56 protein-coding genes (2 of these 56 cut by a window edge) are annotated in these 55,310 nt (G+C 72.6%); 32 read left to right on the top strand and 24 right to left on the bottom strand.

All coding sequences use genetic code 11. The features are described from left to right. A protein-coding gene (locus ACFYZQ_RS14735; protein WP_389147363.1) for a M14 family zinc carboxypeptidase crosses the window boundary here: on the top strand, positions 1-151 show its end. It extends 1,100 nt beyond the left edge of the window; 151 of the gene's 1,251 nt are visible here — the last part of the coding sequence; its start codon lies beyond the left edge, outside the window; its stop codon occupies positions 149-151. 55 nt (positions 152-206) lie between these two features. On the opposite strand, the gene ACFYZQ_RS14730 is transcribed toward ACFYZQ_RS14735, so the two are convergent. Together ACFYZQ_RS14730 and ACFYZQ_RS14725 are read right to left on the bottom strand one after the other, a co-directional pair. Further along, on the bottom strand, positions 207-632 hold the full coding sequence (locus ACFYZQ_RS14730) for an SSI family serine proteinase inhibitor (RefSeq protein ID WP_389146532.1): 426 nt from the start codon (positions 630-632) through the stop codon (positions 207-209). Positions 633-717: 85 nt separating this feature from the next. Then, positions 718-1,269, bottom strand: coding sequence for an FHA domain-containing protein (locus ACFYZQ_RS14725; protein WP_389146529.1), 552 nt, complete (start codon positions 1,267-1,269; stop codon positions 718-720). Positions 1,270-1,444: 175 nt separating this feature from the next. Between ACFYZQ_RS14725 and treZ the strand changes: the two genes are divergently transcribed. Next, on the top strand, positions 1,445-3,193 hold the full coding sequence (treZ, locus tag ACFYZQ_RS14720) for a malto-oligosyltrehalose trehalohydrolase (protein ID WP_389146526.1): 1,749 nt from the start codon (positions 1,445-1,447) through the stop codon (positions 3,191-3,193). Between the two features lie 43 nt (positions 3,194-3,236). Here treZ and ACFYZQ_RS14715 read toward each other — a convergent pair whose 3' ends face one another. From ACFYZQ_RS14715 to ACFYZQ_RS14700, 4 genes are all read right to left on the bottom strand, one after another. Continuing rightward, positions 3,237-4,196: an aminoglycoside phosphotransferase family protein gene (locus ACFYZQ_RS14715; RefSeq protein WP_389147360.1), complete on the bottom strand. Its 960-nt coding sequence runs from the start codon at positions 4,194-4,196 to the stop codon at positions 3,237-3,239. Positions 4,197-4,248: 52 nt separating this feature from the next. Further along, positions 4,249-5,376, bottom strand: coding sequence for an aminopeptidase P family protein (locus ACFYZQ_RS14710; protein WP_389146523.1), 1,128 nt, complete (start codon positions 5,374-5,376; stop codon positions 4,249-4,251). Positions 5,377-5,536: 160 nt separating this feature from the next. Then, positions 5,537-6,100, bottom strand: coding sequence for a PDZ domain-containing protein (locus ACFYZQ_RS14705; RefSeq protein WP_389146521.1), 564 nt, complete (start codon positions 6,098-6,100; stop codon positions 5,537-5,539). A gap of 101 nt (positions 6,101-6,201) precedes the next feature. Beyond that, positions 6,202-7,074, bottom strand: coding sequence for a LysR family transcriptional regulator (locus tag ACFYZQ_RS14700; RefSeq protein WP_389147358.1), 873 nt, complete (start codon positions 7,072-7,074; stop codon positions 6,202-6,204). A 95-nt stretch (positions 7,075-7,169) separates the two neighbouring features. Here ACFYZQ_RS14700 and ACFYZQ_RS14695 point away from each other — a divergent pair, with 95 nt between their 5' ends. Then, positions 7,170-7,904 carry a hypothetical protein gene (locus ACFYZQ_RS14695; RefSeq protein WP_389146518.1) on the top strand — a complete coding sequence of 245 codons (735 nt, stop codon included), beginning with the start codon at positions 7,170-7,172 and terminating at the stop codon, positions 7,902-7,904. On the opposite strand, the gene cyc2 is transcribed toward ACFYZQ_RS14695, so the two are convergent. The 3 genes from cyc2 to ACFYZQ_RS14680 form a co-directional block, all read right to left on the bottom strand. Continuing rightward, a complete protein-coding gene (gene cyc2, locus ACFYZQ_RS14690; RefSeq protein ID WP_389146516.1) occupies positions 7,897-10,053 on the bottom strand; it encodes a germacradienol/geosmin synthase Cyc2 in 2,157 nt (718 codons plus the stop codon). The genes ACFYZQ_RS14695 and cyc2 overlap by 8 nt on opposite strands. Positions 10,054-10,148: 95 nt before the next feature. Further along, positions 10,149-11,351, bottom strand: coding sequence for a damage-control phosphatase ARMT1 family protein (locus tag ACFYZQ_RS14685; protein ID WP_389146513.1), 1,203 nt, complete (start codon positions 11,349-11,351; stop codon positions 10,149-10,151). Between the two features lie 22 nt (positions 11,352-11,373). Next, positions 11,374-12,021: a ScbR family autoregulator-binding transcription factor gene (locus ACFYZQ_RS14680; protein WP_389146510.1), complete on the bottom strand. Its 648-nt coding sequence runs from the start codon at positions 12,019-12,021 to the stop codon at positions 11,374-11,376. A gap of 371 nt (positions 12,022-12,392) precedes the next feature. Here ACFYZQ_RS14680 and ACFYZQ_RS14675 point away from each other — a divergent pair, with 371 nt between their 5' ends. Further along, positions 12,393-13,352, top strand: coding sequence for a lytic polysaccharide monooxygenase (locus tag ACFYZQ_RS14675; RefSeq protein ID WP_389146507.1), 960 nt, complete (start codon positions 12,393-12,395; stop codon positions 13,350-13,352). A gap of 18 nt (positions 13,353-13,370) precedes the next feature. On the opposite strand, the gene ACFYZQ_RS14670 is transcribed toward ACFYZQ_RS14675, so the two are convergent. After that, on the bottom strand, positions 13,371-14,030 hold the full coding sequence (locus ACFYZQ_RS14670; protein ID WP_389146505.1) for a Tat pathway signal sequence domain protein: 660 nt from the start codon (positions 14,028-14,030) through the stop codon (positions 13,371-13,373). Positions 14,031-14,698: 668 nt separating this feature from the next. Here ACFYZQ_RS14670 and ACFYZQ_RS14665 point away from each other — a divergent pair. From ACFYZQ_RS14665 to ACFYZQ_RS14650, 4 genes are all read left to right on the top strand, one after another. Beyond that, positions 14,699-15,391, top strand: a complete 693-nt coding sequence (locus ACFYZQ_RS14665; protein WP_389146502.1) for a DUF6230 family protein — start codon at positions 14,699-14,701, stop codon at positions 15,389-15,391. Continuing rightward, entirely contained in the window at positions 15,391-15,792 is a 402-nt protein-coding gene (locus ACFYZQ_RS14660) for a DUF6114 domain-containing protein (protein ID WP_389146499.1), read from the top strand. The genes ACFYZQ_RS14665 and ACFYZQ_RS14660 overlap by 1 nt, the downstream gene beginning before the upstream one ends. Before the next feature lie 181 nt (positions 15,793-15,973). Next, complete coding sequence (locus tag ACFYZQ_RS14655) at positions 15,974-16,429, top strand: tellurite resistance TerB family protein (RefSeq protein ID WP_388800316.1); 456 nt, start codon at positions 15,974-15,976, stop codon at positions 16,427-16,429. Positions 16,430-16,449: 20 nt separating this feature from the next. Beyond that, positions 16,450-17,442 (top strand): Lrp/AsnC family transcriptional regulator, encoded by a 993-nt coding sequence (locus tag ACFYZQ_RS14650; protein ID WP_389146496.1) that lies wholly within the window; start codon positions 16,450-16,452, stop codon positions 17,440-17,442. Positions 17,443-17,629: 187 nt separating this feature from the next. Here ACFYZQ_RS14650 and ACFYZQ_RS14645 read toward each other — a convergent pair whose 3' ends face one another. From ACFYZQ_RS14645 to ACFYZQ_RS14635, 3 genes are all read right to left on the bottom strand, one after another. Then, a complete protein-coding gene (locus ACFYZQ_RS14645; protein WP_389146493.1) occupies positions 17,630-19,045 on the bottom strand; it encodes an MFS transporter in 1,416 nt (471 codons plus the stop codon). A gap of 93 nt (positions 19,046-19,138) precedes the next feature. Beyond that, positions 19,139-20,635 (bottom strand): aromatic amino acid ammonia-lyase, encoded by a 1,497-nt coding sequence (locus tag ACFYZQ_RS14640; protein WP_389146490.1) that lies wholly within the window; start codon positions 20,633-20,635, stop codon positions 19,139-19,141. A gap of 40 nt (positions 20,636-20,675) precedes the next feature. Next, on the bottom strand, positions 20,676-21,635 hold the full coding sequence (locus ACFYZQ_RS14635; protein WP_389146487.1) for an ABC transporter substrate-binding protein: 960 nt from the start codon (positions 21,633-21,635) through the stop codon (positions 20,676-20,678). A 309-nt stretch (positions 21,636-21,944) separates the two neighbouring features. On the opposite strand from ACFYZQ_RS14635, the gene ACFYZQ_RS14630 reads away from it, so the two are divergent. Genes ACFYZQ_RS14630 through ACFYZQ_RS14615 form a run of 4 tightly spaced genes read left to right on the top strand, consistent with a single transcriptional unit; the run spans position 21,945 to position 25,980 of the window. After that, positions 21,945-24,449, top strand: coding sequence for an ATP-binding protein (locus ACFYZQ_RS14630; protein ID WP_389146484.1), 2,505 nt, complete (start codon positions 21,945-21,947; stop codon positions 24,447-24,449). Then, positions 24,446-24,922: a roadblock/LC7 domain-containing protein gene (locus ACFYZQ_RS14625; RefSeq protein ID WP_389146482.1), complete on the top strand. Its 477-nt coding sequence runs from the start codon at positions 24,446-24,448 to the stop codon at positions 24,920-24,922. The genes ACFYZQ_RS14630 and ACFYZQ_RS14625 overlap by 4 nt, the downstream gene beginning before the upstream one ends. 49 nt (positions 24,923-24,971) lie before the next feature. Then, complete coding sequence (locus tag ACFYZQ_RS14620) at positions 24,972-25,388, top strand: DUF742 domain-containing protein (RefSeq protein ID WP_388800300.1); 417 nt, start codon at positions 24,972-24,974, stop codon at positions 25,386-25,388. Further along, positions 25,375-25,980, top strand: coding sequence for an ATP/GTP-binding protein (locus tag ACFYZQ_RS14615; RefSeq protein WP_389146480.1), 606 nt, complete (start codon positions 25,375-25,377; stop codon positions 25,978-25,980). Before ACFYZQ_RS14620 ends, ACFYZQ_RS14615 begins: the two co-directional genes overlap by 14 nt. Positions 25,981-25,989: 9 nt before the next feature. On the opposite strand, the gene ACFYZQ_RS14610 is transcribed toward ACFYZQ_RS14615, so the two are convergent. The 7 genes from ACFYZQ_RS14610 to ACFYZQ_RS14580 all read right to left on the bottom strand — a co-directional run bounded on the left by ACFYZQ_RS14610 (position 25,990) and on the right by ACFYZQ_RS14580 (position 32,117). Next, positions 25,990-26,658: an ABC transporter permease gene (locus tag ACFYZQ_RS14610; protein WP_389146477.1), complete on the bottom strand. Its 669-nt coding sequence runs from the start codon at positions 26,656-26,658 to the stop codon at positions 25,990-25,992. Continuing rightward, positions 26,655-27,371, bottom strand: coding sequence for an ABC transporter permease (locus ACFYZQ_RS14605; protein WP_389146475.1), 717 nt, complete (start codon positions 27,369-27,371; stop codon positions 26,655-26,657). The genes ACFYZQ_RS14610 and ACFYZQ_RS14605 overlap by 4 nt, the downstream gene beginning before the upstream one ends. Continuing rightward, positions 27,368-28,498 (bottom strand): ABC transporter ATP-binding protein, encoded by a 1,131-nt coding sequence (locus ACFYZQ_RS14600; RefSeq protein WP_389146472.1) that lies wholly within the window; start codon positions 28,496-28,498, stop codon positions 27,368-27,370. Before ACFYZQ_RS14600 ends, ACFYZQ_RS14605 begins: the two co-directional genes overlap by 4 nt. A 141-nt stretch (positions 28,499-28,639) precedes the next feature. After that, positions 28,640-29,047 carry a peptide-methionine (R)-S-oxide reductase MsrB gene (gene msrB / locus ACFYZQ_RS14595; protein ID WP_132850446.1) on the bottom strand — a complete coding sequence of 136 codons (408 nt, stop codon included), beginning with the start codon at positions 29,045-29,047 and terminating at the stop codon, positions 28,640-28,642. 13 nt (positions 29,048-29,060) lie between these two features. Then, a complete protein-coding gene (murC, locus tag ACFYZQ_RS14590) occupies positions 29,061-30,449 on the bottom strand; it encodes a UDP-N-acetylmuramate--L-alanine ligase (protein ID WP_389146469.1) in 1,389 nt (462 codons plus the stop codon). 267 nt (positions 30,450-30,716) lie between these two features. Beyond that, positions 30,717-31,190 (bottom strand): indole-3-glycerol phosphate synthase, encoded by a 474-nt coding sequence (locus tag ACFYZQ_RS14585; protein WP_389146467.1) that lies wholly within the window; start codon positions 31,188-31,190, stop codon positions 30,717-30,719. A 96-nt stretch (positions 31,191-31,286) separates the two neighbouring features. Then, on the bottom strand, positions 31,287-32,117 hold the full coding sequence (locus ACFYZQ_RS14580; RefSeq protein WP_389146464.1) for a pyrimidine reductase family protein: 831 nt from the start codon (positions 32,115-32,117) through the stop codon (positions 31,287-31,289). Positions 32,118-32,153: 36 nt separating this feature from the next. On the opposite strand from ACFYZQ_RS14580, the gene zapE reads away from it, so the two are divergent. The 9 genes from zapE (at position 32,154) to ACFYZQ_RS14535 (ending at position 40,779) form a co-directional block, all read left to right on the top strand. Then, positions 32,154-33,266, top strand: coding sequence for a cell division protein ZapE (gene zapE, locus ACFYZQ_RS14575; RefSeq protein ID WP_389146461.1), 1,113 nt, complete (start codon positions 32,154-32,156; stop codon positions 33,264-33,266). Positions 33,267-33,451: 185 nt separating this feature from the next. Then, positions 33,452-33,847 (top strand): hypothetical protein, encoded by a 396-nt coding sequence (locus ACFYZQ_RS14570; RefSeq protein ID WP_389146459.1) that lies wholly within the window; start codon positions 33,452-33,454, stop codon positions 33,845-33,847. A gap of 82 nt (positions 33,848-33,929) precedes the next feature. Then, the gene (locus tag ACFYZQ_RS14565) at positions 33,930-34,511 is read left to right on the top strand and encodes a carbonic anhydrase (RefSeq protein WP_389146456.1); all 582 of its coding nucleotides are present in this window, start codon (positions 33,930-33,932) and stop codon (positions 34,509-34,511) included. 8 nt (positions 34,512-34,519) lie between these two features. Beyond that, positions 34,520-36,010: a SulP family inorganic anion transporter gene (locus ACFYZQ_RS14560; protein WP_389146453.1), complete on the top strand. Its 1,491-nt coding sequence runs from the start codon at positions 34,520-34,522 to the stop codon at positions 36,008-36,010. A 178-nt stretch (positions 36,011-36,188) separates the two neighbouring features. After that, the gene (locus tag ACFYZQ_RS14555) at positions 36,189-37,034 is read left to right on the top strand and encodes a slipin family protein (protein ID WP_389146451.1); all 846 of its coding nucleotides are present in this window, start codon (positions 36,189-36,191) and stop codon (positions 37,032-37,034) included. Positions 37,035-37,185: 151 nt separating this feature from the next. Beyond that, positions 37,186-38,058 carry a PPK2 family polyphosphate kinase gene (locus ACFYZQ_RS14550; protein ID WP_389146449.1) on the top strand — a complete coding sequence of 291 codons (873 nt, stop codon included), beginning with the start codon at positions 37,186-37,188 and terminating at the stop codon, positions 38,056-38,058. Positions 38,059-38,104: 46 nt separating this feature from the next. After that, positions 38,105-39,625 (top strand): FAD-dependent oxidoreductase, encoded by a 1,521-nt coding sequence (locus ACFYZQ_RS14545; RefSeq protein WP_389146446.1) that lies wholly within the window; start codon positions 38,105-38,107, stop codon positions 39,623-39,625. An 86-nt stretch (positions 39,626-39,711) separates the two neighbouring features. Next, positions 39,712-40,569, top strand: a complete 858-nt coding sequence (locus ACFYZQ_RS14540; protein ID WP_389146443.1) for a polysaccharide deacetylase family protein — start codon at positions 39,712-39,714, stop codon at positions 40,567-40,569. Positions 40,570-40,587: 18 nt separating this feature from the next. After that, positions 40,588-40,779, top strand: a complete 192-nt coding sequence (locus ACFYZQ_RS14535; protein WP_389146440.1) for a hypothetical protein — start codon at positions 40,588-40,590, stop codon at positions 40,777-40,779. On the opposite strand, the gene ACFYZQ_RS14530 is transcribed toward ACFYZQ_RS14535, so the two are convergent. Then, entirely contained in the window at positions 40,771-41,442 is a 672-nt protein-coding gene (locus ACFYZQ_RS14530; protein WP_389146437.1) for an ABC transporter, read from the bottom strand. The genes ACFYZQ_RS14535 and ACFYZQ_RS14530 overlap by 9 nt on opposite strands. Then, positions 41,439-42,329, bottom strand: a complete 891-nt coding sequence (locus ACFYZQ_RS14525) for an ATP-binding cassette domain-containing protein (RefSeq protein WP_389146434.1) — start codon at positions 42,327-42,329, stop codon at positions 41,439-41,441. Before ACFYZQ_RS14525 ends, ACFYZQ_RS14530 begins: the two co-directional genes overlap by 4 nt. Before the next feature lie 70 nt (positions 42,330-42,399). Here ACFYZQ_RS14525 and ACFYZQ_RS14520 point away from each other — a divergent pair, with 70 nt between their 5' ends. The 8 genes from ACFYZQ_RS14520 (at position 42,400) to ACFYZQ_RS14485 (ending at position 49,992) form a co-directional block, all read left to right on the top strand. Beyond that, positions 42,400-43,143 carry a peptidyl-tRNA hydrolase gene (locus ACFYZQ_RS14520; protein WP_389147355.1) on the top strand — a complete coding sequence of 248 codons (744 nt, stop codon included), beginning with the start codon at positions 42,400-42,402 and terminating at the stop codon, positions 43,141-43,143. Next, positions 43,140-43,784 carry a TetR/AcrR family transcriptional regulator gene (locus tag ACFYZQ_RS14515; RefSeq protein ID WP_389146431.1) on the top strand — a complete coding sequence of 215 codons (645 nt, stop codon included), beginning with the start codon at positions 43,140-43,142 and terminating at the stop codon, positions 43,782-43,784. Before ACFYZQ_RS14520 ends, ACFYZQ_RS14515 begins: the two co-directional genes overlap by 4 nt. Before the next feature lie 9 nt (positions 43,785-43,793). Next, positions 43,794-44,402: a TIGR03086 family metal-binding protein gene (locus ACFYZQ_RS14510; RefSeq protein ID WP_389146429.1), complete on the top strand. Its 609-nt coding sequence runs from the start codon at positions 43,794-43,796 to the stop codon at positions 44,400-44,402. 131 nt (positions 44,403-44,533) lie between these two features. Continuing rightward, entirely contained in the window at positions 44,534-44,848 is a 315-nt protein-coding gene (locus tag ACFYZQ_RS14505) for a hypothetical protein (RefSeq protein ID WP_389146426.1), read from the top strand. Positions 44,849-45,108: 260 nt separating this feature from the next. Then, on the top strand, positions 45,109-46,419 hold the full coding sequence (locus tag ACFYZQ_RS14500) for a DUF692 domain-containing protein (protein ID WP_389146423.1): 1,311 nt from the start codon (positions 45,109-45,111) through the stop codon (positions 46,417-46,419). 136 nt (positions 46,420-46,555) lie between these two features. Continuing rightward, the gene (locus ACFYZQ_RS14495) at positions 46,556-47,332 is read left to right on the top strand and encodes a DUF4142 domain-containing protein (protein ID WP_389146420.1); all 777 of its coding nucleotides are present in this window, start codon (positions 46,556-46,558) and stop codon (positions 47,330-47,332) included. A 97-nt stretch (positions 47,333-47,429) separates the two neighbouring features. After that, complete coding sequence (locus ACFYZQ_RS14490; RefSeq protein WP_389146417.1) at positions 47,430-48,215, top strand: TIGR04222 domain-containing membrane protein; 786 nt, start codon at positions 47,430-47,432, stop codon at positions 48,213-48,215. Positions 48,216-48,363: 148 nt separating this feature from the next. Then, positions 48,364-49,992: an alpha/beta hydrolase gene (locus ACFYZQ_RS14485; RefSeq protein ID WP_389146414.1), complete on the top strand. Its 1,629-nt coding sequence runs from the start codon at positions 48,364-48,366 to the stop codon at positions 49,990-49,992. A 34-nt stretch (positions 49,993-50,026) separates the two neighbouring features. Here the strand turns inward: ACFYZQ_RS14485 and hemQ are convergent, their stop codons facing one another. Further along, entirely contained in the window at positions 50,027-50,758 is a 732-nt protein-coding gene (hemQ, locus tag ACFYZQ_RS14480) for a hydrogen peroxide-dependent heme synthase (RefSeq protein ID WP_389146411.1), read from the bottom strand. 4 nt (positions 50,759-50,762) lie between these two features. After that, entirely contained in the window at positions 50,763-52,217 is a 1,455-nt protein-coding gene (gene hemG, locus ACFYZQ_RS14475) for a protoporphyrinogen oxidase (RefSeq protein WP_389146408.1), read from the bottom strand. 160 nt (positions 52,218-52,377) lie between these two features. On the opposite strand from hemG, the gene ACFYZQ_RS14470 reads away from it, so the two are divergent. The 3 genes from ACFYZQ_RS14470 to ACFYZQ_RS14460 form a co-directional block, all read left to right on the top strand. Further along, positions 52,378-53,346, top strand: coding sequence for a DUF4349 domain-containing protein (locus ACFYZQ_RS14470; RefSeq protein WP_389147353.1), 969 nt, complete (start codon positions 52,378-52,380; stop codon positions 53,344-53,346). 36 nt (positions 53,347-53,382) lie between these two features. Next, entirely contained in the window at positions 53,383-54,783 is a 1,401-nt protein-coding gene (locus tag ACFYZQ_RS14465; RefSeq protein WP_389146405.1) for an FAD-dependent oxidoreductase, read from the top strand. A gap of 110 nt (positions 54,784-54,893) precedes the next feature. Then, positions 54,894-55,310: the 5' end (the start) of an IS701 family transposase gene (locus ACFYZQ_RS14460; protein WP_389146402.1), read on the top strand. 780 nt of this gene lie beyond the right edge of the window; the window shows 417 of its 1,197 coding nt (coding positions 1-417); it begins with the start codon at positions 54,894-54,896; its stop codon lies off the right edge, out of view.

Below are 55,310 nucleotides of genomic sequence, written 5' to 3'. Positions count from 1 at the left end.
GGCGCCCCGGCTGGAACGTCTCGTCGCCTCCTGGTGCGAGGCGTTCGCCGAGCGCTTCCGGGCCCGCTGGGTGCCCCTGGAACACCAGGTCGAACACCAGTCCCGCACGGTGCTCGCGGCGGCGCTGCACGCGCGCGAACGGGTGGCGTGAGGCCGGACCGGCCGCACGCCGCCGTCGGCCCGTCGCCCGCTCAGCCGTCGCCCGCTCAGCCGTCCAGCGCGAAGACGGCCCCGGTCCGCGCCGCCATCTGGCACGCGTTCGAGAACGTCTCCCGGTAGTCCACGGCACGGCCGTGCCACTGGCCGTTCGCGTACACCGTCACCGGCGCGTAGATCATCGGGCAGAACGCGTTCTTCTTCTGCGGGATGGCGCGGATGTCCCCCTTCGCGGTCGTGAGTTCGGCGCAGGCCTCGGCCGCGCGGCGGTGCCCCTGCGGCGGCTCGCACAGCAGCAGGGTGCCGCGCGTCTCGCCGGAGCGGGCGTCGCCCCGGGTCACGCTGAGGTAGACCCAGTCGCCCTGACCGGTGGAGCCGGGCCCGGTCCGGGCGGCTGCCGCCGGGCCGGCGGCGAGGAGGGCGGCCGCCGCCAGCAGGGCGCCGCGTACCGCTGTCGCTTTGATGGTGTGCGTCATTCCCGGTGCATCGGCATGGCGGCCCGTACACCCCAGCCCGACTCACCCGAACGGGAACGCACGCGCGCGTACCGCCGCGCCGGTCTCACTGGACGGCGAGCCGGAACGCCATCCGTCCGAAGGAGATCTGGTCGCCCTCGCGGACGACGGCCGCGCCGGTCACCCGCCGTCCGTTGACGGTGGTGCCGTTGGTGGACCCGAGGTCCCTGAGGACCCACATGCCGCCCTGGCGGCGCAGTTCGGCGTGCACCCGGGAGACGGTCTCGTGGCTGAGCCTGAGCCCGCTGGCCGGGTCACGTCCTATGCGCAGCGGATGGGTGCTGTCGGGGTGCGGCAGGAGCAGCTTCGGCAGTCGTTCGGCTTGCCAGGCGCGGCGCAGCCGCACGGTGAAGCCGGAGACCGCCTCGACGGTGCCGAACAGCATGCGCGCGAGGCGGTTGTCCCCGGGCAGGTCGGCGGTGAGAACGGCGAGTTCGTCGGCGCGGCGGGCGGCGAGCGCGAGTTCCATGCGCCGTACGAACGTGTCGTGCGACAGCCGGCCCATGGCGACGCCGTCGCGGAGCACGCGCAGCACCTTGTCGCGCTCCGCGTCGGAGAGCCGCGCGGGATACGTGGAGAACTCGAAGGACGACGTCACGCTGGTGATTGTCGGTCAGTGAACCCCGGGTGTCCAGAAAACGGGGAAACGGCCGCCGCGCGCGTACTTCCGGCGACACCCGCTCGCAAACCGCGTCCGGGAAGGTGCGTTGATCGCGTTTTGCAGCACGATGGACGGGCTACATCACGGTGAGCAGACGAAGGGGAACCGTCCCGTGCAGTTCGAGGTGTGGGCACCGCAGGCAGACCGTGTGACGCTCCATTGCGACGGCGCCACGCGCGCGTTGGAGCGCGATCGGGACCGGGCCGGTTGGTGGACAGGTGAGGCGGAGGCGAGCGACGGCTCGCGGTACGGATTCGCGCTGGACGACGGGCCGGTGCTGCCCGACCCGCGTTCGCGCCGGCAGCCCGAGGGGCCGGACGGGCCGAGCGCGGTCGTCGACCACGGGCGGTACGCGTGGCGTACCGAGACCGGACCGGGGCGCGGGCTGCCCGGTGCGGTGCTGTACGAGCTGCACGTGGGCACGTACACCCGCGAGGGCACCCTGGACGCGGCGGCGGCACAGCTGGAGCATCTCGTCCGACTGGGCGTGACCCATGTCGAGTTGATGCCGCTGTGCCCCTTCCCCGGGCGGCACGGGTGGGGGTACGAGGGAGTGTCGCTGTGGGCGGTGCACGAGCCGTACGGCGGGCCCGAGGCGCTCAAGCGGTTCGTCGACCGGGCGCACGAACTGGGCCTCGGCGTGGTCCTCGACGTGGTGCACAACCACCTGGGGCCGTCCGGCAACCACCTGCCGGCGTTCGGGCCGTACTTCACGGACACGCACCACACGCCCTGGGGAGCGGCGGTCAACCTGGACGCGCCCGGTTCGGACGAGGTGCGCGCGTACTTCGTGGGCAGCGCGCTGGCCTGGCTGCGGGACTACCGGATCGACGGGCTGCGGCTGGACGCGGTGCACGCGCTGCGGGACACGCGCGCGTGCCACTTCCTGGAGGAGCTCTCGGCGGCCGTCGACGCCCTGGCCCGCGAGGTGGGCCGGCCGCTGTTCCTCATCGGCGAGTCGGACCTCAACGACCCGCGGGTCATCACCCCGCGCGCGCGGCACGGCCTCGGTCTGCACGCGCAGTGGAACGACGACTTCCACCACGCCCTGCACACCGCGCTGACCGGCGAGTCCCAGGGTTACTACGCCGACTTCGCGGCTGATCCCTTCGCCGCCCTCGCCAAGACGCTGACCGGGGGCTACTTCCACGACGGTACGTACTCCAGCTTCCGGGGCCGGCACCACGGCCGCCCGCTGGACCGGGTGCGCACGGCGGGGCACCGGCTGCTCGGCTACGCCCAGACCCACGACCAGGTCGGCAACCGCGCCCAGGGCGACCGTCTGTCGGCCGCCCTCTCCCCCGGGCTCCTGGCCTGCGCCGCCACGCTGGTCCTGACCGCGCCGTTCACGCCGATGCTGTTCATGGGCGAGGAGTGGGCGGCCGGCACGCCCTGGCAGTTCTTCACCGACCACACCGACCCGGAGCTCGCCCAGGCCGTACGGCAGGGCAGGCGGCGGGAGTTCGCGGCGCACGGCTGGGCCGAGGAGGACGTGCCGGACCCGCAGGACCCGGCGACCCGGGACCGTTCCTGTCTGGACTGGTCGGAGCCCGAGCGGGAGCCCCACGCGCGTGTGCTGGCCTGGTACCGGCAGCTCATCGCGCTGAGGCACGAGCAGCCGGACCTCACCGACCCCGACCTCGCGGACACCAAGGTGGCGTACGACGCCCAGGCCCGCTGGCTGGCCTTCCGACGCGGGGACGTCCGGGTGGTCGTCAACCTGGGCAAGGAGGAGGCGGCGATCCCGCTCGGCACCCGCCCGGCCGAGGTTCTCGCCGCCTGGGACCCGGTCGAGGCGCCCGGGGCGGACGGTCTGCTGCAGGTGCCCGGGGAGTCGTGCGTGGTGCTGACCCAGGAGTGACGCCTGCGCCGGCGGGTCAGGGCGGCTTGCAGAGCTCCGGCTTCTAGAGCTCCTCCTCCCCGTCCTCCCTGAACTCCGTCACCCGCTCCAGCAGGATCGCCTCCCAGGCGCGTCTCAGCTGGGTCCTCAGGAGGGTGAGGGAGGCGGCGTCGCGGACGGCGAGGCGGTCGGTGAGGCGGATGACGGTGTCGCAGCGGGCGAGCCACAGGCCGCGCAGGCAGGGGCGGGCGCCGTATCCGGCGAGGGTGGCGGCGCGGACGGCGGCGGGCGAGCCGACGGCGAGGGCGAGGGAGGCGATGTCCTCGGCGGGGTCGCCGACAGCCGCTGCGGTCCAGTCGAGGATGCCGCGCACCCGCCCGTCGGCGCTGACCACGAGGTGCTCGCCCCTGAGGTCGTGGTGGACCAGGACCGAGGTCCCCGGCTGTGCGGCGAGCTGGGCCGCGGCGGGCGCGGTCAGCTGGGACATCCGGGCGGGATCGAACTCGTCGGCGGCGCCGAGGCGTTCGGCCGCGTGCACGGCCATCCGGCGGAGCGCCTCGAGGGAGCGCGGGGCGGTGCGCGGGACGCCGAGCGTCTCGGCCTGCCGTGCGGGGACCTCCCGCAGCCCGGTGAGCAGCCCTGCCAGGTCCGCCTCGCCGACGGCGGACACGTCGTGCTCCTCCCCCGTGCCGCCGGGCACCTTGGTGTCGAGCGTGTAGGTGAGGCCGGGCGCCCACTCGCCGTGCGCCACGCTGGTGGGGACGGCGACGGGCAGGTGCGGGCGCACGAGGTCGCGCAGGCGCAGTTCGCGGCGCTGGCGGGCGGCGGCCTCGCGGTCGGGGGCGAGGCGCAGCACATGGCGGGTGCCGACCCACCAGCTGGAGTGCTCGCCGGCCTCCGTGACGGGCCGCACGTCGGGTCCGGAGGTTCCCTCCGGTCCCTCCTTGCTCTCCTTGCTCTCCTTGAGCAGCGAACGGACCAGTCGGCGGACGGTGTCCGCGGTGGGTGTCGGTGCCTGGGTCATGGTCGCGCCGTCGTCGTTCCGGGGGGTGTCGGTGGATGCCCGCTGTGTCATCTCAGTCCACTATCACCATCTCGCGGGTGGTGTTGTTGAGGCGGCGGCCGCCGTCCCCGGTCACCGTGACGATGTCCTCGATGCGCACCCCGAAGCGGCCGGGCAGGTAGACGCCGGGTTCGACGGAGAAGCACATCCCGGGTACGAGGGGCTGCTCCTCGCCCTCGATCATGTACGGCGGCTCGTGCGTGGTGACGCCGATGCCGTGGCCGGTGCGGTGGATGAAGTACTCGCCGTACCCCGCGTCGGAGATCACCGCACGGGCGGCCCGGTCGACCTCCTGGCAGGCGACACCGGGCCGCACCGCACGGAAACCGGCCTCCTGGGCGGCGCGCACGACGTCGTGGACCCTGCGCTCCTCGTCGGTGGGTTCGCCGACGTGGACGGTGCGGGTGGTGTCGGATCCGTAGCCGTCCTTGAGGCCGCCGAAGTCGAGGACGACCATGTCGCCGTGGCGGATGACGCGGTCGCCGACCTCGTGGTGCGGGTTGGCGCCGTTGGGGCCGGAGCCGACGATGGTGAAGTCGACCTGGGAGTGTCCGAACCGGCGCAGCAGGTCGGCGAGGTCCTGGCCGACCTCGGACTCCCGGCGGCCCGCGAAGGGGACGTCCCGGATCTCCTCGAACGCCGCGTCGGCGGCCGCCCCGGCCGCCGCCAGCAGCTCCAGCTCGGCGTTGTCCTTGACGGCGCGCAGCATCGGCAGGGCGTCGGTGAGGGCCGCGTAGGAGGTGCCGGGCAGCGTCCTCTGCAGGCCGAGCAGGTGCAGGGCCCAGGCGTTGTCGCTGATGCCGAGCCGGCCGCTGCCGGGGAGGAGGCCGGCGGTGACGGCGTAGGGGTCCTTGCCGTCGGTCCAGTCCAGCAGGGTCAGGGCGTCGGCGCCGACCGCCTCCTGCGCGTCCGGTGCCTCCAGCGTGGGTACCACGAGCACGGGGTCCCGGCCGGGGGCGAGGACGAGCACGGTGAGACGCTCGGTGACGGCGGTCGGCGTGTAGCCGGTCAGCCACACCAGGTCCGGGCCCGGCGCCACCAGCAGCCCGGCCAGCCCGGCCTCGGCGGCGGCGCGCGCGGCGCGGTCCATACGGGCCCTGTAGTCGTCGGCGGTGAAGGGCGCGAGCGCGCTGCCGGTCATGCGGACCTCCGTGGACGTGGGAAACGTGCAGGGCAAGGAACCACGGGAGCATCCTGCCCGGACCCGGAGGGCGACGCGAGCCGGTTACGGGGTCACATGGGCGGAGCCGGGAAGACGACGCCACTCGATCCGAACAATTGCACGCCTGGGAGCAGGGTGTTCATGTGACCAGGCCCGGGACCACGCGCATCTGCTGGTAGCCGCCGCTGCGGTGGCGCACGGTGAGGGTGACCCGGGCTCCGGGGCGGGCGTGGGCGACCGCCCGGGCGAGGTCGGCGGCCGTGTCGACCCGGGCCCCGCCGACCTGGAGGAGTACGTCGCCGCGGACCAGGCCCGCCGAGTATCCCGGGCCGGGGACGTGGACGCCGACGACCAGCGCGCCCGACTTGTGCGCGTCCATCACCTCCAGCCCGAGGGTGGCGGCGGGCCACTCCCGGGCGGGACCGCGGACGTCGGAGGACGCGGTCCGGGCGGAGGGGCCGGGCGGCGGTGCCTCGTGCCGCAGCTCCGCGAGTCTGCTCATGCCGATCACGGTGGCGCCGAACGTGCCGAGCCCGACGCCGGACAGCACCAGGACCGTGCCGACGAGCACGCCGAACAGTCCGGTTCGAAGCCGTCGGCCGCGTCGGCGCGCGGCATGCGGGCGCCGCGCGGGCCTGCTGGGGCCGCCCTTCCTCCGCTCCTGACCCGGGATCGGCTTGGGGCGCAGCGCAGTCTGTTCCATGGATCGCCTCCGGCTGGTGCTCTCCCAGGCGCACTACCCGGCGCACCAGGGCGCGACGAGCCACGAACGAGTGAGACTGAGACCGTGCCGTCGACGGCACGTCACCGTCGGTCACCTCCGGCCAGCCGCTCCATCAGCTCCGCCGCCGCTCCTCGCGGTGCCCCGGCGTGCAGGAGTTCCGTGCGGTGCACGATCCGCGGCTCGGTCAGCGGGACGGCGACCGCGCCCGGTACGCCGTCGGCCACGGTGCGCGGCAGCAGGGTCAGTCCGCGGCCGGCGGCGGCGAGGGTGGTCAGGGCGTGGACGTCGGTGCCCTCGTAGCGCAGGGCCGGGCGGAAGGCACCGCCGCCGACCGCGGCGCGCAGCTGGGCGAGCGGCAGGCCCGCGTCCGCTGCGTCCAGCCAGAGGGCGTCGGCGAGGTCATCGAGGCGCAGGAACGGGCGCCGGGCGAGCGGGTGTGCGGCGGGCAGCAGGACGGCGACGGTGTCCTCCGCCACGCCGTGCGCGGTCAGCGGTGCCACGTCGGGCAGCCGCAGCGGGTCACTGGCCGCGGCCAGTCCGTCCACCAGGCCGAGGCCGGCGTCCCCGGTGGCGACGGCGGCCGGGACCAGGTCGCGGGCGAGCACCCGCAGGGTGACACCCGCCCCGGGCAGGGCGGCCACGACCCGGGGGTGCAGCGCGGTCGCTGTCGCGGCGAGGCTCAGTCCCTGCTCAGGCGCGGCCGCCATCCGCACGACGTCCGCACGGGCCGCCTCCAGGCGCAGCAGCAGCGGCCCCGCGTGTTCCAGCAGCCTCTCGCCCGCCGCGGTAGGGGCGACGGGGCGGCGGGTGAGCAGCGGCGCGCCGAGGTCCCCCTCGAGGGCCGCGATGTGCTGGGACACGGCGGACTGGGTGTAGCCCAGCTCGCGCGCGGCCTCGGAGAAGGAGGCGAGACGGGCGACGGTGACGTACGTGCGCAGCAGATGCGGATCCATGGCGGACAGGATCCCACCGCGCATCAGCGTTCCTTATCGCGTGTGCAGAGATCATCATTGGACGTGAACCCGGGACCGCGCCCAGGATGAGGGCCATGACGAACACCGCGGTTCACACCGCCACGCTCGCCCTGGTCGCCGACCGCTCCCCGAACGTCGTGTCGCACACCCGCGTCCCGCGTCTGCTCGACGCGCTCGCCGCACGCGACCGGCTCGTCCTCGACGCCTACTGGATCCCCTCCGAGGACGCCGTGGCCCCGGATGCCGTGCGCGGCTTCGACGCGGTGTGGGTGCTGCCGGGCAGCCCGTACCGCAGCGAGACGGGCGTGCTCACGGCGGTCCGCACCGCCCGCGAGGAGGGCATCCCCTTCCTGGGCACCTGCGGCGGATTCCAGCACGCGCTCCTCGAGTACGCCCGGAACGTGTGCGGGCTGACCCGGGCCGCGCACGCCGAGAACGACCCGGACGCCGAGGACCCGCTGATCGAGGCGCTGGCCTGTTCCCTCGTCGGACACGAGGCGGCGGTCCGGATCGAGCCGGGCTCGCTCGCCGAGTCGGTGATCGGTTCCGGGCGGACGGTCGAGCGGTACTTCTGCGCCTACGGCCCCTCCCGCCACCTCGACACGCTGCGGGCGCACGGTCTGTGCTTCTCCGGGCAGGACGAGGACGGCCACGTACGCGTGGCCGAACTCCCGGGCCATCCCTTCTTCCTGGCCACGCTCTTCCAGCCGGAGCTGGCCGGTGACGGCTCGCACCCGCACCCGGTGGTCCGGGCGCTGGCGCGGGCCGCCACCGAGCACGCTGCGGCCCGCGCGCCGCAGCTCAGCTGACGGGCAGCGCCGGCGGCCGGTCCGGGAGGAAGCCGTGGGCGCGGCGGGCCAGGTACTCGCTCTTGTAGCGGTCGACGCACCGGTGCCAGTTCAGGATCCCGGCCAGCCAGTTGCGCAGGTCGGCGACATAGCCGTCCATGATCCCGCGCGCCTCGGCCGTGAGCTGGAAGTCCTCCTGCACGACGGGCAGTTCGTGCGCGACGACGTGTTCGAACTGCTGCATCCGCTGGGTCATCAGATCGTGCACGACCCCGAGTGCGGCCGGGTAGTCGACGCCGAAGAAGTTCTGCACGACCAGGACTGCGTTGTGGATCTCGCCCTCGTACTCGATCTCCTTCTGGTACGAGAAGACGTCGTTGAGGAGGCAGGCGTAGTCGATGGCGGCGTTCTCCAGCGAGCGGACCGGGCCGCTGCGGTACACCTCCGGCGGGATGGCCGGGCCGTGCCCCATGCGGCACAGGCTCAGGGTGAGGTCGGAGCCGAAGGTGGCCCGTCGCATCTCCAGGTAGTCGACCGGGTCGGGGACGCGGTTCTGCAACTGGTTGGACAGCTCCCAGACCCAGCTCTCGGTCATCGTGTCGACGGCCTGCTTCAGGGTGCGCCGCTGGTCCGGGGTCATGTCCGCGGTCGTGCGCGCCCACAGGTCGATCAGCGCGCGTTCCATGGCGTTGACGGGGACGACGGGCGCCTCCTCGCCGTCGGCCGGCATGCAGGACGACAGACGGGCCGTGGTCAGCCGGGCGGCCGCCAGGTCGCGGCGGTGGCCGTACACCAGGGGGTAGTAGTCGTCGCCGTAGGTGCCGAAGGCCAGCCACGCGGCGCTGAGGTCGAGGGCCTCGGGGGTGGCGTCGGGGTCGAGGCCGGCCGAACACAGCGCGAGGTCGCAGGAGGCGAGCTTGTCCTCGTCCCACACGCCCTCCGACAGCATGCCCATCCGTCCCGTCCACTCCACGAGGCCCCGGCGGGCGCGGTCGAGGTGCGGGCTCAGCTCCACCTGGAACGGCATGTGGAAGTCCGGCAGCAGGGACGGGCCGACCTTCTGGAAGGGCATGTGGGAGTAGGCCCGCAGACGTTCCGCGGCGGCCGAGGCGAGCAGCGCGCCGACGTCGGCCGCGGAGGTACCGGGGCCGGTCGGCCCGTGCCAGGGCGCGGCCGAGGTGGCGCCCTCGTTCATGTACCGGCTGGAGCGCAGGTGCCATTCGTGGCCGCCCGACTGCCAGTCCTGCAGCCCCTTGGTGTACGCCGCGACGGCCGCGACCTCGTCCGGGGTGAGCCCCTTGTCCAGGGCGAGGGCGGGCACTTCGGTGAGCGCGGTGTGCTCGAACTGGTGGAGGCGGGAGGTGAGGATGTCGTTGACGGTGTCGGCGGCCTCCTGGGTGGTGCAGCCGAAGAAGGTCTCCAGGACCAGGACGCCGTTGCTGTTCTCGCCCTCGTCCTCGACCTCCCGCTGGTAGGAGAACAGGTCGTTGCGCAGGTGGACGGCGTCGGAGAAGGTCTCCATGAGCACCCGCAGCGGCCTCGACCCGGCGACGGACGCGGGCACTTCGGCGGTGGCGTACTCGACGAGCCCCGCGGACCACGGGGCGCCGCCCACCTTGCGGCGCATCTCGATGTACTCGACGGGGTTGGCGATCCGCCCCTCGTCGATGTTGGACAGCTCCCACAGGGACTCGTTCAGCAGGTGTTCGGTGGCCCGCGCGAACCGCCCGCGCCAGTCCACCGACATCGACGGCACCGTGCGCGCCCACAGGTCGGCGAGGCCCGCCTCGACCGGGTTGCGCGGCTCGGGTACGGCGTCCCGCAGGTCCAGCGGCATGAACAGCGGCAGCCGGTCGAGGTGCGCCTTGCCGGCGGCGCGGTCCGGGGTGCGCTTGTACATGTCCAGGAAGTGGTCGTCGAAGAAGAACACCCACACGTACCAGTCGGTGATCAGCGAGAGTGCGGGACCGTCGCAGTCGGGGTGGGTGTAGGCGCACAGGAGCCCGTAGTCGTGTGCCTCGAGGTCGGCCTGCTCCCAGATCCCGGAGCCCTCCAGCATGCCCATCTCGCGCGCCCACGCCGTCGAGTGGGCGCGCGCCTCGTCGACATGGGGGTTCAGCCGCGCGGGATACGGCATGTAGAAGTGCGGGAGTACGAAGGGCTGCGTCATGGCCGGGCCCTACCCGCGGCCTCCGACGGACATCCGTGACGCGGCAGGTGATCACACCATCGCGTGAAATGCCGCGGAAACCGGGGAACTTCGGGTCACCGCCGGTGCGTGCCGGCCGGCCGCCCGCCGACCTGGACGAGCGCGTGGGTACCGCCGGTGCGCCAGCGCTGTTCCTCGGCGGCGACCAGGGCGGCCTCGGTGTCCGCGTCGAGGCCGGTGATCACGTCGGACTTCAGCGTGCGCAGGGCGGCGACCGGGCCCGGGAAGTACCCGGTGACGTCCTGGAAGGGCGTGGTCGGCGGCCACATCCGGTCGCCCACCAGGCGCCGGTAGTTGAGGTCGCCCTTGACGACGGTCAGCGCGGCGGCCGCGAACTCGTCACGCAGGTCGTCCGGCATGTCCGCGTACGGCAGCGGGGCGCAGGAGAAGGGGTGGGCGCGCACCTCGAGACGGCCGTCGGCCATCGCCGCCCACAGCCGCCGCCCGTATCCGGCCGCCGCGCCGGGTGCCGCGGTGAGCCGGCGCAGGGCGTCGACCACGTCGGAGGTCGTGGCGTCGGACACGTAGTACGGGTAGGGCTTGACGTGCAGCACGGCCCGCGCGGCGCGGCCCTCGGCGAGGAGGTGGGCGATCAGGAGCAGGTCGGGGACGAGTTCCCGTCCCGCGTTGTCCGCGACGAGGCAGAGTGTGCCCGTGCCGGAGGCCGGGAGCAGGGACCACAGGGCGTCGCTGTCGTCGGCCACCAGGGCCCGGTCCGCCTTCTCTGCGTCGGCGCCGGCGGCCGAGAGGCGGAAGCCGAGGTCGGCGCGGTTGCCCCAGAGGGAGCCGTGCAGCAGGGCGCGGGCCCGTTCACCGGGTGGCAGCTCCTCGAGTGCGTCGAGCGCGGCCAGTTCCTCGTCCGTCTCCTCGGAGTCGAGTTCGGCACGCTTGAAGGAGCGGAAGGGGTCGATACCCGCCCAGGGACCCGGGGTGAAGTAGCCGACGGCGTCGAGGAGCCGGCGGTAGAAGTAGCTCTCCGACCACAGCCAGGGCACTTCGAACCAGGAGCGGCCGGTCCAGGTGTCCGCGCCCCAGGTCCGCCACCGGTCGCGGTCCGGGGCGTCCGCGGGCAGCGGTTCGATCACTCCCTCGGTGCAGCTCTTCAGCAGCGCGTCCAACGCGCGGTGCTGCCCGGGGCCGTAAGGGAAGGCCTCACGCACCTGGCGGATGATCGCGGGATGCCGCTCGGCCAGTACGCCGCGCGGGAAGGAGCCGGGTTCGTCGCCGAGGATCACGGGTGCGGCGGGGATGTCGGGCATACGCGTCACCGTACCCCGCGGATCACGCTGCCCTGGTCTCCCGTTCCAGCTGGGTGGTGAGTGCCAGATAGCGGGGGCGCCGGGGCACCGGCACCAGGCCCCGGATCATCAGGTGCCACATCTCGGCGATCCGGCGGGGCAGCCGTCCGTCGGGGTCGAGGGAGCGGCCGGCGACCCGGGTGCCGACGAAGAAGTACACGAGGGAGTGGGCGGCGGCGGCCACGTCGACGTCGGGGTGGACGTCGGACTCCCTGACCGCGCCGATGAGTTTGCGGGTGGAGAGGTCCAGCCACTCGGAGAAGGGGTGCTTCAGCGGGGGGCGGACGGCCACGTGCGCGGTGGCGAGGCGGAGTCCCGCCCGGAGAATCGGATCCTCGACCGCGAGCCGGGCGATCCCGAACGTGGCGCGGATCAGGAACTCGAGCGAGGAGCAGCCACGGCTCTCCACCTCCCGCACCACCTGTCGCGACGCCTGGCCCTGCAAGTCCAGGATGGCCCGCGCCAGATCCTCCTTGGCGGCGAAGTGGAAGTAGAGCGCGCCCTTGGTGACCCGGGCGTGCTCGACGATGTCGCTCAGGCTGGTCGCCTCGTAGCCATGGCGGTCGAACAGGTCGGCCGCGGCGCGGATGATCGTCGCCCGGGTCTGCTCGGCGCGTAACTGCCTCGCCATCTGCGGGACACTCCTTGAAGTGTAAAACGTACGGGACGTGCCGTTTTTCCCTTACCCATCGCACACGATAACTCACCCGGTGACAACGGAATGGCTTGTGCGGTCCCGGTGCCGGACACGTGTAAACGTCCCGCACGACGACCCCGGCGCGGGCCCCGCACCGGTGATCGCCACGATACGAGGAGGAGGTCGAGCGGTCCTCGACGGGGCCTCAAACGGACGGGCCGGTCGGTGCGCTGTCGGCACCGGCCGGCCCGCGAGGTTCGGCGGACACATGGACGCGTGGAAGAGGTGGCGATCTGAACGCTCCCCGCCCGTTTCCCGTACTGCACGGGAAACCGTAGCCACGCCGGCCGAGGAGGCGTCCCGCGATGAGTCGGATGACCGCGCATCTGAGGGTCACGGGGGTCGCCGCGGCGGCCTCCGCCCTGCTGTCGCTGTGGGCGGCGGCACCGGCAGTGGCGCACGGCGCGCCGACGAGTCCGGTCAGCCGGGTGTACGCCTGCTCCCCCGACGGCGGCGGCGCGGCCCGGTCGGCGGCGTGCCGCGCGGCCGTCGCCGCGAACGGGGCGTCGTTCGCCATGTGGGACAACCTGCGGGTGGCGGGCGTGAACGGCCGGGACCGGCAGGTGATTCCGGACGGACGGCTGTGCAGCGGCGGCCTGCCCGCCTACAAGGGCCTCGACCTGGCCCGTGCGGACTGGCCGTCGACCCGGCTGACCCCGGGCGCGGAACTCACGATGACGTACGCCTCGACGATCCCGCACACCGGCACGTTCAAGCTGTACCTGACCAAGCCGGGCTACGACCCGGCCAAGCCGTTGACCTGGGCGGAACTGCCCACGCGGCCCTTCGCTCAGATCACGGACCCGGCTCTGACCGACGGCGCGTACCACTTCGCGGCCAAGCTGCCGTCGGACCGCAGGGGGCGGCACGTGCTCTACACGATCTGGCAGAACAGCAGTACGTCGGACACCTATTACTCGTGTTCCGACGTGGTGTTCCCCGAGACGAAGGCCGGCCGGGCCACCGCGTCGGCCCCGGCTTCCGCTTCGGCTGCCGCTTCCGCTTCGTCCGGTGCGGCCGCCGGGAAGGCGCCCCGGCCGTCCGCCACCTCGAGCCGGCCGGCGGCCGAGGGGACGGCACGGGAGACGTCCGGCACGGCGACGACGGCGCCGCGGACCGAGGGCACCACCGCCGACAGCACCCCGGTCGCGTCCACGACCGACACCGGCTCCGGGCCCTCCGCCCCACTACTGGCGGGCGGCGCCGCCGCGGTGCTGGTGCTCACCGGGGGCGCCGCCCTGGCTGTGCGTCTGCGTCGGCGGTGAACGCCTCGGTCGGAAAGCTCAGTTGACGAAGACCGGGGCGCCCGAGTCGGTGACGGGGGCGTACTTGGCGGTGAAGTAACCACTGGCGAAGCAGAGCGAGGAGCCAGAGGTCTTGGTGAACTGCTGGTTGGTGAAGTTGATGCTGTTGTCGCTGTTGTCGGCCTTACCGGTCAGGCTGGCCGCCTGGTAGACGCAGTTGATGGAGCCCAGCAGCGTCTTCAGCTTGACGGTGGTCTGGATGGTCGAGCCGCTCGCCGGGGTCACGGTGAGCGTGCCGTCGGAGTTCACGGAGGTGGTGTAGGGCATGTTGTCGACCGTGATGCTGCTGACGCCGGTGACACCGAGGACGTTGCTGGTGCAGCTGCTCGCGTCGAAGGTCTGCGCGCCGGCCGACTCGATGGCCGTGCCGGGCGCGGCCGGGTTGTCCTTGACGGTGGCGGTGAACTGCGACGACGTGCACTTGACACCGCTGGTGCCGGTCGCGCTGGAGTAGAGCGTGGCGGTGGTGCCGCTCGCCAGCGGCGCGGTGAGCACGTCACCGACCGCGACCGGCGTGCCGCCGGCGCTGCCGGTGGTGAGGACCGGGGTGCCGTCCGCCGCGGACGCGGGGACGGCGGCCAGCGGGAGCGCGAGGGCGGCGACGGCTCCGGCGAGGGTCACGAGGGTACGAGTGCGCATTGCGGGTGCCTCTTTCCTGGGGTGGGGGGCTTGCTGAGGGGATGTGGGGGGTCGGGGCGCGCTGGGCGCCTACCGCTGCCGACCCGTGACGCCTTCTCCGTACGTACGGGCCGGCAACGGCAGCTGGCACCGGCCGAAAGCCTTGGACAGGCCTCTGGCCGGGCCGGATGAGGAGCGGTCGGGCACGGGCCGAAAGCGGGAAGCGACCGTGCCGGTGCCGCGTGGGTACGCAGACGCTCGACGGAAGGTTTCCGGCCACCGGCGTGCTGCCCGGCGGGCCTGAGATGTCTGCGGTGTCTGCGATGTCTGTGAAGCGGAGTGCCGCGCCGGGTGCAGCCACGGACGCCTGTCCGTGTCGTACCGCGGATCCGGCGCCACGGATCCGGTCGAGCCAGGGGCAGTTGTAGACCTGAGCGTCAGCCAACGTCAAGATGGATCAAGGGAGTTAACGTCCTTGAACGCAGGTGACGCATAATCGACACTCTTTTTTCACAACTCCCTTGACCCCTCATGTAACCACCGGTAACTTCCTCGGAGGCTACTGCCGCGTAACGAGAAAGCCCTTGCAACCGCCGGGAGTGCGAGGGGGCGTGCGCGACATCCGCTGTCCGCGCCAGGACAACGTGCCACGAAGCCCGACCGCATGACTATGCCCCATGGGAGCAGACATGGCCTCGTCCCCGGACCTCTCGTCCGCCGACAACACCCCCGAGAACCCCGAAAGCGGTTCCGCACCCGAACCCGCCGGGGTCGCCGGCGGCTCCGGGAGACGCGGCCGGGTCCGGCTGCGCCGGGCCGCCGTGATGGCGGTGCCCGCCGCCGCGGTCACCGCGGGACTCGCGGTCCTCACCGCACAGGGCGCCCTGGGTGTCCAGTTCGCCATTTCCGGCATGCCGTTCGTGGTCAAGGCCGACCGGCTCGACGGAAAGGGTTTCGAGCAGTTCGGCGCGCTGGACAACATGATCCCGAACAGCCCCAACGCGGGCGACACCGACGGCCAGGAGCTGGTCGTCACCTCGGTGGTGAAGAACGGCACGCTCACCAACATGTGCCAGAGCGTCGACCTCGGCGGCATCCAGCTCGTGCTCACCGCCGGCACCGGGAAGAAGAAGGTGCACGTGGAGCACCTGTCGATCGACTCCGACGACATCACGGGCAACGCCGACTTCAAGGGCATCGAGATCGGCCGCGACGCCAGCACCTTCGACAAGGCCGACGTCCAGGGCCCCAGGGGCGTCTACGGCCAGCAGGCCGACGAGGTCCACATCACGAACCTGAACCAGCACAACTACGCCGCCACCGCGGCCGTCTTCAAGCTCCCCAACCTGCACATGAAGTTCTCCAGCGACGGCTGCCCGTGATGGACCGCTTCCGGCAGTGGAGAGGGCAACGGCCCTTCGCGGGCGGCCTGCTGCTCGTGTTGGGCGGCGCCGAGATCCTGGTGACCATGAAGGCACCGCTTCCGGTCATCCTGCACGTCGGCATGCAGGGCCTCGCGGGTTACCTGCTGCCCACGGTGATGCTGATCCTCGGCCTGCTGATCCTCTTCAGCCCCGCCCAGCGTCTCTTCTACTCCATCCTCGGAGTCCTGACCTCCCTGGGCACCTGGCCCACCTCCAACCTCGGCGGCTTCATCGTCGGCCTCGCCCTCGGCGTCACCGGCAGCTGCCTCTCCTTCGGCTGGCTCCCGGACCAGGAACCTCGCGTGAGCCGCCGGAAGCGGAAGCAGCGGGAACACCAGGCTCAGGTCGGAGCCGTCTGAACCCGTGGTCCCGCACAAGGCGGGCACGGCCGTGGGGACGGCCGTGCCCGCCTTGGGGCGCCCCCATGGGGATCGGGGCGCCCTGCACCGCCCACGCCGGTCGGCGGAACTTATCCGTCGGCGCCCGAGTTTCCACGTCGTTGTGGAAGTCTCCGTGTGCCGATCCGTATGAGGAGTTCGCATGGCCCTGTGGGACCGCGTCAAGGAGTCCGCGTCGACGATGCAGACCCAGCTCGTGGCGAAGAAGAACGACCTGAAGAGCGGTGCCTTCCGCGACGCGAGCATGGCGATGTGCGCGCTCGTGGCGGCCGCCGACGGGACGATCGACCCGGCCGAGCGGCAGCGCGTGGCGCAACTCATCGCCACCAACGAGGTGTTGCAGAACTTCCCCGCCGACGACCTGCGGCGCCGCTTCGAGGACAATCTGAACAAGCTGACCGCCGACTTCGCCTTCGGCAAGGTGAGCGTGCTGCAGGAGATCGCCAAGGCGAAGAAGAAGCCCGCGGAGGCGCGGGCCGTCATCCAGATCGGCATCGTCATCGGCGGTGCGGACGGTGACTTCGACAAGACAGAACAGGCCGTGGTCCGCGAGGCCTGCTTCACCCTGGAGCTGCCGCCGCACGAGTTCGACCTCTGAGCGGACCGGGGAGCGGGGGCATGCTCGACGACGTCGACCGTGCCCTCGTCCACGCCCTGCACATCGACGGGCGCGCTCCGTTCAGCCGTGTCGCCGCTGTGCTCGGTGTCTCGGCGCAGACCGTCGCCCGGCGCTACCGCAGGCTGCGGACCGAGGCCGGGCTGCGGGTCGTCGGGCTCGCCGACCCCCACCGGGCGGGGCGCACCCAGTGGCTGGTCCGGCTCACCGCGGCGCCACGGTCCGCGCAGACGATCGCGGAAGCGCTGATGCGGCGGGCGGACACGTCGTGGGTGAAGCTGACGTCCGGCGGGACCGAGATCACGGCGGTCATCCACGCGCCCACGGACGACACGGCCGGCAATCCCCTGCTGCTGCGGGACATTCCGCGCACCGGCGGGATCACCGCGGTGTCCGCGCACTGTCTGCTGCACACCTATCTCGGCGGGCCGGCGAACTGGCGGCGCGGCGCGCGGACGCTGGACGCGGAGCAGCAACGCGCGCTGCGCGAGGGCGGCCAGGGCGTCGCCCCGCGTGAACCAGGGCCCGGGGACGCCGCGTTGCTGGCGGCACTGGAGAAGGACGGACGGGCCGGCATCGGGGAGCTGTCGCGGGAGACCGGGTGGTCGCCGGGTACGGTGGCGCGGCGGCTGGCCGAGTTGCGGGCCGGGGGCGGGCTCTTCTTCGACGTGGAGATGGACGCCGGGCTTTTCGGGGTGCGGACGCGGGCCTTGCTCTGGATGTCGGTGCGGCCGGCCGATCTGGAGCCGGTGGCGACGGAGCTGGCGGGCCATGACGAGCTGGCCTTCGTGGCGGCGACCACCGGGCCGACGAACCTGGTGGCGCAGGCGCTGTGCCGGGACCCGGCGGATCTGCACCGGTATCTGACGCGGCGGCTGGGCGCGTTGGAGGCGATCCGCACCCTGGAGACGAGTCCGGTGCTGCGTACCCTCAAGGCCGCGAGCCCCGCCCTCGCCGGCCCGGCGCGGGTACGACGGCCGGGGGCCCCGGGGTGAGGGCGAAGACCCCGGGGCCGGGCCCCGGGGTCTGCCGCTTGCGCCCGTCCGGCGGATCAGGTCGCAGGAAGCCGGCGATGCCTCTTCGACGCCGGTGTGCGGGGCGAACGGGGGTGCCCCGCGCGAGCTCGGTTCGAGCGTAGGGCGTGCCAAGCCCCGCGTCTGCGGCATGATCCGCCGGACAGGCCTACGGCACCGAGCGGACCATCGCCCTGCTCGCCGTCCAGCTCACGCCGACCAGTACCACCGCCGTCCAGCACGCCGTCTGGGCCGCGCGCGGTGCCGGGCCGGTGTCGAGGTAGACGCTGCCGAGCAGGGCGACGCCGAGAGTGGCGCCGAGCTGCTGGACGGCGTTGAGCAGACCCGCTGCCGAGCCGATCTCCTGCGGTCGCAGGGGTTTCAGGGCGAGGGTGAAGAACGCGGGGGTGAACAGGCCCGCGCCGAGGCCGATGAGCGCGAGAGCGGCCGGCAGGGCCGTGGGGTAGGTGCCGGGGGCTGCCGAACGGTACCCGGCGACGGCGGCGAGCAGCCCGGTCAGCAGCACGCCGAGGCCCCAGGGCATCACCCGCCGCCCGTACCGTCGTACCAGACGGGCGCCCGCCGCCCATGACGCGACCGCCAGTCCGGCCGACCACGGGGCGAGGCTCAGCCCGGCCGCCAGCACGCCGACGTGGGCGGCGAGTTGAAGTTGCAGGACGACCACCGTCATCAGCCCGTTCGTCAGTGCGAAGAAGGAAGTCGATGTGACGAGGGCGGCCGTGAAGCCCCGGCGGGCGAACAGGGTCGGCTCCAGCAGGGGGCTGCGGCCGGCGGCCGCCACCCGGCGCTGCTGCAGTGCGAAGAGGGCGAGGACCAGCAGGCCCGCCGACAGCGACGCCCAGCTCCGCGCCGGAAGTCGGGTGACGTCCGCCCCGATGAGCGGCTGGACGATCAGACCGGTGCCGATCGCCGTCAGGGCCGTGCCGGTCAGGTCGAGCGTGGGACGACGCGGGGCGCGGCTCTCGGGCAGCCGGGGCGACAGGGCGAGAACCACCAGGGACACGGGGACGTTGACGAGGAAGGCGGCACGCCAGGACGATCCGAACAGGTCGGCGTGCGTCAGCACACCACCGAGGACGGGACCGCAGACGGCGGCGAGGCCCATCACCGGGCCGATGCTGCCCAGGGCCCGGGAGAGCTCCTCCCCCGCGAACATCGCCTTGATCAGCCCGATGGTCTGGGGAATGATCAGCGCCGCGGCCGCGCCCTGCACCGCGCGGAAGGCGATCAGCAGGCCCGCCGTCGGCGCGAGCGCGCAGGCCGTCGACGCCAATGCGAACGCCGTGACACCCAGTACGAACAGGCGGCGCCGGCCCGCGATGTCACCGAGTCGGCCGCCGGTGATCAACAGTACCGCGAACGGCAGGGTGTAGGCGGCGGAGAACCACTGGATGTCCGACACCGATCCGCCCAGATCGGCGTGCACGGCGGGAGCGGCGACCTGGACGACGGTGGCGTCCAGCAGGTTCATCGCCTCGCCGAGGAGCAGGGCGGCCAGCGCGGTCCGACGCCGGCGGTGGGGCGGTGGCGGGGCGACGGGGGGCGGTATGCGTTCCATGGTCATGCGGCCAGCGTCGGCGTGGTGCCGGCAGGGGCTCCAGCGGGAGACCGCCCTTGCGCGATTTCTTCCGTCGAGACCGCTCCGCGCGGCGAAAACTCACAACGCGGCGAGCACCGGCAGCAGTTCGGCGGCGGTCGTCACGTCCCCGGTCAGCGGGCGGTCCTCGGTGTCGGGCGGTAGGGCCGCGGCCGCCACGGTGAAGGCGGGGACGGGCGGCGGGACCGGAAGGAGGCGCAACGCCCGTACGGCGGTGACGAGTTCGCAGGCCAGGACGGTGGTGTAGGCGTCGGCGGCCCGCTGGGTCTGCCGTGCGGCCTGACCGGCGAAGCTGGCGGCCTCCTCCAGGCCGTGCGAGACGACGGCGTGACCGGCGGACGCGGGCGCGGCGCTGGAACGCAGCTCCGCCAGGGCGGAGTTGGCCGTGTACTCCAGGATCATCGTGCCGGAGCTGCTCGCGGGGCCGGCGGCGAGGAAGGCGGGCAGCCCGGTGAGGTCGGCGCGGCCCAGTGCCGCGAGGCGGGCGGCGGAGAGCTGGGCGGTCTGGAGCAGCGCGAGGTTCAGCCCGTCCAGGGCAAGGCCGAGCGGGGTCGCGAAGAACCCGCCGTGGTGGTAGGCGTGGCCGTCCGGGGTGACGAGGGGGTTCTCCGACGGGCAGTTGACCTCGACCTCGATGATCCCGCGCAGCCTGCCGGAGGCCTCGAGAGCGGCGCCGTGCACCTGTGGGAAGGCACGGAACCCGTACGGGTCCTGGATCCGGCGCCCGGCCGCGCGCGGCCGTTCGGGCATGCCGAGCAGCCGCCGCACCTCGGCGGCCGCGCGGGCCGGACCGGGGTAGGGACGCAGGGCGTGCACCTCGGCGGCATAGGCCTCCGGGGAGCCGGAGACGGCGGCGAGCGAGAGGGCGGCGACCGCGTGGGTGGCCCGCAGCAGCACCTCGGCGTCGTGCCCGGCGAGCGCGGCCCGGCCGAGTGCGAGCGCGTTGCTGCTGAGCAGCGCGAGCGCGTCGCCGGGGCCGGGTGTCACGGGCGCGGGAAGCCCGTCCGGCGGGGCGTCCGGGCGGGGTCGGCCGGCGCTGTCCGCCGCCGAGGCCAGCCAGGGCCGTTCCCCGATCAGGGTCAGCCCCGTCTGGGCGAGGGCCGTCAGGTCGCCGGTGCCGAGGCCGCCGTACTCGTTGACGGCGGGGTGGGCACCGAGGCGGAGGGCTTCGGTGAGGGCGGTCACGAAGGCGGGGTGGATGCCGGAGCCGCCGGCCAGGAGCTGGTTGGCGCGGACGGCGAGCATGGCGCGGACCTGGCGGGCGGGCAGGAGCGGGCCCGCGCCGCCCGCGTGGCTGCGCAGCAGCCGCAGCCCGTGGGCGGTCTCGTCGTCGGGGTCGACCGTCACCGAGCGGTGGGCGCCGACGCCGGTGCCGCGCCCGTACAGTCGGCCGGTGGCGGCTAGCCGGCCCGCCGTCTCCCAGGACCGGCGGACCCGCTCCAGGGCGTCGGCCTGCACCCGGGGTTCGGCGGCGGCGTCGGCGAGCCGGACGATCCCGGTCAGGTCGAGGCCTTGGCCGTCGAGCACGACGTGGGTGTCCCCGGCGTCCGGGGACACCCACGTCGCTCCTTCGACGCTCGTGTTCAACGATGCCGGGTCAGTCGAGGCCGGCGGACTTCAGCCAGGCCTTGGCGACGTCCAGCGGGTCCTTGTTCTGCGACTGCACCTGGGTGTCCAGGTCCAGCAGCGCGGCCGTGTCCAGCTTCGCGGAGACGGCGTTGAGGGTGTCCACGCCCTTCTGGTTCAGCGCGCTCTTGTAGACCAGCGGCTGCACGTTCTCGAACCCGAAGAGGTTCTTCGGGTCCTGCAGGACGACGAACTTCTCCTTGGAGATGGTCGGGTCGGTGGTGAAAATGTCCGCGGCCTGCACGGTGTTCTTCTTCAGCGCCGTCTGGGTCAGCGTGCTGCCCGCGTCCAGCGCCTTGAAGGACTTGAACTGAAGGCCGTAGACCGACTTCAGGCCGACCAGGCCCTGCTGCCGGGTCTGGAACTCCGGCGAGGCGCCGATGACCAGGTCCTTCGCCACGTCCTTGAGGTCGGCGATGGAGGACTTGCCGGTGAGGTTGTACTTCGCCGCCGTCTCCTTGTTGACGGTGACGGAGTCCTTGTCCTGCGCCGAGGCCGGCTTCAGCAGCGTCAGTTTGGAGTCGAGCTTAGCGTTGATGGCGTCCGTGGTCTCGCCGACCGTCTTCGGGGTGGCCTTCGGGTCGAGGTAGGCCAGCAGCGCGCCGTTGTACTCGGGCAGGACCGAGATGCTGCCGTTCTTGAGCAGGCCGTAGGTCGTCTCGCGGCTGCCGATGTTCGGCTTGTATTCGACCTTGATTCCCTTGGCCTTCAGGGCCTCACCGTAGATGTCGGCGAGCAGGGTGCTCTCGGGGAAGTTGTTGGAGCCGACGACGACGGTGCCGCCGCTCGCCTTCTTGCCCGCGAGCGGGTCGTCGGACTTGTCGGAGGAGGAGGAACAGCCCGCCAGCAGGGCCGTCGCCGCGGCCAGCGTGACGATCGCCGCGCCGGGGTGTCTCCGGAATGACCTGCTGGTGTGGGTGTTGGTAGTCACGGTTCCCGTTCCGGGCTCAGATGGTGCGGTGGACAACGTGCACAGCGTGGAACAGCTCTGAGGCTGATCCAATCCAGGCTGTCTTCGGTCAGTCAAGAGTGTTCTGGTCACTGGTTGACTTCGGTCAGTGGCTAGTTGTGTAGCACAAGCGGTTCATTTGTAACGGATTCTTGACATGCGCTCTGCTGATTGACGCTTCAAGGACGCTGTAGTCTCACGGCCGTTGACGTCGGTCACAGCGGTGTACGGGGCCCGCTTCGGTGTCGTTACGCATCATTCAGGTGGAGACACCCCTACCTAGGAGGCCCTGTGTCCACGAAGGCTGTGGACGCGCCCGCCCGGGGCTTTGCAGACCGCTGGCCCTTCCGGCGCAAGCTGAACATCCTGGTCGGCGTGCCTCTCGCGGTGATCGCGGCACTGCTGTCCTACCTCATCACCGACCTCCTCCAGCAGTCCGGCAGCGCCCGGTCGGCGGCGCGGCTGGTCCGCGACAGCGCCCAGGTCGCCCGGTTGGTGAACCTGGTCGAGGCCGAGCACCAGCAGGCCATCCTGCTCTCGGTGCGCTACGAGGCGGGTGCCGGCAGGCCCTCCCCGAAGGGCTACCGGGCGGCGCAGAAGGCGGTCGACACCCAGGCGGAGAAGGTGCGCGACACCTTCGGCGGCCGGCTGCCGGACACCGAGGCGCAGGCCCTCAGACAGATCGAGGGGCTGAGCAGCCTGCGCCGGACCGTCGAGGGCGGTTACTTCCCGGCCGACAACATCGACCCGGCGTACACCAACGCCTCGCAGGACCTGATCGACGGGCTGGACCTGGACCGCAACGTCTCCCTGGCCTCGACGTTCACCGGCAGCCTGCTGGACTCGCTGCTGCGCGCGGACGCCGCCCACAGCTCCTTCGAGACCAGCGTGTTCTCGGCGACCACCGGGGACACCAACGCGCTGATCGAGTTCACCGCCGCGGTCGGCGCCTACGACCTGTACGAGCACCAGGCGGACCGGTTCGCCCGCTTCGCCACCGCGGACCAGGCCGAGGCGCTGGCCGGGATGGAGCACACCTCCGCGCAGCGCGCCATCGCCGAGTCGTACGCCGAGCTGCAGATCGCCCCCGGGAAGCTGGAGGCCGGCAGCCAGGCCGAGATCCGGGCGGCGGTCAAGGACGCGCTGGACGACTACCCCGACTACCCGGCACAGTCCGCGGCCCGGCTGAAGATCACCACCTCGCTGATCGCCCGGATCGCCGTCCGGGCCGACGCGGCGTCGAGTTCCGCACAGTGGCGGGCCGGGCTGCTGCTGAGTGTCGCGCTGATCGGCTTCGCCCTGTGGCTCGCCTTCGCCTTCGTGGTCCGCCGTTCGGTGATCCGGCCGGTGCAGGCCCTGACAGACGTGGCGCGGGAGGTCGCCGACGTCGCGGGCCGGGAACTGGCCCGGGTGGCCGACGACGACTCCGAGGACGACGGGCCGCCCCGGCTGCGGGACGTACCCGTCACCGCGCGCGACGAGATCGGCGACCTGGCCGGCGCCTTCAACCGGGTACAGACCAGCGCGGCTGCGCTGCTGGAGCGGCAGGTGCTCAGCCGGCGCAACGTCGCGGAGATGTTCGGCAACGTCGGGCGCCGGGTCAGCAACCTGACGACGCGGCAGCTCGCGCTGATCGACGCGGTGGAGCGGGGCGAGACCGATCCGGCGCTGCTGGAGCGGCTGTACTCCATCGACCACATCGCCGTGCGCCTGCGCCGCAACGCCGACAGCCTGATGCTGCTGGCCGGCATCCGGGAGACCGTCCTTGACGCCGGGCCGACCGCGCTCAGCAACGTCGTACGGGCCGCGCTCGGACAGATCGAGGGCTACCAGCGGGTGCGGCTGCACGCGACGGCGGACGCGATGATCGAGCCGGACATCATCGGCGACCTCACCCTGATGCTGGCCGAACTCCTGGAGAACGCGGTGTCGTTCTCCCCGCAGGGCAGCCCCATCGAGGTGACCGTCAGCTCCGGTGACGAGGGCACCCACGTCGTCATCACCGACCACGGCCTCGGCATGAGCGCCGAGCGCCTCGCGGAGGAGAACGCCCGTCTGGTCCGCCGCGAACGCCTGGACCTGGTGCCGACCAAGGTCCTCGGCCTGTTCGTGGTCGGCACGCTGGCACGCCGCTGGGACATCGGGGTCGTGCTCTCCCGCACCCCGGGCGGAGGCGTGACGGCGGAGGTGACCTTGCCGGCCCGCCTGCTGCTGACGGTGGCCTCCGGCGGTCCGGCGGAAAGCGATCTTCCCGACGGGCCCGTTTCCGCCGAGGCCGCGGCGGTGACCGCCGGACACGGGGCTTCCGGTGCGACGGCGCTCGCCCGCGCATCCGCCGCACCCCTCGACCCGACGCCCACCGCTCCTCCCCCGGTTCCCACCGCCGCCTCCGGGACCCCCGACGCGGGCCCCGGGCACGACCGTCCCTCCCCGCTCCCCCGGCGGGTCCCGCGCCGGGAGTCGGCGGGCGAGGACGGGACCGGCGCCGGCACCGGGGCACCTCCGCCCGCCGCAGGCGCCTCCCGGCCCCTGCACCGCCGGGTGCGCGGAGCGACCCTCCGCACGACCGCCGGTGCCGCCCAGGTCGTGCCGCAGGTGGCGCGGACCGTCGACGCGGACGCCGTACGCGACGCGCTGGACGAGTTCGAGGCGGCGGTGGAACGCGCCCGGCGGGACAGCGACACCGGGGACTTCCCGCGTCCCGACCTGACCGGCGTGACGGGCGGGACCGGCGGGACCGAGACGACGCACCACGCGCACGACCAGAACAACCTCCCGGAAGGAGCCGAGCAGTGAGCACGTCGACAGGTGACACCCCGACGGGCGGCACCAAGCCGACCGATCTGCAGGCAGCCGCGGCCGACTTCAATTGGCTGCTGAAGCGATTCGCCACCGAGACCGCGGGTGTCGTGGACGCCATCGCCGTGTCCTCCGACGGGCTGCTCATCGCCGTGTCGGAGCTGCGCGAGCGCGCCCACTCCGAGCGGCTGGCCGCGATCGTCTCCGGCATCACCAGCCTGGCCGCCGGCGCCTCCGGCAACTACGGGCTGGGCAGCCTGAACAAGGTCATCATCGATCTGCAGGGCGGCCATGTCATCGTCTCCGCCATCGGCAGCGGCGCCGTCCTCGGCGTGGTCGCCGACAAGGAGGCCAAGCTCGGCAACATCGCGTACGAGATGACACTGTTCGCCAACCGCGCCGGCGCCGCGCTCAGCCCCCAGCTCGTGCTGGAGCTGAAGAACACCGTCGGCGTTCCGTCGACGCGCTGACCGCCGGCGCGGTCAGGGCGAGACAGCCGAGAGAGGAAGACACGCAGTCATGGCGGACGGCTCCCCGCCCCCGGGCCCCGACCCGGTGGGCCCCGCCCCCGCCGTACGGCCGTTCCTGGTCACCGCGGGCCGGGTCGCGGACAGCGGCTCCGGCCGGACGGTGCCCGTCGAGACCCAGGTGGTGGCCACCGCCGCCGGGCTCGACGCGCTCGAGACGCTGTCCTTCGAACGGCACGACATCGTCGCCGCCTGCCGGCTCCCGCTGTCGATCGCGGAGCTGGCGGCCCGGCTGCGACTGCACCTCAACGTGGTCCGCGTCCTGGCCGAGGATCTGCGCGCGGCCGGGCAGTTGACGGTGTGCGTGCCCGACTCCGACGCCACCCACGACGCGTCCGTCCTGCGCAGGGTTATCGATGGCCTCCGCGCCATCCCCGACTCCCGGGGGGTACTGAGTGACACCGACTGAAGCTCCGACCGGCGGCCCGGCCGCGCGGTCGGCCGTGATACGGCCCCCGCTGCCGGTGAAGATGGTCGTCGCGGGCGGTTTCGGCGTGGGCAAGACCACCGCCGTGGGCGCGATCTCGGAGATCGAGCCGCTGACCACCGAGGCCGCGATCACGGAGGTCGCGGCAGGGGTGGACGACCTCACACACACCCCGCGCAAGACCACCACCACGGTGGCGATGGACTTCGGCTGCATCACCATCGACCCGACGCTCAAGCTGTACCTGTTCGGCACGCCCGGGCAGGAGCGGTTCGGGTTCATGTGGGACGACATCGTCGAGGGCGCGGTCGGCGGGCTGGTCATCGTCGACACCCGCCGCCTGGACGACTGCTACGCCGCCGTCGACTACTTCGAGCACAAGGGCATCCCGTTCGCGGTGGCGGTCAACGCCTTCGACGGCACGGTGGAGCACACCCTGGACGAGGTCCGCTGGGCGCTCGACGTCAACGACGGTGTCCCCGTGCTGGTCTTCGACGCCCGGGAACGCGGCTCGGTGCGGGACGCGCTGCTCGTCGTACTGGAGCTGGCGCTGGCCCGCACCGAGGGACGCTGAAGGGCGGGCTCAGGCCGCGCGGCGTACGCCCGGTGACACCGCGATCCTGTTCACCAGCGAGAACACCGCGAGGGTGACCAGCGCCAGCCCCGCCACCAGGGTGGCGCCGCCCACCACCTTCGCGTAGCTGCGCTGGGCGAGGCCGTCGATGATGTACCGCCCGAGCCCGCCGAGGCTGACGTAGGCGACGATGGTGGCCGTCGAGACGATCTGGATGGCGGCCGAGCGCAGCCCGCTGAGGATGAGCGGGAGCGCGACGGGCAGTTCGACCTGGAACAGGATCCGCGGCTCCCCCATGCCCATGCCCCGTGCGGCGTCCACCGGTGACGGGTCGACGGAGCGCATCGCCTCGTACGTCGTCACCAGGATCGGCGGCACGGCGAGAGCGACCAGCGGGATCATGACGGGCACCAGGCCGAAGCCGATCAGGACGAACATCAGCACCAGCAGACCGAAGCTGGGCAGCGCCCGCGCGGCCGTGGCGACGAGCGCCAGGACATTGCCGCCGCGGCCCGTGTGCCCGGTGAGCAGCCCCACCGGCAGGCCGATGGCGGCGGCGATGGCGAGGGCGATCAGTGTGTACTGGACGTGCTCGCGCAGCCGGGTCGGAATGCCGTCGTAGCCGTGCCAGTTGGCGTTGTCGCTGAAGAAGGCGTTGACGAAGTGGAGTACGTTCATCGGACGGCGTCCTCCAGGGCGGCCGCGGCCGGTTCGGGCCGGGCCTCGGCGTCGACGGGGCGTGCCCTGCGGGTGCCGCGCGGCATCCAGGGCGTCAGGAGCAGACGGACGCCGACCAGCACGGCGTCCGCGAGGACGGCGAGGACGGCCGAGCCGACCACCGAGAGCCAGATCAGACGCGGCTGGTGGTAGGTCATGCCGTCGTGGAGCAGATTGCCGAGGCCGCCCTGGTTGCCGATGAGCGCACCGACGCTGACGAGTGAGATGCTCGAAACGGTCGCGACCCTGAGGCCGGCGAGGATGGCGGGAACGGCGATCGGCAACTGCACCTGGAGGTAGCGGCGTACGGGCCCGAAGCCCATGGCGGTGGCGGCGGCGAGGGTCTCCTGCGGCACCGACCGGACGGCGTCGACGATCGCCGGGACGAGAACCACCAGGCTGTAGAGGGCCAGTGGGATCATCACCGTGGTCTCGGTCTGGCCCGTGTAGTCGATGAGGATGACGAACAGGGCGAGCGAGGGGATCGCGTACACCACGGTCGTCACCCACAGCACGGGCGCGTACAGCCAGCGCAGCCGTACGCACAGCTGGGCGACCGGCAGGGCCACCAGCAGGCCGGCGAGGACCGGCAGCAGGGCCTCGCGCAGGTGCAGGCCGATCAGGCCCCAGTAGCTGTTCTGGAGGTCGCTCGGAAGGTGGAACAGGCCGTTCATCCGGCCACCTTCGCAGCGTGGGGCGCCTCCGCGTGGGCCTCGCGGATGGCCTCGCCGATGACCTGCTGCGAGACGACGCCGACGACCCGCCCGGCGTCGTCCACGGCGACCGCCCAGCCGGTCGGGGAGAGCACGGTGCCGTCGAGCGCGGCCCGCAGCGAGTCACGGCCGGCCACGAAGGGCCGCCCGTACGGCAGCAGCCGCTCCGGCGCGATCTCACCGGGGGTGAGGTCCTGCGGTCTGCTCCAGCCGAGCGGGCGGCCGTCGAGGTCGGTCACGAGGACGTAGGGCGCGTCGGCGGTGCCGCGGGCGGCGAGCTTGTCGGCGCCGGCGTCGACGGCGACGACCGGCGCGGTCTGCAACTGCAGCCCGGCGGAGGAGAAGAAGGACAGCCGGCGGATACCGCGGTCCGCGCCCAGGAAGTCCTCGACGAAGGAGTCGGCGGGGGCGGACAGGAGTTCGGCGGGCGGGGCGAACTGGGCCAGGTGGCCGCCGGTGCGCATCACGGCGACCATCGTGCCCAGTTTGACGGCCTCGTCGATGTCGTGCGTGACGAAGACGATCGTCTTGCCCAGCTCCTCCTGGATGCGCAGGAGTTCGTCCTGCAGACCCTTGCGCACCACCGGGTCGACGGCCGAGAACGGCTCGTCCATCAGCAGCACCGGCGGGTCCGCGGCCAACGCCCGTGCCACGCCGACGCGTTGCTGCTGGCCGCCGGAGAGCTGGTAGGGGTAGCGCCTGGCGAGTGAGGAGTCGAGCCCGACCCGCTCCATCAGCTCCGCCGCGCGCCCCCGGGCCTTGTCCTTGCTCCAGCCCAGCAGACGGGGCACGGTGGCGATGTTGTCGATGATCGTGCGGTGCTGGAAGAGGCCGGCGTTCTGGATGACGTACCCCATGGACCGGCGCAGGGTGTTGACCGGCTGCTTCTGGACGTCGACGCCGTCGATGAGGATGGTGCCCTCACTCGGCTCGACCATCCGGTTGATCATCCGCAGGGTCGTGGTCTTGCCGCAGCCGGACGGACCCACGAGGACGGTGATCGAACGGTCCGGAATCTCCAGCGACAGCCGGTCGACCGCCACCGTGCCGTCCGGGTACCGCTTGGTGACTGAATCTATCCTTATCAAGGCGCCGCATACCCTTCGGGTGTGGCAGAAGCTGCCCGTTCTCGGCCACGGTCGTCGTCGTTCGGGCCGTTGCGGGGAGCAGTCTAGACCTCGAGTATTTCAAAACTTCGACAGCCGACGCCCTGACAGGACCTACCGCAGTCAGCCCTCGTCCGGGGTCAGCCGCAGCGAGATGCTGTTGATGCAGTACCGCTGGTCCGTGGGGGTCGGATAGCCCTCGCCCTCGAAGACATGCCCGAGGTGGGAGCCGCAGCGGGCGCAGCGGACCTCGGTGCGGACCATGCCGTGGGAGCGGTCCTCGATGAGCTCCACCGCGTCGGTGTCCTTCGGGTCGTAGAAGGACGGCCAGCCGCAGTGGGACTCGAACTTGGTGGTGGAGGTGAAGAGTTCGGCGCCGCAGGCGCGACAGGAGTACACGCCCTTGGTCTTGGTGTCGGTGTACTCACCGGTGAAGGCGGGCTCCGTGGCGGCCTGCCGCAGGACGGCGTACTCGGCCGGGTTCAGCTCCGCGCGCCACTGCTCGTCCGGCTTCTCGACGTCGTACGACATGAGTCTCAGCCCCTCACTTCGACAGCTGGTCCAGGATCCGCGGGCCGAGGTCGGTGACGTCGCCCGCTCCCATGGTGAGAACGAGATCACCGGCCTTCGCCATTCCCGCGATCACCGCCGGCGCCTGCTCCTTGTCATGGACGGCCGTGACCTCCGCGCCCGCGGCGCGCGCCGCGTCGATGATCAGGTCGCTGGTGACGCCGGGGATCGGGTCCTCGCGGGCCGGGTAGATTTCGAGGACGACCGAGGCGTCGGCGAGCGCCAGGGACTGGCCCATCTCCTTGCCCAGCTCCTGGGTGCGGGAGAACAGGTGCGGCTGGAAGAGGACCAGGATCCGGGCGTCGCCCCCGGCCGCGCGCATCGCCTCCAGGTCGGCGGTCATCTCCGTCGGGTGGTGGGCGTAGGAGTCGATCACCTGCACGCCGGCCGCCTCGCCCTTGAGCTGCAGGCGCCGCTTGACGCCCGTGTACGCGGCCAGCGCGCCGGCCAGCTCGGTGGCCGGGACGCCCAGCGCCGCGCCCGCCACGAGCGCGGCCACCGCGTTGTGGGCGTAGTGGCGGCCGGGGACGGAGACGGTGAAGGTGAGCTCCTGCCCGTCCAGGAGGACGGTGACCTCGCTCTTCAGGCCCTGCGGGACGACCGACAGCACGCGTACGTCCGCGTCCGGCGCCTCTCCGTAGGTCACCGTCCGCACCGATCCCGCCAGGCGCCGGGTCAGCTCCCGGGCGCCCTCGTGGTCGGCGGAGATCACCAGCGTGCCACCGGGCACGATTCGGCCGGCGAAGGTCTCGAAGGACTCGTAGATCTCGTCCATCGAGGCGTAGTTGGCATGGTGGTCCAGTTCCACGTTGAGGACGATCGCGACCTCGGGGGCGTACTTGTGGAAGCTGCGGTCCGATTCGTCGGCCTCGGCGACGAAGATGTCGCCCTCTCCGTGCAGGGCGTTGGAGCCGGGCGCGTCCAGGTCGCCGCCGATGGCGTACGACGGGTTCAGGCCCAGCTCGGTCAGCGACACCGCGAGCATCGACGTCGTCGTGGTCTTGCCGTGGGTGCCGGCGACCGCGATCGGGCGCAGCCCGTCCATCAGGGCGGCGAGGGCGTCGGAGCGGTGCACCACCGGGATGCCGAGTTCGGCGGCGCGGACGAGCTCCGGGTTGTCCTTCCGGATCGCCGACGACACGACCACGCAGGTGGCGTCCTCGGCGAGGTGCTCGGCCGCGTGCCCGATGTGCACGGTCGCGCCCAGTGCCCGCAGCGCCTCGGCGGTCGCCGACTCCTTGGCGTCACTGCCCGCCACCTTGGCCCCGCGCTGCGCGAGGATCTTCGCGATACCCGACATCCCGGCGCCGCCGATGCCGATGAAGTGCGGTCGGTCCATGGCGGGGGGAAGGCCGGCTGCCATGTGCGTATCTCCCAAGATCCGGTACTACGGTGAGCGCCCCCACCCTATAGCGGGCGCCGGGCGCCGGGTGCGAGCACGTCGCCGCCGGTGGGGCGAGCACGTCGCCGCCGGTGGGGCGGGCCCGTACCGCCGGCGGACGCCGGCCGGTCCGAGAGGCGACCCACCCGCGCGGACGCGCCGGTGGGCGAGGCGGGGTGGACGCGAGCCGCCGGCGCCTCGGGGCGTGGGATCACGCCCGCCCCGCACGGCCGAGTCAGGCGGCAGCGGCTACGCCTTGCTGTGCGAGAACAGTTTCAGCACCGGCACCCCCACCTTGTGCCGGGCCCGTGAGGCCCAGTCGCGGTGGAAGAACTCCTCCACGTAGTGGGGGTCGGTCAGCACGATCACCTCGTCCGCCTGCACCTCGTCGACGAGGGTCTTCAGGGCGTCCAGCGGGTGGTCCTCGATCAGCCGGCCCTCCGCCTCGCCGCCCGCCGCCCGCAGCGCCGTCAGGGACACGTCCAGGGCCTGCCGGCCGAGCGCCTTGGCGTCGTCGCCCTCCGGGGTGGCGCCCTCGCGCGCGGCCTCGTCGAGTTCGCCGAGCGCGATGTCGTCGATGGCCCTGAGCAGGCGGTCAGCCTGGTCGCCGCGTGGCTGGAGCAGCACGTGGAAGGAGACCTGCTCCTCTCCGTGCAAGGTGCTGACGAACTCCACGTCGGCGGACGTCAGGGCCTTCTCGATCATCAAAACGCTTGTGAACACCAGCGCCCCTTCTCCTTCGCGCTTCCCCGGGCCTCTTCCTCCGCGAGCCCCGGCGGGCCCCGCGGAAACCATCCTGCCCCGTGATCGCACGGATTTTCAGGACCGACGGTAGCGACTGAACAGGAATCCGGCCTCTTCCAGCAGGGACACCAGCTCGAACCGCCGGGGCACGGGGACGGACGGTCCCCCGGCGATGCGCTGCGCGTCCCCCGCGGTGAGCATGGGCGAGACGGTCAGACAGAGCTCGTCGAGCACCTCCGCGGCCACGAGCTGGCCGAGCAGCCGCGGGCCGCCCTCGGTGAGCAGCCGGGTGTGGCCGAGGTCCGCGAGGGCCTGGACGGCACGGGCCGGGTCCACCCCCATCCCGTCGCCCGCCACGACCACACGGGCGCCCGCCTTCTCCGCGGCGGCGACCCGGTCGGGGGCCGCTGCCGCTCCGGTCAGGATCAGGGTGGGCACCAGGGGCGAGGTGAACAGCGGGAGGGAGAAGTCCAGCTCCAGGCTCGCGGTGACGACCGCGATCGCCGGGGCCGGCCCCTGCCCCGCCGAGGACCGCAGCCCGGCGAACTCCGCCCGCTCGCGAGCCGGCCGGTATCCCTCCTGACGTACCGTTTCCGCACCGACCACGACGACATCCGCCAGCGCTCGGAGCGTGCCGAAGATCCGCATGTCGGCCGCGCTGGAGATGGGGTGCGAGCGGCCCTCGTGCTGGGCCGCGCCGTCGAGGGTGGACACCATGTTGGCCCGCAGCCATGGCACCCGCCCGCCGGGTGCGGCCGGCTCGGGATAGGCGTAGGCGGCGGCGAGCTCGGCGAGGCTCCACTCACGGCCGGCGTCGGCGCCGGGAGCCTCATCGGCCCTCTCGCGGGCGGCGGCACCGATGCTCTGGTCGGCTGTTTCGTCGGTCACAGGGAACAGGCGTCGCATCCGTGCAGTGTGACACGGCGCTTAAAGTAGGGAAGCGTGCCTACCTCCACCGCTGCCTCCGGGATCGGCCCCGTGGCCGACGCGGCCCCCCTGTCCCTCTGTGACCGTGAGCCGCACGTCCCCGCGGACCGGCTGGTCGCCGAGATGGTGCCGCCGCCGCGCTTCGACTCGGTGCGCTTCGCCACGTACATCCCGGACCCCGGCCAGCCCAGCCAGATCGAGGCGGTGGGGGTGCTCGAGGACTTCGCGGCCGGGACCGACGGCGCACGCGCGGGAGGAGCCCCCCGGAGAGGTCTGTTCGGCTTCGGCAGGCCCAAGGCCCCCAAGGCCCCGGCCGGCCCGCGCGGCGTCTACCTGGACGGCGGCTACGGCGTGGGCAAGACCCACCTGCTCGCCTCCCTCTGGCACGCCAGCCCGGCCGAGCCGTCCCGCAAGGCGTTCGGCACGTTCGTCGAGCTGACCAACCTGGTCGGCGCGCTCGGCTTCCAGCAGACGGTGCAGACGCTGTCCGGGCACAGCCTGCTGTGCATCGACGAGTTCGAGCTCGACGACCCGGGCGACACGGTCCTGGTGTCCACCCTGCTCGGCAGGCTGGTCGAGGCGGGCGTGGCGCTCGCGGCCACCTCCAACACGCTGCCCGGCAAGCTCGGCGAGGGCCGGTTCGCGGCGGCCGACTTCCTGCGTGAGATCCAGGGTCTGTCGGCTCATTTCCGCACCCTGCGCATCGACGGCGAGGACTACCGCCACCGCGGGCTGCCCGAGGCCCCGGCGCCGTTCTCCGACGAGCAGGTGACCCGGGCCGCGCACGCCACCGAGGGCGCGTCGCTCGACGACTTCCCGCGGCTGCTGGACCACCTGGCCCGGGTGCACCCCAGCCGGTACGGCGCGCTGACCGACGGCCTGCGGGCCGTGTGCCTCACCGGCGTGCGCCCGGTCCCCGACCAGTCGACGGCCCTCCGGCTCGTCGTCCTCGCGGACCGGCTCTACGACCGTGAGGTGCCCGTCCTGGCCTCGGGGCTGCCGTTCGACCAGCTGTTCAGCGAGGAGATGCTGAACGGCGGCTACCGCAAGAAGTACTTCCGCGCGATATCCCGGCTCACCGCGCTCGCCAGGGACGCCAAGGACCTGGTGCCGACCGAGCAGGGCTGATACCGCGACAGAACGCGCCGGTCAAGGGCCACTTCAGGCCACGCGACCGGCGCTTTTCACGCTCTCTTCTGCGTGTAACACCGAGTTAACCCTGCAAACATCTCCGTTGGGTTACGGTACTTCTTGACCATCCATTGACCTATCCTTGGCATGGACCAGAGGCGTGAAACGGGGAAGGGGGGCGCATGTTCCGAGGTAAGACAACCCGGGCCGTGATCTCGCTCCTCGCCACGGCCCTGCTCGCACTGCAGCTCTTCACGCCCGCCGGAACCTTCGCATCCGCGCATATTTTCCATCAGGTGGAGGCCAAGGCCCAGCCCGGAATCAAGTCCTCCTCCAAGCCGGTGCACGACGGTTCCGACACGTTCCGTGACCTGAGTTGCCCCGGGGACCCCGCCGGTCCCCCGCACACCCGCCACCGCCAGCGCACCGCCGCCTGCGGGTGGGATCAGGAACGCCCGCTGCCTGCCCGTGAACGGGTGGAGGCGCAGCCGGTGGCCGCGCCCCACGGGACGCACCACCGCACAGCCAGACCCGGGAGATCCCTCTCGCCGGCCGCGCTGCAGGTCTTCCGCTGCTGAGAGCCGGGTGCTGTTTCCCCCCCACACATCCGTCGTGCAAGCCCGACGCGCCACCGAGGCGCGCCAGGAGGATCCCACACACATGCAGCAGCCCCTCATCGACAACGCCCGTGCGTTCGGACAGCGCCCTGAGGAGTTCGCCAAGCTCGCCGAAGGCCAGTCCCCCCAGGTTCTGTTCATCACCTGCTCCGATTCCAGGGTCGTCCCGGCCCTGATCACGGGCGCCCGTCCCGGCGAGCTCTTCGAGTTGCGCACCGCGGGCAACATCGTCCCGCCGTACGCCTCGGAGCACCCCTGCAGCGAGGCGGCCACCATCGAGTACGCCGTGGAGGTGCTCGGCGTGAGGGACGTGGTCGTCTGCGGCCACTCCCACTGCGGAGCGGTCGGCGCGCTGGTGCGCGGTGACGACCTCGACGCCGTGCCCGCCGTGCGCGACTGGCTGACGCACGCCACGCCCCGCCCCAAGGGGGCCGTGGAGGACCCGACGGTCGCGGAGGGCGTGCAGAGCCACGTCCTCGCCCAGCTGCTGCGGCTGCGCTCGTACCCGTGCGTGGCCGACAAGCTGGCGCAGGGCCGGCTCGCCCTGCACGCCTGGTACTACGAGGTACACACCGGCGCCGTACAGGCGCACCGCCCGCAGACCGACACCTTCGAGTCCCTGTGAGCGCGCCGATGACCAACGTGACCCCCATATCCCCGACGCCCCCGAAGTCCCGGTTCCCGTACCTCAAGCAGGACTTCGCCGCGTCCCTCGTCGTCTTCCTGGTCGCGCTCCCGCTCTGCGTGGGCGTGGCCGTCGCCTCCGGTGTCCCGGCGGAGCTCGGACTTGTCACCGGCATCGTGGGCGGCATCGTCACCGGGCTGATGCGCGGCAGCAGCCTGCAGGTGTCGGGGCCGGCCGCCGGGCTCACCGTGCTGGTCTTCGAGGCGGTGCAGGAGTTCGGGCTGCCCGCGCTCGGCGCCATCGTGCTGGCCACCGGTCTGCTCCAGGTCCTGATGGGCGGGCTGAAGGTCGGCCGCTACTTCAGGGCCATCTCCGTCTCGGTCGTCGAGGGCATGCTCGCCGGCATCGGCCTGGTGCTGATCGCCGGACAGCTGTACCCGGCGCTGGCCGCGAAGGCCCCCGACTCGGGCCTCGGCAAGATAGCCGGGCTGCCCGGGGCGTTCATCGACTCCCTGGGCAGCACGGAGGCGCTGGCCTCGTTCGCGCTCTGCGCGGGCACGACAGCCGTGCTGGTGCTGTGGAAGCACATGTCGGCGAAGGTGCGTACGCTGCCGGGTCCGCTGGCCGCGGTCGGCCTCGCCACGCTGGCCGCGCTGGTCCTGTCCCTGCCGGTGGCCACCGTCGAGGTGAAGGGGCTGATCGACTCGATCCAGCCGCCGCCGATGAGCTCCCTCGGGGAGCTGGCGGGCATCGGGATGCTGGGCACGGTCCTCGCGTTCACACTGATCGCGTCAGCCGAGTCGCTGTTCAGCGCGGCGGCGGTGGACCGGATGCATGACGGGCCGCGCACGCAGTACGACAAGGAGCTCCTCGCCCAGGGCGTGGGCAACACGATCTGCGGGCTGCTCGGCGCGCTGCCGATGACCGCGGTGATCGTGCGCAGCGCGGCGAACGTCCAGGCGGGTGCGCGGACGAAGGCGTCCCGCGTGATGCACGGTGTGTGGCTGCTGCTGTTCGCTGCGCTGCTGCCGGCGGCGCTCGGCTACATCCCGATCCCGGCGCTCGCGGGCATCCTGATCTACTCGGGCGCCAAGCTGGTTCCCGTCCGGGCGCTCGCCGACCTGTGGCGCGAGCAGCGCGGCGAGGCGGTGATCCTGAGCGTCACGGCGGTGTCGATCGTCGCGGTCAGCATGTTCGAGGGCGTGCTCATCGGACTGGCGCTGGCCGTCATCAAGACCGCCTGGGAGTCCTCGCACGTCAAGCTGGAGGTCGTCGACAAGGGCGCCGGTCCCGTCGAGGCGTACCTGTCGGGCAACGCGACCTTCCTGCGGCTGCCGAAGATCCTCGACACCCTGGAGGCGCTGCCCCAGGACCGCCCGATCCGGCTGGACCTGTCCGGCCTGCACCACCTCGACCACGCCTGCCGCACGGCCCTGGAGAACTGGGCCGAACGGCACAGCGCGGCGGGCACGGAGCCGGTGCGGCTCATGGCGGCCTAGCCACACCCGGGACGACCGGCCGGGCCGGGGCGCCGAGAGCACAGCCCCGGACCGGCCGGCCGGCCCTGCCACCCCCACCCTGCCGCTCCGCCCGGTCCCGGGTCGCCCGGGACATGGCCTCCGGACGAACGCGGGCATATCGTTACAAGACGATGCCTCTGGTGTGGAGGAGGTCGTCATGCTCCAGGAACTGGTGGGAGCGATCGTCGCGGCCGGTGCCGCGGGTCTGGTGTACCTGGCCTCGGCGGCGCGGGTCGTCAAGCAGTACGAGCGCGGCGTGGTCTTCCGGCTCGGCCGAGTCACCGACGCGCACAGACCACCGGGCTTCACCATGATCATCCCCGGGGTCGACCGGCTGCGCAAGGTCAACATGCAGATCGTGACGATGCCGGTGCCCGCGCAGGAGGGCATCACGCGCGACAACGTGACCGTGCGGGTGGACGCGGTGGTCTACTTCAAGGTCGTCGATCCGGTGAGCGCGATCATCCGGGTCGAGGACTACCGGTTCGCGGTGTCCCAGATGGCGCAGACCTCCCTGAGGTCCATCATCGGCAAGAGCGATCTCGACGACCTGCTCTCCAACCGCGAGAAGCTGAACCAGGGTCTCGAGTTGATGATCGACAGCCCGGCCGTCGAGTGGGGTGTCACGATCGACCGCGTCGAGATCAAGGACGTGTCCCTGCCGGACACGATGAAGCGCTCCATGGCCCGCCAGGCCGAGGCCGACCGGGAGCGCCGGGCCAGGATCATCAACGCGGACGCCGAGCTGCAGGCCTCCAGGAAGCTGGCCGAGGCCGCGCAGCAGATGGCCGACACGCCCTCCGCCCTGCAGCTGCGGCTGCTGCAGACGGTGATGGCGGTGGCGGCGGAGAAGAACTCCACCCTGGTGCTGCCCATCCCGGTGGAACTGCTGCGCTTCCTGGAGAAGGGTTCTCAGGAGACGGGACCCCAGGAGAAGAGCCTCGAGGAGAAGCACGCCCCGCAGCAGACCGGCACCGACGACGTGGTCTTCCGACCGGGATGACGCGAGCGGCGCCACCTCGGACACCGTCCGGCGTGCCCTGACCGTCCACGCAGCCACGTACCGGCCCGGGACACCCGCACCGGCCGCTACGCCCGCCGAACCGGGGAACCCGGTGACGCGGGCGAGGGATGCCGGACGGAAGGGGCGCACGGTGGCGAGGAACGGCAAGGACAAGGACAAGGCGGCCCCTCTCCGCGAGTTGCTGCGCCTCCCCGTCGGCCGCCCCGTGGACCTCGGCGCGTACGACGCCGCGGCCACCCCCGGCGGCCCCGGCGACAAGGCCGCCGCCAAGGACGCCACCGCGCGGGCCGGCAAGCGCATGGCCGCTCTCCAGGAGCGCCTGTGGGCGGCGGGCGCCCGCGGCGACCGGCGCCGCCTGCTGCTGGTCCTGCAGGGCATGGACACCAGCGGCAAGGGCGGCACCGTCAAGCACGTCGTCAGCCACTTCAATCCGTCCGGCTGCCGGCTCAAGGCCTTCAAGCAGCCGACCGACGAGGAGCGCCGGCACCCCTTCCTCTGGCGCGTCCGCAGGGCGCTGCCCGAGCCGGGCGAGATCGGCGTCTTCGACCGCTCGCACTACGAGGACGTCCTGATCGCCCGGGTCCACGAGCTGGCCCCGAGCACCGAGATCGAGCTGCGCTACCCCCGGATCAACGACTTCGAGCGGGCCCTCACCGAGGACGGTGTGACCGTGATCAAGTGCTTCCTGCACATCTCGTATGAGGAGCAGTGCCGCCGTCTGCTCAAGCGCCTCGATAACCCGGAGAAGCACTGGAAGTTCGATCCGGCCGACATCGAGGAGCGTGCCAGGTGGCCCGCCTACCAGGAGGCGTACCAGATCGCCCTGGAGCGCTGCTCGACCCGGGCCGCGCCCTGGTACCTGATCCCGGCGGACCACAAGTGGTACCGCAACTGGGCGATCAGCCGGCTGTTGCTGGCCCATCTGGAGGAGCTGGCCCCTGGCTATCCGGCGGCGGACTTCGATGTGGCCCGGTGCCGGGAGCGGCTGCTGAAGGAGGGGTGACGGCCGGGCCACGGTCAAGTCCGCCGGGGCGGGGTACCCGGCGCCCATGAGCGATCACCGGCACCTGAGCGGTTCGTACTGGCTCCAGACGGCACCGGGCCCGTCCCACCCCGCCCTGACCGATGACGTGGACGTCGACGTGGCCGTGATCGGCGCGGGCGTGGCCGGGCTGAGCACGGCGCACGAGCTGGCGCGGGCCGGGCTCGGCGTGGCGGTGCTGGAGGCCCGGCGGGTGGCGGCCGGGGTCACGGGGCACACCACCGCCAAGCTGACCGCGCAGCACACCCTGATCTACGACAGGCTGCGCCGGACCCGGGGAGCGGAGGGCGCCCGACTGTACGCCCGCTCGCAGTCGGAGGCGATCGAGCACGCCGCCGCGCTGGTCGAGGAGCTGGGCATCGAATGCGACTGGGAGCGCAGGAGCGCCTACACGTTCGTCCGCGACCACGACCGGGTGGAGGAGGTGCGGGCCGAGGCCGAGGCGGCGCGGGAGGCCGGGCTGCCCGCCTCGTTCGTGACGGAGACGGGTCTGCCGTTCCCGGTGGCGGGCGCTGTGCGGGTGACCGGGCAGGCGCAGTTCCATCCCCGCAAGTACCTGCTGGCCCTGACCGAGGACCTGCTCGCGCGTGGCGGCCGGGTCTACGAGGACACCACGGTCACCGGCCTGGAGGAGGGCGAGCCGTGCCGGCTGACCACCGCCTCGGGCGCCACGGTGACGGCCCGGCACGTCGTGGTCGCCACGCACTACCCGGTCTTCGACCGCGCCCTGCTGTTCACCCGGCTCTCTCCGCGCCGGGAACTCGTCGTCGCCGGAACCCTCGACGCGAGCCGGGACCCGGACGGGATGTACATCACCCCCGAGGAGGACACCCGCTCGGTGCGCACCGCGCCCCTGGGCGAGGACGGGCAGCGGCTGTTGATCGTCACCGGGGAGCACTTCACCCCCGGCACCGGCGACACGGCGGCCCGCTTCGACCGGCTGGAGGCGTGGGGCGGCGAGCACTTCCCCGGTGTGGAGCTCACCCACGCCTGGGCCACCCAGGACAACGAGCCGACCGACACCGTGCCGCTGGTCGGCCCGCTGCATCCCGGTGCCCGGCACACCTACGTCGCCACCGGCTTCAGCGGCTGGGGCATGAGCGGCGGAATGATGGCAGGTCTGCTGCTCACCTCGCTGATCACCGGGCGGGACCGCCCGTGGCGGGAGCTGTACGACCCGCGCCGGCTGAAGTCCGCCGTGCGGGAGGCCCCCTCGTTCCTCAGGAACCAGGCGAAGGTGGCCGGGCACTTCATCGGTGACCGGCTGCGTCCTGCGCCGTCCGTCGACGAGATCGGCCCCGGCGAGGGGGCCGTGGTGCACTCCGGGCACGAGCGGCTGGCCGTCCACCGTGACGAGGGCGGCAACCTGCACGCCCTCTCCGCCCGGTGCACCCACATGGGCTGCCTGGTCGCCTTCAACTCGGCCGAGCGGGCCTGGGAATGCCCGTGCCACGGCTCCCGCTTCGACATCGACGGCAAGGTGGTCCAGGGACCGGCGGTCAAACCGCTGGAGCAGCGGAATCTGTGACGGGACTGCCGCCGGGCGGGTGACCGCACCGACGAGCCCTACATGAGATCATCACACAGAGGAACATCCCGCCCTATTTTCGTACGGTGATCAGACCTGTACGACGAATTGCGGCCGTCTGCGCCCTGGGTGCGGCCCTCGCCGCCTGCGGCACGACCGGAGCGCCCCACGCCGGTCACCCGGCCCCCGCCAGGCCCGCCCCCGCGAAGCCCGCCCCCTCCGCCACGCCCCCGCCCACCCTCTCCCCCGGCCCGGGCGGCCTGACGCCGGTCTTCGAGAACGGACCGCGGACCCGGGGGAAGACGGTCGCGCTCACCTTCGACGCCGACATGACCGCCGACGAGGGGCCGCGCGCGGCGGCGGGCGAGCACTTCGACAACCCGGCGCTGATCGCCACGCTGCGGTCGCTGAAGGTGCCGGCCACCGTGTTCATGACCGGCCGGTGGGCGGACGAGTACCCGGCCGAGGCCCGCTCCCTCGGCCACGACCCGCGGTTCGAGGTCGCCAACCACTCCTACAGCCACTACGCGTTCACCGGGGACTGCTACGGCCTGCCGACCGTCCCCGCGGACCGGATGCGCTCGGAGGTGGAGCGGGCGTACACCGCCATCCGCAAGGCGGGCGTGCCGCACCCGATGCCGTACTTCCGGTTCCCGGGCGGTTGCTACGACCAGAAGGCACTGCGTGCGCTGGGCGGCCTCGGGGTCACCGCCGTGCAGTGGGACGTCGTGAGCGGCGACGCGTTCGCCACGGACGCGGACGCGGTGGCCCGGCAGGTGCTGGACGGGGTGAAGCCGGGCTCGGTCGTCGTCATGCACTGCACGCGCAGCGCGGCCCCGACGACGGAGCGGGCCGTGCGCACGGTCGTGCCGGAACTGCGCAAGCGGGGCTACCGGTTCGTCAAGGTGTCGGAGCTGATCGGCGCCACGGGCGCCCGGCGGTGAGCCGTTTACGCTGGAAGCATGAGCGACACGGACAGTGCGGACTACTGCACGATCGCCGACGCCGCCAAGCCGCCCGAGGCCGAGGGGCCGCCGTACGCCGATTGTGTGCTGTGCCGGGAGCCGACGGAGTACCCGGAGTCGTACAAGGGCATCACGTTGTGCCCGCGATGCGAGTGGCAGGAGGCGCAGCGCACCGCCTGTTCAGGGTGAGCGGCGGGCGGTGAGCGCGCAGGCCAGGGCCGCGGCGGCGGTGGCGAGCAGCGCCGCCCCGGCGAGCGGCAGCAGCGGCACGGGGACGTGGCCGGACTGCGAGCCGGTGACCAGCCCGCGCACCGCCGCCCGCGCCGGGGAGCCGGCCACGACCAGGACCAGCAGCGCGGCCAGCAGCATCGCGGGCACCGCGCGGCCGGGCGAGCGCAGCAGCGGCCAGTTGGTGAGGGCGCCGACGGCCGTGCCCAGCAGGGCGCAGGCCAGCACAGCCAGGAGCCCGGCGGCACCGGCTTCGAGGCGCGGGACGTGGACGCGGTGCCCGACGCTGGCGGGATCACTGATCCAGGTCACGGCCAGGGTGGTCACCGTGCCGAGCACCGCGGACGTGGTCAGGGCCACCAGCAGGCAGGCCAGATGCGCCCTGCCGGGTCCGGCCGCCGCGGCGACGCAGGTACGGGCCGCGGGCGGCTCGTTGGTGACGCAGATCCGCACCAGCCAGGCGGCGACCGGCAGCAGGGCGGCGGCGGTGTAGCCGAGCGAGTCGAGCACCGGCTGCCCGCCCTGCACGCTGATGGCCAGGAAGGCCGCGTACAGGAGGAACGGCGGCAGCCAGCGCTGGGAGCGCAGCAGGAGGGCGGCCTGGTAGCGCAGGAGGGCGTTCATGGGCGGCTTTCGGGGTCGGGGCCCGGGGCGGGGGCGGGGTCGGGGTCGCCGGAGTGCACACCGACCACGTGCCAGGGCGGTCGGGCCGTCAGCAGGGCACGCAGCACGACGTCCGAGTGGGAGACGGGGACGCCGAGCCGGTAGGTGCCGGGCGTCTCCTCCTCGGCCGTGGTGACCGCCCTGACCACCTCGTCGGGCAGCCGGCCGCCGGGCGGGCCCTGCACGGTGACGAGCCTGTGCGGTCCGGTCGGCGCGGTCGCCTGCTCGGTACGACGGTCGAGGGCGCCGTCGACGACCGCGTACGTGGCGTCGGCCGCCTCGGCGAGGCGGCGCGGGTCGTGGTCGACGAACACGACGGCGCCTCCCGCCGCCACGCGTTCGGCCACCGCCCGTTCCAGCTCCGCCCGGGCCGCGGTGTCCAGTCCGGTCCACGCCTCGTCGAGGACGAGCAGTTCGGGCTCGGCGAGCAGCGCCTGCGCGACCGCCACCTTCTGGCTGCTGCCCTTGGACAGCCGGTCCATCGGTGTCCGGGCGTAGGCGCCCGCGCCGAAGCGGTCCAGCCATTCGGCCGCCGCGCGGGGTGCGACCCGGCGGGAAAGGCCGTGGACGGTGCCGAGGTGGGTCAGATATTCGGCGGCGGTGAAGGGGAGGGCCGGCGGGAACCGCTCCGGGACGTAGGCGGTGCGCGGGCGGCCGGAGACACGGCCCTCGCTGGGGGCGTCGACCCCGGCGAGCAGGCGCAGCAGGGTGGACTTGCCGGTGCCGTTGGCGCCCTCGACGCGGGTGAGGGTCCCCGGCGCCAGGGCCAGGTCGACGCCGCGCAGCACCCAGGGGCCGCGCAGACCGTAGCGACGGCCCACGCGCTCCAGCAGCAACTCACCTGTCATGACTGGACATCCTCGCTCCCGGTTCCGCCGTCCGCACGTGCCCGGAAGTACCGATCTTCCGCCTGGCAGACTGGAGGACGTGACCAGCGACCTCACCGTTCCCGGCGATTCCACCGTTTCCGGCGACAGCCCGTTCCGTGCCGAACGCACCGCGCGCGACGAGGCTCCGCAGTTCGTCCTGCCCCTCGTGGTGCGGCTCGAGAAGACGGCGCCCCCGGCGCGTACCGACGCACTGGAGACCGCCGCCCGTGCCGTGCTGACGATGCTCGGTGACGAGCGGTCGACGGGGGACGGCGAGTGGGCCGAGGCCCTGCGGGACTGGGAGGACGCCCGGATCCGGAAGGTGGTCAGGCGGGCCCGGGGCGCCGAGTGGCGGCGCGCGGAGGCGCTGCCCGGGATCACGGTCACCGGGAAGTCGGCGGAGGTCCGCGTGTTCCCGCCCGTCCCCCTGGACGGCTGGCCCAAGGACCTGGCCAGGCTGCAGGTGTCCGGCACCGAGCTGGACGACCCGGAGCCGCCCACCGACGCCGACCCCACGGCGCCCGTGCTGTGGCTGAACCCGGAGCTGGAGATGTCGGCGGGCAAGGCGATGGCCCAGGTGGGCCACGGTGCCCAGCTCGCCTGGTGGGAGCTGTCCGACGAGGAGCGGGCCGCCTGGCGGGAGGCGGGCTTCCCGCTCGCCGTGCGCACCGCCGCGCCGGCCCAGTGGCCCGAACTGACCGCCTCGGGCCTGCCGTTGGTGCGTGACGCGGGCTTCACGGAGATCGCCCCCGGCTCCTGCACCGTGGTCGCCGACCATCCGGCGCTGCGGTGACCAAGACCGACGGCCGGGTGGAACGCGGCAACCGGACCCGGCGGTTGGTACTGCGCCGTACCGTCGAGATCGCGTCCGTGGAGGGACTCGAGGCGTTGTCCGTCGGGCGACTGGCCACGGAGCTGGGGCTCAGCAAAAGTGGGGTGTTCGCGCTCTTCGGGTCCAAGGAGGAGCTGCAACTGGCCACCGTGCGGGAGGCGGAACGGATCTTCGCCGGGGAGGTGATGGACCCCGTCGCCGAGGTCCCGGCGGGGGTCGCGCGGGTGTGGCGGCTGTGCGATCTGTGGCTGGAGTACTCGCGGGGGCGGGTCTTCCCCGGAGGCTGCTTCTTCTACGGTGTCGTCGCCGAGTTCGACGCTCGGTCCGGGCCGGTGCACGACGCGGTGGTGCGGGCCCAGCGCCGGTGGACGGCCGTCGTGGAGCGCACGGTGGAGGAGGCCCGTGGCGCCGGTGAGCTGCGGGCCGACACGGATGCGGCCCAACTCGCCTTCGAACTCGTGGCGTTGCTGGAGACAGCCAACGCCGTCTCGGTGCTGCACGACGAGGAGACCGCCTATCGCAGGGCCCGGGTGGGCATCGCGGGGCGGTTGCGGAGCACGGTGACGGAGAAACAACTAGCACGACCGTTCGCACAGTTTTAGGCTCGGTCCATGACTGTCACCGGGAGCGACATCGTCGAGCTCGACCGCGTCGCCGTGTACGGGGCCATGCGGGTCGTGGAACTGGCGAAGGACGAGGACTGGGAGCGGGACACCCCGTGTGCGGGGTGGACGCTGCGCTCGCTCGTGGCGCACATGGCCGCACAGCATCACGGGTTCGCGGCGGCCGCGCGCGGGGCGGGGCTGGAGAAGGCGCGCTGGCGGGATCCGGAGGACATGCGCGAGCCCGCCCGCGTACACCGAGTGGCCGCCACGTCCGTACTGGCCGCTTTCGCCGAACCGGGCGTGCTGGAGCAGGAGTTCGGGCTCGCGGAGCTGGGGCTGAGCGTTCCGGGCCGGACGGCGGTCGGCTTCCACCTCGTGGACTACGTGGTGCACGCCTGGGACGTGGCAGCCACGCTCGGCATGGACCTGGACCTGCCGGACGAAGTACTCGGCGCGGCGCTGGCCGTCGCCCGGCGGGTGCCGACCGACCCGGACCGCCGCGGGCCCGGCTCCCCCTTCGCCCCCGCGCTCCAGGTGCCGGAGGGCACCGGGGCGCTGGAGGAGACACTGCGCCTGCTCGGACGCTCACCGGAGGAGTGGCTGATACGGGGGTGAGGATGCCGCTGCGACGAGCAGCGTCCGAGCCGTCTGGTGAATCTCTCACCGGTTCACCGAATCCACACGACTCACTGTCGCGACGGCTAGCTTGTACGGAAGGCGGTACTCACCGCCAGGGGGGAGCCGAGGTGCCGTCACCGCAGACACCCGTACGCCCGCGGCTGACCATGCGTGCCGTCCTGGGCGCCGCTGTCTGCGCCATCGCTTTGGCGTTCCTCAACTTCCTTACCGGCGTGTACACCTGGTTGGCCTTCGCGAGGCCCCAGATGTTTCCGTTCGACAACATAGCCTTCGGCTACGTCGCCTGCCTCCTGGCAGCCCTGACCGCTCTGCTGACGCTGATTCCGGTTGCCAAGCGGTGGTTGAGCATCTGGTTTCTCATCCCACCCTGGGCGCTCTTCCTGGTAGCACTTGGACGGCTCGCATACATCTTCGCCGGCTGACAGTGATCGAGGGTCTCCGACGACGGCCACGGGGAGTACCGGGGGATCCCCACGGGCCCGTGGCGGTACGGGACCGTGCCGGGTGCCGCCGGGCCGGGAGCGCCTCCCGGCCGTAGGCGGGGAAGGGGCTTTCGCGGCAGGCCCTCGGTGTCGGGTGTGAACCTCAAATAATGCTCTGAAGGTGTGCGCGGCTGGGTTCACGGCCCGGCGCCGGGGCCATACCCCCCTCATGCCGGAACACGGGTGAGAGGGGGCGGGCGATGCGGCGACTGGGCGCGGGGATCGGCTGGCGGCCGGAGATCGCGGACGCGGTGGAGCGGATGCCGGGGATCGACTGGGTCGAGGTGGTGGCGGAGAACGTGTGCCCCGGGCACCTCCCCGAGTCGCTGCGGAGGCTGCGCGAGCGCGGGGTGACCGTGGTGCCGCACGGTGTCTCGATCGGCCTCGGGGGCGCCGACCGGCCCGACGCGGGACGGCTGACGGCCCTCGCCGAGCGGGCCGCGGCATTGGGCTCCCCGCTTGTCACCGAGCACATCGCGTTCGTGCGCGCGGGCGGTCCGCTGACCGCCTCCCCGCGCCTGGAGGCGGGCCATCTGCTGCCCGTGCCGCGCACCCGGGACGCCCTCGACGTGCTGTGCGAGAACGTGCGCATCGCCCAGGACGCGCTGCCGGTGCCGCTCGCCGTGGAGAACATCGCGGCGCTGATCGCCTGGCCCGGTGAGGAGATGACGGAGGGTCAGTTCCTGTACGAGCTGGCCGACCGGACCGGTGTGCGTCTGCTGATCGACGTGGCGAACCTGCACACCAACCACGTCAACCGGGGCGAGGACCCCGCCGAGGCGCTGGCCGAACTGCCCCTGGAAGCCGTCGCGTACGTCCATGTCGCGGGCGGCTTCGAGCGGGACGGGGTCTGGCACGACAGCCACGCCCACCCCGTGCCCGAGCCGGTCCTCGACATCCTCACCGATCTGGCCTCCCGCGTCGATCCGCCCGGGGTGCTGCTGGAGCGGGACGAGAACTTCCCGGAACCGCCCGGACTGGAGCGGGAGCTGGCGGCGATCCGGGGGGCCGTGGGGAAGGGGCGGGCAACGGGGGCCACCCCTTCCCCGAAGACGGCCGAGACCTCCGCGCCGGCACGGCGGGCACCCTCGGACGCGGTCCGCCAGCGCCTCGGCCTCGCCCAGACCGCGGTGCTGTCCTCGCTCGTGGCCGGGACACCGGTTCCGGAGGGCTTCGACCGGGCGCGGATGCGGGTGCAGGCACGGGCGCTCGCGGCGAAGCGGGCCGATGTGGTGGCGAAGGTGGCACCGGAGCTGCCGGAGATCCTCGGTGAGGGATACCGTGCCGCATTCCTCGGCTATGCCCAGGGGCAGCCGATGACCGGGGGCTACCGGCAGGACGCGCTGGACTTCGCCGGGCATCTGCTGTTCACGGGGCGGTTCACGGAGCCCCGGGTGCGGCGAGAGCTGCGGGAATGGTGGCTGGAGCGGTCGGGGCCGGCGCCGCGCTCCAGCCGCCCTGTGGTGCGGGCGGCCCGCGCGGCACGGAGGGTACTGATGCGGCAGGCGTGACGGTGTCGCCGAGTTCACGTCCGAATTCAGGGGATTTACGACCCTATGCGGTACGGCAGTCGCAGAAGAGGCGCAGTAATATGCCAACTCCGCACCCCTGGAAGCACTGGTGTGCGGTGCCGCAACAGGAGGCACCATGCGACCGCGACCGCCCGTCAAGGGACGGGGCATATTCAGCGGCACCGGGATCATCATCTCGGGCCTCACCGCGACGCTGGCGGCGCTGATCTTCCCGGTGTGGTCGTACACCGACCAGCCGAAGACGACCGGCGCGAGCGTGCTGCGGGCGGACACGTACCTCACGCAGTACGGCCCACTGTCCGCGCAGGACCGCGACTTCATCACGAAGGTCCGGCTGGCCGGACTGTGGGAGCTGCCCGCCGGACAGCTGGCGCAGGAGAAGGGCACCACCGCGGCCGTACGGACGGCGGGGCGGCATCTGGTCGACGGCCACACCTTCCTCGACGAGCGCGTCCGGGACGTCGCCGGCAAGCTGGGCCTCGGGCTGCCGAACGAACCCACCGACCAGCAGAAGCAGTGGCTCGACACCCTGAAGTCGGCGCAGGGGGAGGACTTCGACCGCCAGTTCGCCAACATCGTGCGGCTCGCGCACGGCAGGGTGTTCTCGGTGGTCGCCGAGGTGCGCGCCGGTACGCAGAACTCGCTGGTGCGCAGCCTCGCCGACGACGCGAACACCACCGTCCTGGACCACATCCAGGTCCTGGAGGCCACGGGGTACGTGGACTTCGCCGCGCTGGCCCGGGACCTCGCCGCCAGCGGCACACCCACTCCCCCCGGCTCCGGCCTGCCGAGCGCCGCCACCGGTTCCCCGATCCCGGTCGCCCCGCCCCCGGCACCGAGTTACACGCTCCCGCCGGCCGCCTCCAGCCCGCCGCCGTCGAACGGCTCCTGACCAGCGCGGCGAAGCACAACGTCACATGTCGGCAACACTGTGTCCGGATCGTGAACAGGGCATGGAGTTTCCCAGACCGCTGGCATAGAAACTTGTCATGTTCTGGCTCCTCCTCTTACTGCTGGCCTGGGCCGTCGCCGGCACGGCGTGCACCCGGCTGTGCCTCGCCGCCGTACACGCGGCGGCGGTCGACAGGCAGGACGCGACCACGGGCCGGGAGCACGAGCTGACGCTGTACGAGGCGGCGTTCCTGTCCGGCGGGCCGGCCCGCGTCGCCGATCTGACCATGGTCTCCATGGCGCGGCAGCGGCGCCTGCTGCTCGCGCACACCGGTTGGGCGACCGTCGTCGACCCGCGCGGGCGGGACGAGATGGAGCGGTCGGTGATAGGCGCCATCGGCCCGGAGGGGCAGTCCCGCATCGGGCCCGTGCGGTCCGCGGCGGCGGGCGCGGAAGCGGTGCGCAGCCTCGCCGACTCCCTGGTGCGCGCGGGGCTCGCGGTGCCCGACGGGGCGCGTACGACCGTGGCGGCCGGCGTCCGCCAGGTGCGGGCCGCCGCGCTCGCCGTCCTCGCGCTGGGCGCGACCGCGCTGCTGACGCCCGCGCCCACCCAGATGCCGCGCGAGCTGGTCGCCCTGTGGTTCGCGCTGCCCCTCGCCCTCACCTTGAGCTGCCTGGCCATAGCCCGGGTCGAGGCGCACCCGTACTCCCGCTGGGCGTCCCCGGCCGGGCAGCGGCTGCTCGGCGCGCTGACCCGGCGGACCGGCGACCCGGCCGGCGACCGGGGCTATCTGACCTCCGTCGCCGTACGCGGCATCCGCGCGATCGGCGAACCGGAACTGCGCGCGGCCTTCGCACACCGCGACCAGTCCTGCGGAGGCTGAGCCCCCCGGCGAGGAGCCCGCTCCCGGGGGCGCACAAGGGGCATTCGCGCCGACACCGCCCGGATGGTGCTTGCCTTCCCCGACGCTCGTACGAAACATCCCTTTTGTCCCGGCGGTTCGCCGCCGCCCGCTGCGAAAGGGTTACGCGATGAGAGCTGCCGTCCTCTACTCGGCCGCCGGGTCCCTGCTGTTGACCACCCTGGCCGCCGCCCCCGCCGACGGCGCACCCGGCGTCCCCCAGGCGGCCCGGCTGCGCGGCGTCGAGGTGGCCGCCACCCGTGCGCGTGCGTCCGGCATCGACTTCGGCACCTGTCCGGCCGACCAGAAGGCGCCGGACGGCCTGCAGTGCGGCACGGTGACCGTGCCGCTGGACTACGCGCATCCCGACGGCAGGCAGATCCGACTGACCGTCAGCCGGGTGCGGGCGACGCACAAGGACCCGCGCAACAGCAAGCGCAAGGTGCCCCGCCAGGGTGCCCTCGTCTTCAACCCGGGCGGCCCGGGCGGCTCCGGCATGTACTTCCCGCTGGTCGGCCTGCTGCCCGAGTGGAAGCGCATCGCGGCCGCCTACGACCTCGTCGGCTACGCCCCGCGCGGGGTGGGCCGTTCGGCGCCGCTGTCCTGCCAGGACCCCAAGCAGTTCGCCGGCGGGCCGACGCAGGCGCCGACGCACCCCTCGACCGCCTACAAGAAGAAGCGCATCGCCCAGGCCAAGACGTACGCGCGCGGCTGCGCGCAGCGCTCGGGAAGCGCTCTGCGGTACTACAACTCCCTGAACAACGCCCGTGACCTGGATGTCCTGCGCGCCGCGCTGGGCGAGGACAGGCTGACGTTCATGGGCGCCTCGTACGGCACCTACTTCGGGGCGGTGTACGCGACGCTGTTCCCCTCGCACGTACGGCGGATGGTCCTGGACTCGGCGGTGAACCCCGCCCCCGAACAGGTCTGGTACCGCGACAACCTCGACCAGTCGGCCGCGTTCGAGGGCCGCTGGGCCGACTTCCGGGACTGGGTGGCCCGGCACGACGACGTGTACGGGCTCGGCGACACGGCGGAGAAGGTCCGGCGCGGCTACGAGACGGCACGGGCGCGGCTGGCCGCCCGGCCGGCGGGCGGGAAGGTCGGGCCCGGGCAGCTGCAGGCGGCGTTCCTGTCGGCCGCGTACTACGACGACTACTGGCCGAGCCGCGCCGAGGCGCTGTCGGCGTACCTGAAGGGTGATCCGGGGCCGCTGCTGCGGGTGGCGGCGCCGAGCCCGGAGACGGCCGCCGAGGCGGAGAACACGAGCGCGGTCTACACCGCCGTCGAGTGCAACGACGCGCCCTGGCCGACCGACTGGGCGGTGTGGGACCGCGACAACACCCGGCTCGCGCGCAGGGCGCCCTTCGAGACCTGGGAGAACGTGTGGATGAACCTGCCCTGCGCCTACTGGCCGGCACCCCGGCAACGGCCGGTCGACGTGCGGACCGGGCCGGGTGAGCTGCCGCCGACGCTGATCCTGGCCGCCGAGCGGGACGCGGCCGCGCCGTACGACGGAGCGCTGGAGATGCACCGGCGGCTGGCGGACTCGGTGCTGGTGACCGAGCGGGACGCGGGCACGCACGGCATCGCGGGCGGGGCGAACCCGTGCGTCAACGCCCACCTCGAGGCGTATCTGCTGCAGGGTCGTCTCCCGGTGCGGCACGCGTCCTGCGCACCGCACCCGGAGCCGAGGCCGGGAGCGCCCCGCAAGCAGGCCCTGAGGGACCATCTGAAGGGCAAGGCCGACCGGACCTGAGCCCGTACGGAACCCGCACGGGCCGCCGTAGGGGTCAGGCCAGCCCCGCCACCAACTCGGCGATGTCCTTGCGGCGCCCGGTGAAGAACGGGACCTCCTCGCGGACGTGCATGCGGGCCTCGGAGGCGCGCAGGTGGCGCATGAGGTCGACGATGCGGTACAGCTCGTCGGCCTCGAAGGCCAGGATCCACTCGTAGTCGCCGAGCGAGAACGACGCGACCGTGTTGGCGCGCACGTCCGGGTAGCCGCGGGCCATCTTGCCGTGGTCGGCGAGCATGCGGCGGCGGTCCTCGTCGGGCAGCAGGTACCAGTCGTAGGAGCGCACGAACGGGTAGACGCTCACGTAGTTGCGCGGCGTCTCGTCGGCGAGGAACGCCGGGATGTGCGAGCGGTTGAACTCGGCCGGCCGGTGCAGCGCCATGTTCGACCAGACCGGCGCGAGGGCGCGGCCCAGCTTCGTGCGGCGGAAGAGGTTGTACGCCTCCTGGAGCTGGTCGCTGGTCTCGGCGTGCCACCAGATCATGAGGTCGGCGTCGGCGCGCAGCCCGGACACGTCGTACGTGCCGCGGATGGTCACGTCCTTCGCGGCGAGCTGGTCGAACAGCTCCTGTACCTCGTCGGCGTAGCCCGCGCGGTCCTCGGGCAGCACGTCCTTCAGCTTGAAGACGGACCACAGGGTGTAGCGGATGACCTCGTTGAGGTCCTTGGCCAGCTTGCCCTTGTTCGGGACCCTGCCGGACTCGGTGGTGGGGGCGTCGTCACTCATGCCGCTATTCTCCCGCTCCGCCGTGCAGGCTCTGCACCGGGTTGGCGGTGAGCTCCTCCACACCCCTCAGGTCTCCTCCGAGCTGGTCCACCGCCGCGTAGGCACTCGCGATGCAGGCCGGGATGCCCACGCCGTCGTACTGCGCGCCGCACACCGCGAGGCCCGGCAGCTTCGCGACGTGCTCGCGGATGCGGGCCACGCGCGCGTGGTGCCCGACGGGGTACTGGGGCAGCCCGTCGGTCCAGCGGGTGACGCGGGTCTCCAGGGGGGTGGCGTCCAGCCCGGTGGCCTCGCGTAGGTCGTGCCGGGAGACCTCCACCAGTTCGGCGTCCTCGCGCTGGAGGATCTCCGTCTCGGCGTACCGCCCGACGGAGGTGCGCAGGACCACGACGTCCGGGTCCTCGTCGGCGATCCAGCCCCACTTCTGGGAGGCGAAGGTGGAGGCCTTGATGGTACGCCCGTCGACGGGCGGGACGAGGAAGCCGCTGCCGTCCGGCAGGCCGACCTCGGACCTGCGGTAGGCGAGGGTGACCAGGGCCATGGAGGCGTACTCGACACCGCGCAGTTCGGCGGCGGCCTCCGGGTTCTCGGCGGCCAGCAGCCCGGCGGCGGCCGGGGCGGGGGCGGCGACGACCACGGCGTCGGCGTGCAGGACGCGGTCACCGGCCGCTACCCGCCATCCGCCGCCGGGCTCCCGGCGCAGTTCGCCGACCGGCGCCCCCGTGACAATCTCGCCGCCCCGGCCGCGCACCGACTCCGCGACCGCGAGCGGCAGCCGGCCCACGCCGCCCTCGATGCCCATGAACACCGGGCCGGTCTGCTGCTGGGCGACCGCCTTCGCCTGGATCTCGCGGACCGCCTCCGTCAGGGAGGTGTGGGTGCGGGCGGCCTGGAAGAGCTGGGGCACGGCCGAGCGCATGGAGATGCGGTACGCGTCGCCCGCGTAGACCCCGCCGAGGAGCGGCTCGACGAGGCGGTCGACGACCTCGCGGCCCAGCCGCGCCGCCACGTACTCCCCCACCGCCACGTCGTCGCCGACCTCGGTGCGGGGCAGGTCGGCGTCGCGCTCTATGCGGGCCAGACCCTCGTCGGACAGCACGCCGGTCAGGGCGGCGGCGGTGCCGGGGACGCCCATGACGTGGCCCTTGGGCATGGGGCGCAGGGAGCCGCGGGTCCAGATCGAGGCCGACGCGGTCGCCGGGGGCTGCAGACGGTCGGCCAGGCCGACCTCACGCGCGAGGGCCACTGCCTCGGGGCGGCGCGCGAGCATCGACTCGGCGCCCAGGTCGACGCACACGCCCGCGATCTCCCCGGCCAGCAGCTTGCCGCCGACCCGGTCCGACGCCTCCAGCACCGTGACCCGCGCCCCGCGGTCCAGCAGCCGGTGGGCGGCGGCCAGCCCCGCGATGCCCGCTCCGACGACGACGACATGGCCCGCGCCCGTACGTGATCCGCTCATGGCCCCAGCCTCTCACCCACCGCCGGTCCCCGTGCCAGGGCCTTGTGGCCCGGGCGCGATGTGACCGTGACCGCATCGGAACCGTTGTCCCCCCAACGCTGCGCCCCCTCCCCGCGTCGAAGGAACATCAGTCGTCGTGACCCTCGGGGGGTACCGCCAGATGCGCACACCACGATCACCGCTACGGCCCGGCCGGGCCCTGGCCGCCGTTCTGCTCACCGCGTCCCTCGCGCTCGCCGGATGCGGAGCCGGGGGCGACTCCGGCGGCGGGACGTCCGGCAGCAAGGCCGACACCGGCAGCGCCGCGCAGCGGGGCGCGTCCGACGGCAAGGCGCGCGGCGCCGAGGCCGCCACCAAGGCGCCCCGGCTCACCGCGAGCCACATCATCCGCACCGCCTCCCTCACCGTGCAGGTCGAGGACGTGCCCAAGGCGCTCGACGAGGCCCGCTCCGCCGCCGAGAACGCCGGCGGCTATGTCGGGAACGAGACCACCAGCCGCGACTCCGCGGGCCACGAACGCACCCGGGTCGTGCTGCGGGTCCCCACCGACAAGTACGACGAGGTCCTCACCGAGCTGCAGGGCACGGGCAGGCTCGTCCACCGCACGGCCAAGGCGCAGGACGTCACCGACCAGGTCGTGGACGTCGACAGCCGGATCAGGTCACAGCGGGCCAGCGTCGCCCGGGTCCGCGAGCTGATGGACCGGGCCGTCAAGCTCAGTGACGTCGTCACCCTCGAAGGGGAGTTGAGCAGCCGGGAGGCCGACCTCGAGGCGCTGCTCGCCCAGCAGGCGTCCCTGAAGGACCGCACGAGCCTGGCCACCATCACCCTGTCGCTGTCGCAGACGCCGGTGCGGCACGCCGGGAAGGACGACTCCCCCGGCTTCGGGGACGCCCTGGCGGGCGGCTGGCACGCGTTCGTCACGCTGCTGCGCTGGATCGCCCTGGCCCTGGGCGCCGTACTGCCGTTCGCCGCGCTCGCCGCGCTGCTCGCGCTGCTGTGGCTGCGGGTCTTGCGTCCCCGGCTGCCGCGCCGCGCCCCCGCCGCGCCCGCGGCGACCGCGCTCGGTCCCCTGCCGACGGCCCGCCCGGCCCCGCGGTCGGCACCCGAGCCGGAGAACGAGGGCTGAGCGACCCGAAATGCCGCGTGCGCGTAGCGTGTTCGCATGAGCATGAACGCTGGGCAGGGCGGGACGGAACGACTGGTCGTGATCGGCGGCGACGCCGCGGGGATGTCCGCGGCGTCGCAGGCACGCCGGCTGCGCGGGCCGGGGGAACTGGAGATCGTGGCCTTCGAGCGCGGCCATTTCACCTCCTTCTCGGCGTGCGGCATCCCGTACTGGGTGGGCGGTGCCGTGCCCGAACGCGACCAGCTGATCGCGCGCGGGCCCGAGGAGCACCGCGCGCGGGGGATCGACCTGCGCATGCGCACCGAGGTCGTGGAGATCGACGTGGCCGGGCGCCGGGTACGCGCGCGTGACGTCGATTCCGGCGCCGAGTCCTGGACGTCGTACGACAAACTCGTCATCGCCACGGGCGCCCGCCCGGTCCGCCCCGACCTGCCGGGCGTGGACGCTCCCGGTGTGCACGGTGTGCAGACCCTGGACGACGGCCAGGCCCTCCTCGACACCCTGGCGGGCACGCGTGGCCGCCGTGCGGTGGTGGTGGGCGCCGGCTACATCGGTGTGGAGATGGCCGAGGCGCTGATCGACCGGGGCTTCGAGGTGACGGTCGTCAACCGCGGCACGGAGCCCATGTCGACCCTGGACCCGGACATGGGCCGCCTGGTGCACCGGGCCATGGAGGGTCTCGGCATCACCATGGTGAACGACGCCGAGGTGACGAAACTGCTCACCGGTGAGGACGGCCGGATCCGCGCGGTGGCCACGGAGGAGGCCGAATACCCCGCGGACGTCGTGGTCCTGGGCATCGGCGTCCGCCCGGAGACCACGCTCGCCGCTGCGGCGGGCCTCCCGCTCGGCGCCCACGGCGGTCTGCTCACCGACCTCTCCATGCGGGTGCGCGGCCATGAGGACGTCTGGGCCGGCGGTGACTGCGTCGAGGTGCTGAACCTGGTCTCCGGCCAGCAGCAGTACGTGCCGCTCGGCACCCACGCCAACAAGCACGGCCAGGTCATCGGCACCAACGTGGGCGGCGGTTACGCCACCTTCCCCGGCGTGGTCGGCACGGCCGTCAGCAAGGTCTGCGACCTCGAGATCGCCCGGACCGGCCTGCGGGAGAAGGACGCTCTCAGGGCGGGCCTGCGTTTCGAGGCCGTCACCATCGAGTCGACGAGCCGCGCCGGCTACTACCCCGGCGCCTCCCCCATGACGGTCAAGATGCTCGCCGAGCACCGCACGGGGCGGCTGCTCGGCGTGCAGATCGTCGGCAGGGAGGGCGCGGCCAAGCGGGTCGACATCGCGGCGGTCGCGCTCACGGCGGGCCTGACCGTGGAGCAGATGACGGCCCTGGACCTGGGCTACGCCCCGCCGTTCTCACCCGTGTGGGACCCGGTACTGGTGGCGGCGAGAAAGGCTACGGCGAAGGTACGGGCGGGGATGCGCTAAGTGCGTGCCAGACCCCGCGGACCCCGGCATGATCCACAAGACGCCCCCTAGTACTCCAGCAGCGGTTCGTGTCCTGAGCTGGTGGTTGTCGTTGTCCTGGTATGGAGGGGATGACTGAAGTCAGTTGCTGGACCGGTGAGTTGGAGTCGGTGTTCGAGCGGGTGGCGGGCCGGTTTGCTCGGGCGGATCTGCGGTGGCGGATGCGGGACTACGTCCGCGGTCTGCTGGGGCGGGCGACACGCAAGAACGGCTGGCAGCTCGCGGAATGGGCAGGTCACCGCACTCCCGACGGCTTCCAGCGGCTGCTGAACAGCAGCGTCTGCGACGCAGACGCCCTGCGTGACGATGTCCGTGCCTATGTCGCCGAACGGCTCGGGCCGGACGGAGTGCTGATCATCGACGACACCGGGTTCATCAAGAAGGGTTCCACCTCGGCCGGGGTAGGCCGGCAGTACACCGGAACCTCCGGAAAGATCGACAACTGCCAGATCGGGGTGTTCGCCGCCTACGCCACCAGCTCGGGCCGG

It is taken from the genome of Streptomyces sp. NPDC001843 (assembly GCF_042891955.1).
Lineage (GTDB): Bacteria > Actinomycetota > Actinomycetes > Streptomycetales > Streptomycetaceae > Streptomyces.
This window is presented reverse-complemented; position numbering and strand designations above follow the sequence as displayed.

Excerpts from the sequence above, each read along its gene's own strand:
- ACFYZQ_RS14670 (WP_389146505.1), bottom strand. The coding sequence starts at position 14,030 with ATGCGCACTCGTACCCTCGTGACCCTCGCCGGAGCCGTCGCCGCCCTC.
- ACFYZQ_RS14665 (WP_389146502.1), top strand. The coding sequence starts at position 14,699 with ATGGCCTCGTCCCCGGACCTCTCGTCCGCCGACAACACCCCCGAGAAC.
- ACFYZQ_RS14490 (WP_389146417.1), top strand. The coding sequence starts at position 47,430 with ATGTTCTGGCTCCTCCTCTTACTGCTGGCCTGGGCCGTCGCCGGCACG.
- ACFYZQ_RS14700 (WP_389147358.1), bottom strand. The coding sequence starts at position 7,074 with ATGGATCCGCATCTGCTGCGCACGTACGTCACCGTCGCCCGTCTCGCC.
- cyc2 (WP_389146516.1), bottom strand. The coding sequence starts at position 10,053 with ATGACGCAGCCCTTCGTACTCCCGCACTTCTACATGCCGTATCCCGCG.
- ACFYZQ_RS14570 (WP_389146459.1), top strand. The coding sequence starts at position 33,452 with ATGTTCCGAGGTAAGACAACCCGGGCCGTGATCTCGCTCCTCGCCACG.
- ACFYZQ_RS14605 (WP_389146475.1), bottom strand. The coding sequence starts at position 27,371 with ATGAACGGCCTGTTCCACCTTCCGAGCGACCTCCAGAACAGCTACTGG.
- ACFYZQ_RS14465 (WP_389146405.1), top strand. The coding sequence starts at position 53,383 with ATGAGCATGAACGCTGGGCAGGGCGGGACGGAACGACTGGTCGTGATC.
- ACFYZQ_RS14560 (WP_389146453.1), top strand. The coding sequence starts at position 34,520 with ATGACCAACGTGACCCCCATATCCCCGACGCCCCCGAAGTCCCGGTTC.
- ACFYZQ_RS14545 (WP_389146446.1), top strand. The coding sequence starts at position 38,105 with ATGAGCGATCACCGGCACCTGAGCGGTTCGTACTGGCTCCAGACGGCA.
- ACFYZQ_RS14470 (WP_389147353.1), top strand. The coding sequence starts at position 52,378 with ATGCGCACACCACGATCACCGCTACGGCCCGGCCGGGCCCTGGCCGCC.
- murC (WP_389146469.1), bottom strand. The coding sequence starts at position 30,449 with ATGGCAGCCGGCCTTCCCCCCGCCATGGACCGACCGCACTTCATCGGC.
- ACFYZQ_RS14655 (WP_388800316.1), top strand. The coding sequence starts at position 15,974 with ATGGCCCTGTGGGACCGCGTCAAGGAGTCCGCGTCGACGATGCAGACC.
- ACFYZQ_RS14510 (WP_389146429.1), top strand. The coding sequence starts at position 43,794 with ATGACTGTCACCGGGAGCGACATCGTCGAGCTCGACCGCGTCGCCGTG.
- ACFYZQ_RS14650 (WP_389146496.1), top strand. The coding sequence starts at position 16,450 with ATGCTCGACGACGTCGACCGTGCCCTCGTCCACGCCCTGCACATCGAC.
- ACFYZQ_RS14565 (WP_389146456.1), top strand. The coding sequence starts at position 33,930 with ATGCAGCAGCCCCTCATCGACAACGCCCGTGCGTTCGGACAGCGCCCT.
- ACFYZQ_RS14715 (WP_389147360.1), bottom strand. The coding sequence starts at position 4,196 with ATGACCCAGGCACCGACACCCACCGCGGACACCGTCCGCCGACTGGTC.
- ACFYZQ_RS14705 (WP_389146521.1), bottom strand. The coding sequence starts at position 6,100 with ATGGAACAGACTGCGCTGCGCCCCAAGCCGATCCCGGGTCAGGAGCGG.
- ACFYZQ_RS14660 (WP_389146499.1), top strand. The coding sequence starts at position 15,391 with ATGGACCGCTTCCGGCAGTGGAGAGGGCAACGGCCCTTCGCGGGCGGC.
- msrB (WP_132850446.1), bottom strand. The coding sequence starts at position 29,047 with ATGTCGTACGACGTCGAGAAGCCGGACGAGCAGTGGCGCGCGGAGCTG.
- ACFYZQ_RS14535 (WP_389146440.1), top strand. The coding sequence starts at position 40,588 with ATGAGCGACACGGACAGTGCGGACTACTGCACGATCGCCGACGCCGCC.
- ACFYZQ_RS14680 (WP_389146510.1), bottom strand. The coding sequence starts at position 12,021 with ATGGCGAGGCAGTTACGCGCCGAGCAGACCCGGGCGACGATCATCCGC.
- ACFYZQ_RS14495 (WP_389146420.1), top strand. The coding sequence starts at position 46,556 with ATGCGACCGCGACCGCCCGTCAAGGGACGGGGCATATTCAGCGGCACC.
- ACFYZQ_RS14610 (WP_389146477.1), bottom strand. The coding sequence starts at position 26,658 with ATGAACGTACTCCACTTCGTCAACGCCTTCTTCAGCGACAACGCCAAC.
- ACFYZQ_RS14555 (WP_389146451.1), top strand. The coding sequence starts at position 36,189 with ATGCTCCAGGAACTGGTGGGAGCGATCGTCGCGGCCGGTGCCGCGGGT.
- ACFYZQ_RS14695 (WP_389146518.1), top strand. The coding sequence starts at position 7,170 with ATGACGAACACCGCGGTTCACACCGCCACGCTCGCCCTGGTCGCCGAC.
- ACFYZQ_RS14580 (WP_389146464.1), bottom strand. The coding sequence starts at position 32,117 with ATGCGACGCCTGTTCCCTGTGACCGACGAAACAGCCGACCAGAGCATC.
- hemG (WP_389146408.1), bottom strand. The coding sequence starts at position 52,217 with ATGAGCGGATCACGTACGGGCGCGGGCCATGTCGTCGTCGTCGGAGCG.
- ACFYZQ_RS14675 (WP_389146507.1), top strand. The coding sequence starts at position 12,393 with ATGAGTCGGATGACCGCGCATCTGAGGGTCACGGGGGTCGCCGCGGCG.
- ACFYZQ_RS14685 (WP_389146513.1), bottom strand. The coding sequence starts at position 11,351 with ATGCCCGACATCCCCGCCGCACCCGTGATCCTCGGCGACGAACCCGGC.
- ACFYZQ_RS14525 (WP_389146434.1), bottom strand. The coding sequence starts at position 42,329 with ATGACAGGTGAGTTGCTGCTGGAGCGCGTGGGCCGTCGCTACGGTCTG.
- ACFYZQ_RS14485 (WP_389146414.1), top strand. The coding sequence starts at position 48,364 with ATGAGAGCTGCCGTCCTCTACTCGGCCGCCGGGTCCCTGCTGTTGACC.
- ACFYZQ_RS14620 (WP_388800300.1), top strand. The coding sequence starts at position 24,972 with ATGGCGGACGGCTCCCCGCCCCCGGGCCCCGACCCGGTGGGCCCCGCC.
- ACFYZQ_RS14710 (WP_389146523.1), bottom strand. The coding sequence starts at position 5,376 with ATGACCGGCAGCGCGCTCGCGCCCTTCACCGCCGACGACTACAGGGCC.
- ACFYZQ_RS14730 (WP_389146532.1), bottom strand. The coding sequence starts at position 632 with ATGACGCACACCATCAAAGCGACAGCGGTACGCGGCGCCCTGCTGGCG.
- ACFYZQ_RS14500 (WP_389146423.1), top strand. The coding sequence starts at position 45,109 with ATGCGGCGACTGGGCGCGGGGATCGGCTGGCGGCCGGAGATCGCGGAC.
- ACFYZQ_RS14530 (WP_389146437.1), bottom strand. The coding sequence starts at position 41,442 with ATGAACGCCCTCCTGCGCTACCAGGCCGCCCTCCTGCTGCGCTCCCAG.
- ACFYZQ_RS14645 (WP_389146493.1), bottom strand. The coding sequence starts at position 19,045 with ATGACCATGGAACGCATACCGCCCCCCGTCGCCCCGCCACCGCCCCAC.
- hemQ (WP_389146411.1), bottom strand. The coding sequence starts at position 50,758 with ATGAGTGACGACGCCCCCACCACCGAGTCCGGCAGGGTCCCGAACAAG.